The sequence below is a fragment of the Maridesulfovibrio sp. genome (assembly GCF_963677005.1).
In the GTDB taxonomy this organism is placed as follows: Bacteria; Desulfobacterota; Desulfovibrionia; order Desulfovibrionales; family Desulfovibrionaceae; genus Maridesulfovibrio.
Genome location: NZ_OY781616.1, coordinates 460,382 through 518,052, shown reverse-complemented (window position 1 = coordinate 518,052; position 57,671 = coordinate 460,382). Strand labels below are relative to the sequence as shown.

Genomic DNA, 57,671 nt, shown 5'->3' with positions numbered 1-57,671 from the left:
ATCCCGGCAATGGCGGTGCCTATACCGAAAGCCACATTGAAAATCTTCCACTGGTTGATGCCCATGAGCGAGGCCGCGTCACGATCAAGGCTGGTTGCCCTGATGGCACGTCCTGTACGGGTCTTCTGCAGAAAAATGTAGAGAGCAACGGCGGTTCCGATTGAAATAAGGAATCCGCACAGTTTGGGCACGGAGATGAATATCTCCCCGAATTCCAGCATCTGCCCTTTCAGGGGGTTGGGGGCCAGTGCTCTGTAGTCGGGACCGAAGAGGAGTAGGGTCAGGTTATCAAGCATGTACCAGACCCCGGTGGTCACGATGATGACTGTGGTAGGTTCGCGAACATCCTTCTCGGCCACAAAGATGGGCTTGATCAGGAAATTCTGCAGGTAATAGCCGAAAAAGAACATGACAGGAACAACTATGCACAGGGCCAGATAGGGGTGCAGCCCGGTCAGGGCTACGGCCCAGTAGGATACATACATGCCCACCATCAGGAATGATCCGTGAGCGAAGTTGATAACCTTGAGCACACCGAAGACAAGGGTCAGCCCCAGAGCGATCAGACCGTAGATGGAGCCCATGAGGATTCCGCTGATAATGTCCTGTAAGATAAATACAAAATCCATAAAAACCGCCAGTGGATTGATTATTTGATTGGAGGGACCGGTTTCTATTGCGGAGCGGACACTTGGCCCGCTCCGCGGTTGTTACTACTTTTTGGGAATGGGGAAGACGGGGGTATAGCCGGAACGGCGTGCGGACTTGGGCCAGATGGTGATGCGCTCAAGTCCCTTGCCTATGTCGTTGACCTGTACGATTACAGGAGAAGCGTGCTTGTTCTGCCCGGTCTCATCGAACTCGATGGCATCGTAGGAAACAATGGCGGCAGGACCTGTTTTCAGGTCGGTTGCGGCCAGAGCCTCGCGAAGCTTGGCAGGATCGGTGGAACCGGCCCTTTCAAGAGCGTCAGCCAGAACATATACGGATACGTAAGCATCAACGGCTTCACCGGTAAGGTTGTTGCCGTACTTGGCTTTGTATTTTTCGTTGGTTTCCTTGACTCCGGGCTTGTTGACGTCGGTTTCCCACTCAACGATATCGAAGATGTAACGGGCGTTGTCACCGGTTCCGCTCAGGAAGGTCGGGTCGGCATGGCCGCCGCCGGTTCCGAGGATAACTTTGGGACGTACACGGTAGTTGGCCATGGTGTTGGTCAGAAGAATTGCGTCGGCAGCGTTTGAAACGAGCAGGAGCACATCGGGTCTGGCACGGCGGATCTTGTTGATAACCGGAGTCAGATCGGTGGCGCTGGAGGGATACGGTTCGTCAAGAACGACCTTGTATCCGTCTTTTTCAATAAGTTTTTTCCACTGTGCAGCAAGGCCGGTGCCCCAGTCGCCGTTTTCATAGACCATGGCCACTGTCTTGAGTTCGGTATTGAATTCCTTGGACATATCCTTGAGGAATGCAAACTGGTCACGAGCCCACCAGGAATCCTTGGCAGCGATGCGGAACACATTCTTAAAGCCGCGTTCGGTGATGGTGTCCCTTACAGAAACCGGAACAATGAAAGGAATGCCGTAACGCTCGGCAACGGCGCTTGCAGGATAGGTAACGCCGGAGTTCCAGCAGCCTGTAAGCACGTTGACCTTTTCAGTGTTGATGAAGCGCTCGGCTTCGGTAACACCTACGTTGGGGTCGCTCTTGGAGTCGGCATAAAGCATTTCAAGCTTTGCCCCGCCCAGAGATTTGATACCCCCGGCAGCGTTGATTTCCTCAACGGCCATTTCCCTTGCCTGTTTACCCTGCTGGCCCACCGCTGCGGAAGGGCCCGAAAGCGGAAGAATGTTACCAACCTTGACGGTGTCCGCCGCAAGGGCGAAAGAACTGAAACCCAAGACCAGTGCACAGAACATAACTGCGCCGACTACTGAGTTGAAGAATTTCATATTTTTCTCCTCGTCTGGTTTATGGTTTATGTTGAGCAGAGAATTCTGCTTGTCGATACTCTGTATAAATGACCGGCAAATACCTAGTCAGAAAAGGCCTTCGGCGACCCTGCCGGGGGCCTTAAACCCTTTGAAAAGGGTTTAAGATTCCCAAACTTTTTTAATACGGCTTCGCCACTTTGCATGGCAAAATGTCATTAAGTTGATATAAACAATTACGTACTAACAATACGAAGCAATGGCCTCTTCAAGAATCGCCACACCTTTTTCAAGGGTCTCGTCATCTATGGTCAGCGGAACAAGCACTCTGAGCACGTTTCCGTAGTTACCGCAGGCGAGCAGCAGAAGGTTCTTCTTCAGAACATCACCGACAATCTTCTTGGTGATGTCCGCAGCCGGCTTTTTGCTTTCCTTGTCGGAAACGATCTCGATGGCAATCATCGCACCCAGTCCGCGTACTTCACCGATAATGGAATACTTTTCTTTCCAGAGCAGGAAGGTTTCCTTGAGCTTTTCGCCCAGAGCGGCTCCCTGTTCCAGAATTCCGTCTTCGAGTGATTCCAGAGCGGCAAGGGCTGCGGCGCAGGAAACAGGGTTCCCGCCGTAGGTTCCGCCCAGTCCTCCGGGATGGACGGCGTCCATGATCTCTTTCCGACCCACAACAGCGGAGATAGGCATTCCGCCGCCGATACTTTTGGCCATGGTCATGAGATCGGGCTCAACGCCCCAGTGCTCGATAGCGCACATCTTTCCGGTACGCCCGCCTCCGGACTGAATTTCATCGGCGACAAAATAGATACCGTTCTCGGCGCAGATTTCCTTCATCCTGGGGAAGTACTCCGGCGGAGGAGTGAGGAATCCGCCTTCCCCGGCTATGGGTTCCGCAACAAGCGCGGCGATATTTTCCGGGGCGGCATTGCCGATGAACCAGTTCTTGAACTGCTCGGCGCAAAAAATGTCGCAGGAAGGATATTCCTTGCCGTAAGGACAGCGATAGCAATAAGGATAAGGAATTCTGTAAATTTCGGGAGCATAAGGACCGAACCGGAACTTGTAGGGCTTGACCTTGCTGGTCATGCTCATGGTCAGCAGGGTACGTCCGTGGAACCCGCCCTCATAAACAACGATCCCGCTTTTTCCGCTGGCCAGACGCGCGATCTTGACTGCGTTTTCAACGGCTTCCGCCCCGCTGTTAAGCAAGACAGCCTTTTTCTCGAAATCACCGGGCGCGATCTCAATCAACTTTTCGGCCAGCGCGATGTAAGGTTCGTACATGGCAATATGAAAACAGGAATGCACAAGCTTTTCAGCCTGTTCCTTGATAGCCGCGACAACCTTTTCATTACAGTGCCCGACGTTGTTAACGCCGATTCCGCCGACAAAGTCTATGTATTCCTGACCGTCAACGTCAGTAATAGTAGAGTTTGAGGCGCATTCTGCAAATACCGGTCCCAGGTTACCTACCCCCAGAGCCACTGCCTTGTTTCTTCTTTCAAGCAGTTTGTCTGATTTACTCATGTGTATTCCGTCCTTTTTTGTGTTTGCAACAATAAAGCACTTTCCATGCCACATGAAATAACCACGTAAAAACAATTAGTTAGTGATAATATATTCTCGAATTTATTGGTTTTTGATTCATTTATGAATCACAAAGACTTTTAAAGGCTGTTTTTACCTGTTTTCCGATTCACAAATGAATCAAGATTGATTACCAAAACAGATTTTCACTAAAAAAGCAAAAAACAATCATTGCGCAACGCAGAGAGAATCAGGATCTTAACAAATTAGGCAATTATGACATCTTGATTCATATTTGAATCAAGATCAGGAAGAACTACCCAAGCCATGTTTTTTGAGTTTGCGTACGACTGAAGGCTGACTTATTTTGAGATACTCAGCCATATCCCGTGTCGTGAGGCAGGCTTTACGGGCTTCCACAAGCATTTCCTTCTCAACTTTATCCAAAGCCTCGTTCAAGGACATACCCTTGGTAAACACGGCCTCGCTTTCCTCCACGCCCAGAAGACTCTGCTCAAGATAACTGTCCAGCAGTTCACCCTCGGCAACTGCAACCCCCTTCTTTATCAGGCTGTCCAGCTCCCTGATATTACCGGGAAAGGAGTAATTCTGCAGTATTCTCAAACTCTTGGGAGAAAGTGTTTTGAATGTATCGTAACGCTCATTGTATTTATTCAGAAAAGATGTGGCCAAAGCAAAAATATCTTCCGCCCTTTCGCGCAGCGGAGGAATGGTAAGCGTGAAGACATTGAGGCGATAATACAGGTCCTTGCGGAACTGGCGTTTTCGGACCAGATCCTCCAGATTCTTATTGGTAGCGGCGATTATCACGCAGTTGATCTTTTTGGGAGTTGAACCGCCCAGAGGGGTGAATTCCTTCTCGTCGATACACTTCAGAAGCTTGGCCTGGATGGAAGGAGACATCTCGCCGACTTCATCAAGAAAAAAAGTTCCGCCGTCAGCCAGAGCCAGCAGACCGGCCTTGCCGGTTTCCCGTGCTCCTGTAAAAGCCCCTTTCTCATAGCCGAACAGTTCTGCCTCGAAAAGCTGCTCCGGCACGGCAGCGCAGTTGATAGCCAGAAACGGTCCGGAAGACCGGGGACTGCGCTGGTGAAGCAGCTTTGCCAGCATTGATTTACCGGTACCGGACTCGCCCAGAAGAAGTATGCCTGAAACCTCCAGCTGAGCCAGTTTCAAAGCGCTGACCAGCAGCCGGTTGATGGATTTGCTCTCGGCAATAAAGGCCCCCTGTTCCAACTCCAGCATGTTCAGGTTCGTTATTTCCTTTCGGGCCTTCTCGGTAATTTCCCGTGCAGTCTTCAGGTGCTCACGCAGATCAAGCAGTTCGGTAACGTCTCTTTCATTGACCACGACCATGGAAAGACTGCCGCTGGCATCGAAAACCGGAGTTCCGGTACAAAGCAGCTGTCGTCCAGTCTTGGCAATATTCTGGATCATGCTGACCTGATGCTTTTTCTCCAAAACTTCCAGAGAAACGGAAACGTCAACCATGCCGGTAACGACCACCTCACTGATACTCTTTCCGACAATCCGGGAGGCCTTTACCCCGTTCAACTGCTCGGAAGCCCTGTTTATCTGCGTAACAACGCCATCGCCGCTTGTAACCCAGATACCGTCGCTGGAAGAGTCGAAAATAGCCTGCAGCGTAATGGCCATTTCCTGAAAGGAACTCAGCTCGACCGCCAGCTCCTCATATCTGGAAGGCTTCTGCAGACTGACCACCGCACCCTCAAGCTCGCCCTTGACCATCAGCGGAGTTATCTCGAAAAAGAGTTCCCGCCCCTTCTTGACGATCCTGCCCTCTCCCCTGCGGAATTCAGCGGAGACAAGCCCTTTACGTATAAACGGTGTCGCGATAGGCAGTATCTCCTTTACCTCAATACCTATACTTGTTGCACGGTCCCGGCGTTTCAGGAATTCAAGCGCAACATTGTTCATGCTTATTACAGTACAGTCCTTATCGACCACTACAATAGCATAGCTGACACAATTAAGAATCTGCTGGAGCAACTCAAGCTGCATAGGGCTACTCTCGGAAGTTTTATTCGGTTGAAATATCATTCAGTCTGTGCCATCTGCTTCACATTTGCAATCTTTTTAAATTTTAGACAATTATGTCGTAATTTTCACCATCCACAGAATAATGGACTGCTTAAATAACAAATTTTACACTTACCACAAAAAGCGATACGGTTCTGACTGGTTATCACCGCCACCCGGCGTTTCCTATACCGGCTCATGCAAATGGAACCATTTGAGTTTGCGGCAGCAACTGCCGACTCATTCCTGATAAAAACGTGTGCCGTTTTCTCATGACAATAGAAATTTCGCCGCATTCCGCTCTGTTCAGAGATAGGTAATCGGCCTATAATCAGCCAAAGCACCAGGAGATTATATGGAATCACCATCCTCGATAATAAATGAGAACATGAGTATTCATGAAATACTGACCGCCCACCCCCACCTTATTTCTCTGTTCAGGGAGTATGGGCTGGGAAAATTCGAACAACAGGAGATACTGGAAAAACTCGGACCGCTCCTGAAACTGAAAACACCCCTGACCATGCTGGGAATCAACCGGGAAATGTTCATTGATGCTCTTAATGAGAGCATAGAAAAAGAAGGCAGAAGCAGCGATTTCACACTGGCAGAAAACCCGGAACGTCAGAAAGACCTGACACTGTTGGCCCTGCTGCCCTGCGGCCTGAAAATGCCTTTTTCACGGGCATTCGATGCCTTCAGTCTGGAGTATAATGAGAAACACGGCAATTCCCTTAAATATCTGCTGGAAGGGAACGTTAACCACGAACTTTCATACTATCAGTATATCGACTCGGTAGAATCCTTCGATGAACTGCCGGATGTAATTATCAGTTCGGATATAAACAGCTTTTACCATGCTCCATTCCGGGAGCACTTTCTGGTAAAGGAAGGATTTGTCGATCTTCTTCCTGAAAAAATCAACGCGGACTTCGAGAATATCGATTTTGACGATACAGACCGCCAATTCACCATGCTTTCGGCAAACCTTCTCGTGCTGGTTTCAATAGACGAACAGCTTGCAGGAAAACCAACCATTGAATCGTGGAAGGACATCATGCGTCCGGAATTCAAAAATGACGTTGTCATGCGGGGACAGGCCGAATTTTTCTGCAACGGGGTTCTGCTGCCGTTTTACTCCATGTTCGGAAACGAGGGTGTTGCCGAGCTGGCCCGTTCGGTCAGAACCGGAGTCCACCCTTCCGAAATGGTGAAAATGATCGACAGCGGAAAGCCAGATGTCGCGTCACTGTATATAATGCCCTACTTCTTTGCGCAGAAGGTCAAGAACAAGGAACGCATTTCCATCCGCATCCCCAAGGAAGGCGCAATAGTCAGCCCGGTACAGATGCTGGTCAAAAAAACTGCGCAGGAAAAGGTCAGTGAAGTCACGGATTTTCTGTGCAGCACCGAATTCGGTCAGTTGTGCGCGGACGCATATTTCCCCTCGGTAAATCCTGAAGTGAAAAATGTCACTTCCCACATAAAAGATCTGTACTGGCTCGGATGGGAATTTCTGAAAAAAAATGATGTCGGCAGGTTGAAAAAGGATATTGAAAAGATCTTCATGAAGGTTTTCCGGGAAACCGGGGGATTCGTATGAGGTTTGTAACGGTTTCCGGTCCTCCTTCATCGGGCAAGACCAGCGTTATCGCAAGGACCATCGAAGAACTGCAACGGGACCAGCAGAAATGCGGGGTTGTAAAGTTCGACTGCCTTTCGGCGCAGGATCAGTTCGTCTACCACGCAAAAGGAATTCCCGTTAAAACAGGGCTGTCCGGAAACCTGTGTCCCGATCATTTTTATGTGAGCAACATAAAGGCCGCCTTCGAATGGGCGCAAAAGGGGCAGTTTGATTATCTTGTCACCGAAAGTGCAGGACTTTGCAACCGCTGTTCCCCGCACATAAAAAACGTCCTTGCGATTTGCGTCATCGACAACCTGAGCGGAGTCAATACACCCAAAAAAATCGGCCCGATGCTTAAGTCTGCGGATATTGTCGTGATCACCAAAGGAGACATCGTATCCCAGGCCGAACGTGATGTTTTCGCGTTCAGGGTCCGGCAGGTTAATCCCCGCGCAAAGATCATCCAATTCAACGGGGTAACGGGGCAAGGCAGTTTCTTTCTGAAAAAAGCCTTTGAAAAGACGGAACAGCTGCAATCCTTAAGCGGCGCAACCCTGCGTTTTACCATGCCCGGAGCGCTCTGCTCCTATTGCCTTGGCGAGCGGATTATCGGCGAAGACAAACAGATCGGAATTTCAAAACTCATGGATTTTAACGGATAATGAAAAATAAGTTGTCAGAACTGAAAATCAGGGAACTTCTGGATCGTTTTCCCTGGGTCGAAGATTTCTTTTCCGCCCACTCCATTGACCATTCAGCATGGCTGGAAAACTCCTTTGCCGAGCTTTGCAGTTCGCTGAGCGATGAATTTTACGCTGATACAGGATCTTCCCCGGCCGGTTTTTCGGAAGACTTTTTCCTGTTCATACAGGAAATGAGCGCACTTGGGGATAACGGGGCCAACCGGATAAGATCCATTACAATTCTTCCGGGTTACGATAAAGCAGGTGAACCGGAAACCGGTGAAGTTATACTCAGGCAGGGAATGGTCACAGCCATTGTCGGCCCTACCGGTTCCGGCAAAAGCAGACTTCTGGAGGACATAGAATGTCTGGCCCAGGCGGATACTCCGACCAAACGGAAAATCCTCGTGGACGAGAGGGTGCCGTCTTACGAGACACGCTTTTCCAACGATGGAAGGCTGATAGCTCAGCTATCCCAAAACATGAATTTCGTTATGGATCTCTCTGTTCAGGATTTTCTCATGATGCACGCAGAAAGCAGAATGGTGGAGAACATAGGGCTTCTTGTTGAAAATATTTTCAAAAAAGCCAACGAGCTTGCAGGAGAACCTTTTTCAAAGACAACTCCCATCACCCAGCTTTCTGGCGGACAGAGCAGAGCCCTGATGATTGCCGACACAGCCCTGCTGAGTCAGGCCCCGATCATCCTCATTGACGAGATAGAAAATGCAGGCGTGGACAAGAAAAAAGCCCTTGAACTGCTCGTGGATAACAACAAGATAGTGCTGATAGCTACGCACGATCCTTTTCTGGCCCTCAGCGCGGATCAAAGAATCATTATCCGCAACGGGGGAATTGAAAAAACTATTTCAACCACAAGCGAAGAAAAATCCAGACTGGTTGAACTCAAAAAGCTTGATGACACCCTGATGCAGCTCCGCACCCGCCTGCGCAGGGGCGAACTTATTTGCGGGTGGGATTAGCGAAGTATCACTCCCTGCAGGCAGATCAGTCCCCGGACATACGGACAAGGACCTTTTTGGCTCCCCTGCGCATAGAGTGTTCAAAAGCGGCTTCGAATTCTGCAAAAAGATACTCGGCCTCAATCAACCCGCACACGTCAATCAGTCCCTGCTCAAGTACGGACAAGGCAAGTCCGATATCTCCGCACCTTGAGCCGACAATGGAAATTTCGTCCACCACGACCTTTGCAAGGTTAATTGAACTGGGCAGGTGCGAGGTTGTTTTTGCCACTATCGTTCCTTCCGGTCTCACGAATTCCAGAGCGTAGTTTATTCCGTTCTCGCTGCCGGTTGCTTCGACAACCAGATCGAATTTATCCATTTCACCGGCCAGTCCGGGAAGCTCGTCAGGACTTCCGATGCAATGTGTGGCAACGCCCTGCTCTGCGGCTATGGCAAGCTTATCCTCATGTTTGCCGATCAGCAGAACATTGGGGTTATAAATTTTGAGTCCCAAAGCAGTCAGCAGACCGAGCTTGCCGTCTCCAAGCACCATTATCCGCATATTGCCGGTAATGTGAATCTGCTGCGAAACCTCAAGCCCGGCAGCAAGCGGCTCAGCGAAGACTGCCACGGTATCGGCTACTCCATCAGCAACCTCACAGAGATTCTCTGCGGGAACCTTCAGGTACTGTGCAAACGCTCCGTCATGATTGACTATGCCGATGACGGTACGACCGGGAACATGCCTTCTGTCACCTGAATATGCACCCACGGGACAATTGATGTCAGCGACAACCCTTTTACCTACCAGATCGGGCCTGCAACTGCATTCAACCACCTCAGCCACAAACTCATGCCCGGGTACTCCGGCAAAGCCGTAATAACCTCTGTGCAACTCGATATCCGTATTGCATATTCCGGCTACCAGAACCTTCAGCAGAGCCTCATCGCCGGATGGAACCGGAACGTCCCGTTCCACTATGCTTATACGACCACTTTCGAAAAATACCGATTTCATAAAAACTCCATGATCACTACCCCAAAAAAATACCTAGAAAAAAGCAAGACAAGCTCTCTCCGCAACGGGGCTGTTTCCTTTACTCCGCCAAAAGGCATTTAAGAGGCTGAATTTGATTCGCTTCGCGCTTTGATAAAAGGATTTCGCTGCTGGCTGCCAAAGGCCCACTAGCCCTTAGACGAGAAGCTCGCTTCGAGTCTTAGGGATATGGAGAGCAGAGATGGATAATCCCCTTTGGAATCCCTAACAGTTTAAAGTGGCTACATTGAAAGTCGTCATTTAAATTAAAGTGTTGCAGAGTTAAGAGACTAACCATATTTTGCAATGCAGGAAACTTCCGGACGGAAAAGACAAAAGCCCCCGCTTCCGGACGGAAACGGGGGCTTCGACATCAGATAAATCTAGTAGGCCAGACGGAACTGCGCACGCCTGTTCTTGGCCCAGGCAGTTTCATTATGGGCGGGGTCGACCGGGTCTTCCTCACCGTAACTGACTATGCTCAAACGCTCCGGAGCGACCCCGAGAAGAATGAGGAACTCGTATGCTGCACGAGCGCGGCGTTCTCCCAGAGCAAGGTTGTATTCTTCGGTACCGCGTTCATCGCAGTAACCTTCGATGACCATGGTCACCTTGTCGTACTTCTTGAGTATTTCGGCTTTGGACTGCAACAGGGGGCGGTATTCAGGCTTGATTTCAAATGAATCGAAATCAAAATGAATCATATTGCCGAGCTCGACAACCGCATCGTCAAACTGCTTCTTGGCCGCAGCAGCCTCGGCAGCCTGAGCACTCTCTGCAAGGGCCTGCTCCTGGAGAGCCTTTTCCCTTTCGAGCCTTGCCTGCTCTTCCAATCTCTGGCGTTCCTTTTCCTGTTGCTCATTCATTCTTTCCTCAACCGCAGGGCTCGCGGTAGAAGATTCAACACGCTTTTTGGAACATCCGGAAAAAAATCCGGCCAGCAGCACAATCACCAAGCACAAAATTATAGATCTAGCTTTCATTTGCCCTCCTGAGACAGGAACTTTGCAGGACAGGAGTTTGTCCACACCAGAAGATAAAACTACTCTTACTTATAACATCCAATGGTTCGACACTAAAGCGTTTTGTAAAAAAATCAAGTCGTGACTGCAACGAAGCTGTTAAATCACTAACACTATCTACGATTTTCCTGCTTTCCCCCAGGCCGGAGCCTGTGCAATGCCGCCTCCGGTCGGCACGAGCATTGCCGGATCCCCGTGGCGAGTGGTCAGATAAATCTGATACTTGCCGCTTCTGCTCGATGAAAAGGCTATAAAATAGCCGTCCGGGCCGAACGCCGGGTCTTCATCATTTCCGGGTCCGAACGTCAGCTGCCGTTCCTGCCCGCTGGTAAGATCGTGCACGAAAATCCTATGGCCCAAAGGTGTCTGCCGTGCATAGGCCACATAGCGCCCGTCCGGGCTGATTGTAGGATTAGTGTTGTACTTGCCGTCCTTGGTCACCCTTGTGACAACCCCTGTTTTCATATCCAGCAGAAAGATATGCGGGTTGCCGAATCTGGCCGAGGTAAAAACCATTTTCTGGCCGCTTGCGTCAAAATCAGGCGAAACCTCAATCGCCCAGCTCTGAGCCAGCGGTTTCTTGGGCTTGTAGTTGCCGTTGATCAGAAAAATATCAGAATTGCCGTTCATGGTCAGCGTTGCGGCCATATTGCCGTCCGGCAGAAAAGCCGGTCCGATTACAGTGTTTCCGGGAAAACTCTTCTGATCGATCTTTCCCGTATCGCTGTCCCAGACGCAGAGCAGGTGCTGGCGTGAGCCCAGCCGGGTAAAAACAAGCCTTCTGCCATCAGGAGACCAGTTGGGACTCAGGTTGACACCGCCGAGCGAACTTATCTGACGCAGGTTGCGTCCCTGAGGACTGACAGTATAAATTTCCTTGTCCTTGCCGGTCTTCCGCACAAAGGCAATCTTGGACTCGAAAAAACCGTCCCTGCCGGTCAGAACTTTCATGAGATGCGAACAGAACCGGTCCGCAATGCGCGGCAGCATCTCCTCGGTAACCATGGAATACTTCTTACCGATGATAGTTCGCCCGTTGTAAGTTCCTATACAGCGCAGCAGCAGATTTTTCTCTCCGTTAGGACGTATTTCCCAACCGGTAGTAATCGCCAGGTCAACCTTTGAAAGACGCAGCGGTTTCACGTCTATATCGCCGGGGCGGACTCCGACAGAGGGGTCCCCGCCGAGAATATCGGTGACCGGTACTACGTGCAGAAAAGGAAGAAAGGCAATATCGCTTTCAAGATCCTTGCTGAAGGTACCGGCCTCTCCGGGTAACGGAAGATCTTTTTCCTTCGAACCGGAGTACTTGCCTTCAGGAACGGTTTTCGGGGGCAGCACAATGACATTAACCTTGCGCTGTCCGGGACCGTAGATGTCTACAGTAAGCGTGTCTGCGGCAAAGCCCTTACCGGGCACGCCGAAAACACATACAAAGAATATCAACAGGACGGACAATGTAGCCCATCTGGAAAATCCGGGATAATTTTTCATTTTCAAAATACGGACCTACTGATTCAAGTCATGCAGGTTGAAGTTTACAACGATGGTCCTGATGGACGTTCCCGGAGGTTCCGGGAGCACCTCGGTATCGCGGAGAGCCGTGAGCACCGAGTCATCAAAATCAGCATTGCCGGATGAATTCAGGAGCTTGATGTCACTGATTTCTCCGTTGGACCGCAACTGGATCTGTACCTGGGCGACAAGATTGTCTTTCTGCCCGAACACAGGGTATCTCCAGTTCTTGCGCACGGCTTCCTTGACTATGGACCCGTATACCTGAACGAGTCCCGAAGCTCCGGCAGAGCCGTCAGGAGAACCGGATACAGCCGTCGATCTGGCGGTTTCTGCAAGAGAAGCAATATCGTTTGCCACCGCCCTTCGTTCAGCCTTTTGCTCATTCTCAACGATTTTTGCCAGTGCTGCAAGGTCTGCGGCAAGGGCATCCTCGGCTGAGACTTCAGGTTTCTTCGGCTCCTTCTTCTTCGGCGGAGCAGGTTTGGCCGGCTTAGGCTTCGCATCCGCCTTTTCGGTCGGTTTTTTTTCTGCGACCTTCTTTTTAGGGGGAGTCGTGGTCTTAACTTTATTAGGTGAAATTTTCTTTGCTTCAGGCTTCGGTTTGGCTTTAGGCGGCGGAACAGGTTTCGGTTCAGGGGCCTTTACCTGCTCCGGCTTCGCTGCCGGAACGGCTTTAGGCGCGGCTTCAGGAATGGCAACCGACTGCGGTTTGGCAAGATTCTGCCTTGCAGGCGGGGGAGTTTTTTTAACAGCAGGAGCGGCAGGCAGAGGGGCAAGACTGACCAGATCAACATTGTACACAGGCATATCCAGAGAAATTTTCAGCGGCGGAGAAACGGTCCACGACACCGCCAGAAATACAAGCCCTGCATGCAGCAAAAAAGAGATGAAAAAACCAATACTTTTCATCAATAAAATAAGCCCCGTAAAATTCCTTTTACTTTATCCATACACAAAATGCGGAATTATTTCTTTCCCGTCTCCGTAGGTTCGGCAACAACTCCGAGACGATCTATTCCGGCAGCCTTGATTTCTCCCATGACCTTCACGACCTCACCGTAAGCAACATTCTTGTCTGCCCGCAGAAAAAGCATTTTATTCTGTTTTTTAACCAGCCGCTCAAGGTGGCCCTGCAACTCATCAAAGGACACCTTGTATTCATCAAGATAGATTTCACCCTTGTCGTTGATGGAAAGAACCAGATGTTCATTATCCTGAGGCAGGGAGCGGACAGTCCGGGTCTGGGGCAGGTCAACCTCCACCCCCTGAGTCATGAGCGGGGCGGTAACCATGAAGATGATCAGCAGAACCAGCATAACGTCCACAAAGGGCGTCACGTTGATCTCTGCGAGCATCCCGCGATTATTTGTGGAAATGCCCATTGCCTACTCCTGCTCCGCTTCCGTGGAATCCCTGTCGGAAGAAACGGCTGCCTTGGCCGATGCGGTCCTGCCGCCGGGTTCAACCCAGGAAACCTCACGCTCTACACGGTTCAGGAACGCCCCGGCGAAATTGATCATTTCGGTTTCGATCCCGTTCAGAACTCCGAGGAAAAAGTTGTATGCGATTGTTGCGGGGATGGCCACGGCAAGACCTATGGCAGTTGCCACCAGCGCTTCGGATATCCCCGGAGCAACAGCGGCAAGAGCAGCCGACTTGGCCGAACCGATGGAATGAAATGAATGCATGATCCCCCAGACCGTACCGAACAGTCCGATAAAGGGAGCCCCGTTGGCACAGGTTGCAAGAAAGGAAAGCGAAGAGGAAAGCTTCTTCATTTCGGAACTTACTTTCTGGCGCAGGATACGCCTCAGTGTATCCTTGATCAGCCGGCGCTTGTGACTGGCGCTGACCGCCGACTTCTCCAGCACCTTGTACTCCTTCACAGCCGCGGAACCGATGCGGTTCAGCGGGGAAGCAGGAGTCTTGCTGATGGCAGTAAGTCCGGAAGAAAGGGAATCGGCGTCTTCCATGATGTCGTTACCCTTGAGGATGAGGGTTCTTGCCCTTCCGAGGGAAATTATTTTCCAGAAAATGATTGTCCAGCTCCACAATGACATGCACGCCAGCAGGCCGAGCACGCATTTCACCACTATCGTGGCTGATTCGAGCATGGCGAAAATTCCGCCCTGAGGTAAAAAATCCATACTGCACGCACCCTTGTTACAGTTTCCTCCGCTCAAAGGGAGGCTTTGAAAAACTTATCAACCCAGATTCTGCACTATCAACGGCAGAATCCGCTCCACCGACCCCTGAATAAAAATATCGCTGACCGAAGAATATGCCGACGGAGACTTGTTTATCTCTATTATCACCCCTCCGGCATCCTTTACCAGAGGAGGTATGAGGCTCGCAGGCACAACCTCTCCGGAAGTTCCGGCCACAATCACAAGGTCGGCCTCTTCGGCAATCTGAAAGGCTTCCCTGTGTGTATCGGAAGGAATAGTCTCACCGAAGAACACAAGATCGGGCCGAATAATCCCGGAACATCCGGGGCACCTTACCGGCAGCCCGCCGCCTTCAATTCCGGCCCGGTCAAAGGCCTGAAAACACTCCATGCAATAATAATCGCGGCAGTTACCGTGAAATTCGATTACTCTGGAAGACCCTGCCGTCTGATGCAATCCATCAATATTCTGAGTGATTACCGCTTTGAGATATCCTTCCCGTTCCATGCGGGCCAGAGCATCGTGAGCCGCATTCGGTCTGGCCCGGCTGATCATCCGATCCGTTTCAAGCAGAAATTTCCAGACCTTTTCCGGGTCTTTCTTCAGGGCGCGGATGGAAGCGACCTCTTCCGGGTCATACCGGGACCACAATCCACCGGGACTGCGGAAATCAGGTATTCCGCTGGCAACGGAAATTCCCGCGCCGGTCAGTGCTATGGCGCATCTTGCTCCGGCTATGCGACCGGCCGCGTCTTCTATCAGTTCCCGCTGCATACTTTCTGCTCTTCCCGGCCGACTCAGCGTTTCATTAACTCCTGAGCCAGTTGACGGGAGTTTTCTTCCGCCTGCCTGTATTCTTCAAGACTCAGGCCGGCTCCGAGAGCTATCCTGCGCCGCATATCCGACCCTACGAGATCTCCGGGAGCATGTGCGTCATTGTTGATTACAAGCTTTGCACCGTGTTTGCGGGCCAGCGCCGCCACATGTCCGTTTGTCAGGCTGTGGCCCTTGCGGGTGGTTATTTCAAGACAGACTCCGTACTCGGCGGCGAGCTTGACTTCCACTTCGGTAATGAGCCCCGGATGGGCAAGCACGTCTACCCGTGCTTCAATGGCCGCAAGGTTGGTTCCGTCAGCAACGGGCTCGACGATGGTTTCACCATGGCAGACCACGATTTCAGCCCCTGCCTTTCTGGCATAATCGGTCATTTCACCTATCAATCCCGGAGGGACGTGAGTAAGTTCCACTCCCGCAAACACATCAATATCGAAAAAATGCCCATGCTTCTTTGCAAACCTGTGAATATTTTCAAGAATTATATCCACATTACTCAAGTCGGCATGATCCGTCATAGCCAGAGCACGATACCCGGCAACACGAGCCCTCCTGGCCAGTTCGGCAGGAATCAACTCTCCGTCACTGAAAACCGTATGGGTATGAAAATCTATCACCTTGAACCTACATCTTGTATTTGTAATCTTCCGGAGAGAGCTCTTCCAGCTCATCATCCCATTTATTCTTAGCAATCTCGCCCGCATCCTTAGTTCCGGCAGCGTCCAGAACCTTCTGCGCTACCCGCACAGGACAATCGGCTCTCACCGCCAGCGCAATCGCATCCGAAGGACGGGCATCGATAGCCAGGGTTTCCTCATCCTTGAGCACAATGATCTCAGCGTAAAAAGTGCCCTTCTCTATGTCCACAATGTCCACAGAGATTACTTTTCCGCCAAAGGTGGCAATGGTACTCAGCAACAGATCATGAGTCATCGGCCGGGGAAAGGACATTTCGTTGAGCACCATGGAAATAGCCATTGCCTCCATTGCTCCTATCCAGATAGGCAGCACGGTACCGGTCGACTCGTCTTTGAGCACCAGCACCGGGGCCTCGGTATCGCTTTCTACAGCCAGACCATACACCTGCACCTCTACCATGGTTCCCCCAGTCTGCTCCCCACAAGGGAATGATTCTTCGATTCGGAAACCTTGACCCGAACCAGTTTTCCGGCAAGGTTGACGGCCTCGTCCATACCATCAAAATGCACGTTTACGACTCTCCCTCCGGGATCCTTGCCCCGCCAGGCAACGCCTCCGGCTTCCTGTCTTTTGCTGGTACGTTCCAGCAGAACAACCATCTCATTCCCAACAAGGGCCTCTAGACTTTTTCTAGTAATACGGTTTTGCCTTTCCTGCAAGCGAGCAAGTCTGTTTTGTGCCACTTGCTCGTCAACCTTGGGCTGCATCCTTACTGCTGCGACTCCGGGCCTGTCGGAATATTTAAAGGAAAAGCTGCTTTCGTAGCGCACCTGTTCCATAATATCCATGGTCTGCTCGAAATCTTCATCCGTTTCACCGGGGAATCCTACAATAATATCCGTGGTAAGAGCAATTTCAGGGCAGACTTCGCGCAGTCCGGCCACAATCCCCAGATATCTGGCCCGGTCATACTTACGGCCCATTTTTTTAAGAATGCGGTCGGAACCGGACTGAACCGGCAGGTGCAGATTCGGGCACAGATTGGGCAGTTCACCAAAGGCCCGGATAACTTCAGGCGCAATGTCCTTGGGGTGGGAAGTCGTGAACCGAATCCGTTCAAGACCTTTTATGGCAGATATCTCGTAAAGAAGCTGCGCAAAACTCAGGTCGGCCCCCTTCTTATCCAGCCCAAAGCTATTCACGTTCTGTCCAAGCAGGGTTATCTCGCGGATTCCGGCATCGACCAGAGAACGGCATTCATCTATGACAGCCGAGGAAGAACGGGACTTCTGACGGCCCCTTGTGTACGGAACGATGCAATAGGCGCAGAAGTTGTCGCACCCCTGCATGATGTTTACAAAAGCCTGTCCGGGGACTGTCCCGATTCCGTAGGGAACAAGATCGGTGTTTCCGGTAAACCCGCCCCCTTTTCGCTCGGGATATTCCGGAACAAAATCGGTCAAGACAAGACTCTTTTCATGGTCGACCGCAAGCTCTTCCAAGGCATCAGGCGCCTTGGAAATTCCATCACTGCCGAAAACAAGCCGAACATGGGGGAATTTCTCCATGAATCCTTTGCCGATCTGCTGGGCAACGCAACCGCCTATGGCTACAAACTCACCGGGATTTTTGCATAAAGGAGCCAGCCTTCCCAGCACACTGTAGACTTTCTGTTCCGGTTTTTCCCGCACGGAGCAGGTGTTGATAATAAATATATTTGCTTCAGATTCCTCGACAGCCCGCCACCCGCGGCTCTCCATGGCCCTTATGAGCCAGTCGGAATCATGAACGTTCATCTGACAACCAAATGTTAGTACCGTAAATTTCATACCCCGCACTTACTCCATATCCATCCGGCGGTAAACCCCGGCACACAACGGTTCGGGCGAATAATCAAAGAAAGGGGAAGCCCGCTTTTTCCGAAACCGGAAAGCAGCCTTCCCCCTCACTTACCGAGAACGTTATACAAAAAATCTAAATTGGTTTGCGCCCGTAATTCTCTTTGGAAATTTTCCACTTTCCGCCCACCCGCCGAAACTCGAATGTCGGGTTGAATTTGCCACGGTTTCTGTTGTCACGGTAATCCCAACTCACACGGGCCGTGCACTTGTCTCCGTCAACCGAAAAACTCGTAATCTTGAACAGCCGCAGCTTGAACGCCCCCTCAACCCAATACGTTGAACACCGCCCCAGATCATCGCTGAACTCGCTGAAGGGAACTTCCTTATCGGAATTGCAGGCAAAGGATGTGATCAACGCGTCCTTTGTGTACAGAGCCCTTATGGAATCAAAATTTCTGAGATTGTAGGCATCCTTGTACTCAAAGAGAAGATCCTTGATCTGGTCGCGCACGGTCTCTTCTGATGCTGAGGAAACAGAAGCTGCGGCTATTACCAGTGTAACGGTGAAAAGCAATACGAAAATTTTTCTCACGACAGAAACCCTTTGTTTTTTTAAGTTGAACACTCACCTTGAGATAGCCATAAAACAATTTTAAATAAAAATCAGCAGATGCCGTTCATCTTCCGCCATTTTCCAAGAGCCACCAAAACCTCTTCAAAAACCTGCTCGGGAGTCTTCGCGTCCGTGTCCACAATGCACTCCGCGTTGCGGTCTTCCTCGAATCGGACATCCACCCCCACAACCTCGCCGAGATCCTGAAATTTCTTTCCCGTGCGCTTCCGTTCAAGCGCCTTTTCATACAGTCCGGCCATCACCAGCCCCTGCTGCCTCCCGGCCTCGCGCTTCATTGCCGTCTTTACCGGACAGCGCAGATATACTTCGGCAAAAAATTCAATTTTTCCACGGGCATTATCGCGCCAGCACCGCCTGTGCGCAGTGGCGTCCAGCACTACGCAGCGACCGGATTCTATAACTGAAACAGCATCTTCCACAAAAAGACCGTAGGCCCTGTTACGTTCGTTTTCCGTATACCTCGGCTCGGAGATATAAAGCTTTCTGCGTTCGTCCATACTGAGCCGGACAACAGATATACTTTCAGCCTCCAATGCGGATACCAGCATGGCGGCAACAGTGCTCTTTCCGCATCCGGGCAGACCGGTAACCCAGACCGCCCAGTTCCTGTCAACGCATATACCGTTCGAACCTGGCATAATCGAACACCTCGTCCTCAAGCACGTTTTCAATAAATCTCAACAGGGACTCCCGAACCTTTACCGGATGATCCGGATACCAGACAGGAGAAGCTATAACCAACCCCCTGAACACAAAAAACGGCCCCATGACTTCGAGTATTTCACTGTCCCCGGTAAGCTCAAGATATTTTTCAAAAAGAGTCATGTATAATGTCCGGAAATGTTCTGAAACACCGCCATCATCGTAAAGACCGAACAGGATGTAATTGGCGGCCATGCAGCAGAGATCCCCTGCAGCCTCGCCCCATTCGCCCCTGCTGCGGTCAAGCACGCTGAAACCCTCCGGCCCGCCCACCAGAACATTCCAGGGATGAAAATCGCCGTGCACAGCGCACAACCTGCCGGTATAATGAGCGAGCTTCCAGCGCCAGTCGATGAGTCTCTTTTCCAGCCTGATAAACCGGTCCCGAGAAAAATATTCACTGGGATGGGCGTACGCCTCGTCCACAAGTCCCATTATACACTCGCTGGAACCTATCAGGTCCCTGATACGCCGCATATAAAGATGAGAATCATCTTTGCGGGTTCCGTGAATTTCCGCCAGCCATCCGGCAAGATTTCCGGCCATCTCGCGGTCACGGTCCTCGTAACCGCCCTTGCGGATGCGATCAAGATCGTGAAAATAGTCGTATCCTTCCAGCTTTTCATTCAGAATGAAAAACTCCCTGGGCCCGATCACAGGCCGCATGCTGCCGTCGGCCCCGACGTAACCGATTCCCATAGGCTTTACATGCCGGGAAAGGCTTGCCGAGGTCTCATACTGGAACATGAGTATGGCCGCCCTGTCCCAATAAAACTGATGCCCGTAGTTGTCCCCCTTCATGACTGAGATGACTGTTTCCCGTTCTTCTCCGCCCGCAACGAACCGGACAAGAAGCGGTTTGCCGTAACCGAACTTTTTCATCCCCTGCTTGTCCAGATAACCTAGATCACCGTAATCAACCAGTTCGGTTCCGTCTCCGAACGCCTCCTTCAGATAACTTTCAAGCATGTCGGCGGTAATTTCAATCATGATGCGAGTCCTCCGGGTCCAACCAGCTATGACAACAGATCTTTTATTCAAAATATCATTATCAGTTAAAACTCTACACCAGAAAAATATAAAAAGCACGCCGGGAATAATAAAATCAAAAAACGTGACACAACAGACTGATAAACAAAAAAGCGGCGGCTCTGAAAATTCAGAACCGCCGCCGGAATATAGTCGGATTAAAGCGTTTTGACTAAATCTTACCGAAATTTTCCTCATAACGGACCCAGAACTCTTCCTCGGTATAGGAATGTTCCTGAGTTCCGAGCTGTTCAACGCAGTAAACGGCGCTGACAGCCCCGACACGAGCGGATTCAGCAAGGGATTTGCCCATGCAGAGCCCTTTGATAAGTCCGGACCGGAAAGCATCTCCGGCTCCGGTGGGATCTTTGACTTCCTTGGCCTTTGCGGCGGGAACAGCGGTTTCGCCGTCCTTTTCCACAACCAGACAACCGTTTTCACCAAGGGTCACGATGATGGAATCGCAGATTTCCATAAGCTCATCACGGGTTTTGCCGGTGGACTTCATTATCATTTCAAGTTCGTAGTCGTTGGAAACAAGAATTTTGCATCCGCTGATCATGTCCAGAAGCTGCTCGCCACTGAAAGCCGGAATGTTCTGGCCGGGATCGTAGATGAAAGGAACGCCCTTTTCACGGTACACAGCGGGGAAATTTTGCATGTCATCAAGGTTACCGGGGGACACGATAGCCAGAGTGTCGTCTGCTTTGATATCCGAAAAATCGTAACCGCAGGAATATTTCATGGCTCCGGGGTTGAATCCGGTGATCTGGTTATCGGACTTATCGGTTGTTATGTATGCCCCGGCAGTAAACTCGCTGTCCACAGACTTTATCCCTTCGCGGGTAATGCCGTGTCCGTCCAGCCATTTTTCGTAACCCTCAAAGTCCTTCCCGGCGGTTCCGAGAATAACCGGGGCTTCATTCAGCATGGAAAGGGCGTAAGCGATGTTTCCGGCAGTGCCCCCAAACCTCTCGTCAAGTCCGTCCACCAGGAAGCAGACATTGAGCATATGAATTTTGTCAGGCAGGATATGATCGGCGAAGCTGCCGGGAAAACTCATGATTCTGTCATAGGCAAGTGAACCGGAAACCAGTATTTTCATCGAAGAAAACTCCTTGTCGTGCGAATTGATTAAGTATGAAATATGCCGCGCGGAACCGGCATGCCCGGTTTCCGCGCGGCTGAGAGTATGCTTTACAGGCAGACAAAGTCAACGAAGAAGCTGCACACTGAAAAACTACGTTGTACAGTTCCCGATCCATTCAAAAAACTGATCATTGCCCTTGTCGGCTTCAAAAGCAACGACACAGGGGCAATCATAGCTGTGAAGTTCTTTAACTGTTTCAGTCAGTTCCTCAACCTTTTCGGATACGGTTTTGGCAATCAGCACAACCTCGTCTGCCGTTTCCAGCTTCTCCTGCCAGAGATAAATAGACTCCATTCCGCCGAGGATATTCACACAGGCGGCAAGCCGTAACCGAACAAGTTCCCTGCCGATTCGCCGTGCTTCCTCAACGTCACCGGCAGTCATGTACACCATTGCCACGGACATTTTCTTCCCCTACTGACAGACCGGTCCTTCACCGGGCTTTGCTCCGGCCAGATAGCTGCTGATCAGGTCCAGTTCGGCATCGCTGACGGTCATGCCCATATCAGCCATGCGTTTGTTCGTTTTTTTCCATGCATCCAGATCCTTTCTGCCCAGCGACCGGCAGACCCGTTTCAGGCTGTGGCAGGCCCCGCATTTGGACATGACGAGCCCGGCGCCGTCATCCGCAACAGGTACGGAAATGTAAGCCCCGGAGAAAAGAAGAAGACCCACAACCAGAAGACCAAATACCATTTTCATTTCACTACCTCCGAAATAATTTCATACCTAGTACCGTATACATTAATTGACAATGCAGAAAACATCCATAAACATCTTGATGTTCAATATGCCCATTGTCAGTTATGTAAAGAAATGATAGCCACACACGCCGAGGTTGAGCATCGCTGCCGACCAAGACCCAAATAAAGACTCCATATGAAAAAAAATCCAGAGAAAAAAATACGGCAAAGGGCTGCGGAAATATACACCCGCCTGCTGGCCAGTTACCCCGACCCGGAACCGGCACTGGACTGGAATAATGCATGGGAACTGCTGGTCTCCACAGTGCTGGCCGCCCAGTGTACCGATGTTCGGGTAAACAAGGTTACTCCGGAACTTTTCCGCCGCTGGCCCGGCCCTGCAGAACTCAGTGTGGCCGCTATTGAAGAGATAGAGGAAGTCATCCGCTCGACCGGATTGTTCCGCAACAAGGCCAAGAATCTGAAAGCGGCAGCGGAGCTGGTGACCGAAGAATTCGGCGGGGAACTGCCCCGAACCATGAAGGAAATGACCAGACTGCCCGGAGTGGCCAGAAAAACGGCCAATATCGTCCTCTCCAACGCAATGGACGTGCATGAGGGCGTTGCGGTGGATACCCATGTTAAGCGTCTGTCCTTCCGCATGGGATTCACCACCAGCACCAACCCGAATGTGATCGAAAAAGACCTGATGCCGCTTTTCCCCCGTCAAAACTGGGGAATTGTAAACCACCTGCTGGTCCTTTACGGCCGGGATGTCTGCTCGGCAAGAAGCCCGAAATGCACTGCCTGCGATGTCGAGGACATCTGCCCCAAAAACGGAATAGAGAAAAAGAAATGAACGAAGAAAAAAAACGACCCGGAACATTCACCATACACGCCACCGACGGGAACGCCCGGTTGGGAACGCTTACTACCGCACACGGGGATATTCAGACCCCGGTATACATGCCGGTAGGCACACAGGGGGCGGTCAAGGCCGTGTCCCCGCGCGATCTGCGGGACATCGGTTCACAGATCATTCTGGGCAACACTTATCATCTCTATCTGCGCCCCGGTGATGACCTCATTGCCCGCCGGGGGGGGCTGCACAAATTTTCCACCTGGGACCGCCCCATCCTTACCGACAGCGGCGGATTTCAGGTCTTCAGCCTTGAATCCATCCGCAAAATTTCCGAGCAGGGTGTCGAGTTCCGGTCCTACATCGACGGATCAAAGCACTTTTTTTCACCGGAAAAGGTCATCTCCATCCAGAACAATATCGGTTCCGACATCATGATGGTTCTTGATGAATGCGTGGGCTACGGGCATGACCGGGATTACACGGCACGATCCCTCGAAATGACCACCCGCTGGGCTAAACGATGCCGTGACGCCTATCCGGTCGGTTCCGGAAATCAGCTCATGTTCGGGATTGTGCAGGGCGGTTTCCACAAGGACCTGCGCGAAGTAAGTCTGGAGCAGCTAGCCGAAATTCCGTTCGAAGGATACGCCATCGGCGGGCTCAGCGTGGGCGAACCCATACCGGATATGTACGACATACTAGGGCACATAGGACCGAAACTCCCCTTCGATAAACCGCGCTATCTCATGGGAGTGGGCACCCCGCTGGATATTCTCGAAGGCATAGCCAACGGGGTCGACATGTTCGACTGCGTGCTGCCGACCAGAAACGCCCGCAACGGCACCCTTTTCACAAGTCAGGGCAAGGTCAATATCAAACGCGCCGAATTCCGCGAGGACGACTCCCCGCTGGACCCGGAATGCGACTGCTATACCTGCCGCACGTTCAGCAAGGCATATCTGCGGCATCTTTACACGGCCAAGGAACTGCTTTCCTACCAGCTAAACTCCATCCACAACCTGCGCTTTTTCCTCCGGCTGACCGAACAGGCCCGGAAAGCCATCGCCAACGGGACTTTTTCCGATCTGAGGAAAAAATATGAAGCAGTGTATGAACCGGTAAGCAGATAGTAAGAGTAATATTAATTAATTTCTCATTTGATGCGCTTCGTGCTTTTGATAACTTGATTTCGCCGCTGGCGGCCAAAGGCCCATTAGCCCTTAGGCGAGAAGCGCGCTTCGAGTCTTAGGGATATGGAGAGCAGAGATGGATAATCCCCTTTGGAATCCCTAATAGTTTAACGTGCTGCTTCTTTTAATAAAAGTTTTGCAGAGCCAAGGCAATGACCATATCAAAAAACGACATTAACCGGCGTGTCCTGAGAACCGTACGCCGGGTTCTCACGGCCATAGGAGCTCTGTGCGTGGCCGGATTCGCGGCAGCAGTACTTCTGTTTTTTATGGCTCCGACTCTGCTGCAGCAGCAGGACAGACTTGAAAAGGCCGATGCCATAGTTGTTCTAGGCGGACAGTACTTCCGCCCAATATACGCGGCAGAGCTTTACAACAAGGGCTATGCCCCTCTTGTGCTGACCAGCAAGCCGGTAATGTTAAGCGAGACTAAGACTCTCCGGGAACTGGGCATACCGTTTCCATTTCAGTGGGAAGTTTTCAGGGATGTCCTGCTGAAAAAAGGGGTACCCGCAGACAGGATAGAATTTTTCGGCCACGGCAGCATCAGCACCATTGAAGAAGCTGAAGAATTGAAAAAGCATATTGGAACGCGGATAAAATCCATTATTCTGGTAACATCTCCGCTGCACACGGGCCGGGCCGGAATCATATTCCGGGAAGTACTGCCGCCGGACGTAAAAATTATTCTATCCGGTACGCCGTACGAGAAAGTTCCTGAAAAATGGTGGACGGATTTCCGCACCGCCCCCTTCGTCGTGATGGAAGTGCTGAAAACAGTCTACTATGAACTTGGCGGAGCTTTCAGAAGATCGGATCAGCCTACAGAAAATATTTAACCGAATTTATTCCGCATGCTCTTCCGACGCAACTGAGCCGGAAACAGTCCTGCCCATGTCCTGCGCATAATCCAGCAGGCTCATGTCCAGACCGCTGTCGCGGATAAGGGCCTTTAGTTCGTTGAATTTTTGCGTCACGAACCGCATATAGGCATTATCCACCACAGAACTTGCCCCTTTCCCGCTACCAGAAAGGATTCCCATGACCATCAACACCGAGACATGCCTCGGCGATATGGCAAAGCAGTAGATATCCTCTCCTTCACCTTCGGCATGGGCGAGGACCCCGCCCTCCACGAATCTGTCCAGAAGCGGAGTTATGAAACTGACCGGTACGCCGATCTCTGCGGCGATCTCTTCAGGATTATACGGAGGTTCGGCCCGATCGAATCGAAGTGCCATGAAACTCAACGCCAGCAGGGAAAACTTCTGCATGTCCTCAATGCCAGCATCCGGCATAAAACGCTGCTGGCGGTATAACATCACGTTCTGGACCGCATAGCTTATCTCCGATCCCAGCAGAACAATTATCCAACTGCAATATAGCCAGAGAAGAAACAGAGGTAACTGAGCAAAACTACCGTAAATGGCATTGTACTTGGAAACCCCGATCTGCCAGTTTATGTAGGCCCACTGGGCCATGTGCCAGATAGTTCCGGACACCACTCCGCCCGCAAATGCACTGCCGACCCGCACCCGGGTATTGGGCATGAAAGCGTAAATGAAGGTAAAAGCCAGCCAGATAAGAGCCATGGGCGCCAGCTTCATCAGAAAGGTCTCAAGTTCCGACACCCCGTAAAAATCTTCCAGCGAATGGAGCAATGTCTGACGGCGTATGGAGATACTGACACTTGTAGCGACAATTACCGCTACCGGGCAGATAAAAATGACGGAAAAAAAATCAGTAAATTTGCGCCAGAAAGTACGCCCGTGACTGACCTTCCAGATTACGTTGAACGCCTTCTCTATTGTCCCCACTGTGGACAGTACGGTGAACAGAAGCGTTCCGATACCAACCCATCCCAGAGTCTGAACATTTGTATTGTCCACATATTCGAGAATCTTTGTGACCACATCCTCACGTCCGGCCGAAATCTTCAGCAGCATGTCGTGAATGAACTGGGAATCCTGGAATCCCATCCCTTTCATAAGAGAAAAGGCCACGGCCACAAACGGGACGATTGACAGCATGGTTGTGAAGGTCAGCGCGGAGGCCCGGATGATGCATTGATCATTAAGAAAGCCGATGACGACAAGATAGGATACGCGGGCAAGGGTATAAAGCCAGCGGACCGGCCCGCTGACCTGTCTGGAGCTCCAGTCCCAAATATCGTGCAGGAAGAAATCCGCAATCCTGCCGCCCAATTTCCCTCCGGTCATAACATTCCTCCTCGCCGCAACACGCACCCCTGCGCTTATGAATCACGGTGATATTTTTATGGAACGTATCAGAAAATCAGGTCCTTGAAAAACATAAAAGACTGCTCCGGCAATCCAAGCACGTCATTTAAAACATCTGTCCAGCGCTCCAGTCCCTTTACCTGCACTCTGGGGTCACTGAGCCGTCCGGTTACGGTTACATTCACGCCGGTCAAGGCATCAAGCAGGGCGTTGACAATTTTCAGGTACAGGTTGGGCAGTTTTACAATATCGGCATCCACACGCAGGTTTATGGAATCCTTGGGAAAGCTGAACCCTCCATTGGCCGTTGCGGTCAGGTAATTGGTCTTCAGCAGATAGTCCTCGACCTTGAAATCACCTTTGCTGCCCCGGACAGTTCCCTGCATCAGCGAAAAGGCCGTCGGGGTGGCTGGTTTGCCTGCCCTCTTTTCCTTTGCTGCCATGGATTCGAACAGGTAAGAGCCGTTCGTTATCTTGAAAGCCAGACTCCCGGTCATGGAATTGGTGAAATAAGTGTTGGCCGAGGAACTGCCCTTCAACTTGAGCGAGGCATCGGTTTTGCCGTTGACGCAATCACGCCCTATGTAATCCGCGAAAAAGAGTCCGGCTTCAAAACCGCGTCCCTCAAAATCGGAATCAAGGCTGACTGTTCCGTTACGGAGGCCCAAAGCCAGTTTTCCGGCAAGATTTCCCTTATGGAAATCTGCCTTGATATTGTGGATATCGATGACCGATTTCTGCATATCGACATCTGCGGAAATCCTGCTGCCGCCGAAATCGAAAATACGGAAATAGTTGCACTCCACCTTGCCGGAGGCATTGATAGCCCCCAGAAAGGAATCCGGAAATTCCCATTCCGGCAGTTTGACCTCGAACTCATTACCGCTTTGCGCCTTGTCCTTTTCGTCCTCTTCAGGCGGCAGAAAACGATCAACATCCACATTGTCACCGGTTACTATAAAATTAATGCTCGGATTATTGAAATCCACTAGTTCGAAAGTCCCGGCTGCAGTAGCGTTATCCAGCCTGCATCTGTTTACACGCAGATTGAGATTCTCCCCGTTAAGCTGAAAAATCGTGTCCAGTTCAACCGAATCAAAGGCATCCGGGTCCTGCGTCTTCGGTTTGGCGATACCGAACAGATCGAAAATTTCAGAACAATCTGTATTGCCTAACTTCAACCGTCCGGTAGCAAAAGCCGTCTCTGTTCCAAGCCGTTTGGCGTCAAGGTCGCCATGCACATCAACTGCCCCGCTTTTTATGGAAAAACGGTTCAGTTTAAGGTCATGGTTGCGTAACTTTCCGCCCCCGGAAAGAGCGAGTTTCACTCCTTTTTTGACCACAGGCAGACCGGAACCTTCCACCGAGAGGTCCAGAGTGCTGTTGCGCAGGGCGGCCATATCAGGATGAAAACGCTCACATAAAATGTCGCCGGAAAAACTCCCTGCGAGTTTTAAATCAGGCTTCAGCAATCCTGCGGACAAGGCAATTTCCAGCCTGCGGCCGACCATTCCTTCCGGGGGAACTGTCGGCAAGGGTGTTCCATCAATATCCAGCTTCAGTTCTTTTACATGAAAATGTCGGTATTCCCGCGGGATATCCTTGTTTCCCAGACTTGCGGCCGCCCCGTCTGCCCTCAGTTCCATGCGGAAACGAAGATTGCGGAACAACTCCACAAGAGTCTTGCCGTGCGAAGACATGTTCTTGAGTTTTAGCCCGGCCTTTCCGGAGCGGAACTTAATGACATCGCTACGGACCGGAATACGGGAAAGAGTGAAAGGAGAAACCTCTCCCGCACCGGAAAGGTAGAGGGTATCCTTCTTCCGGCTTCCATCGAACGTAAGATCAGCCCGCAGGGAAAAATCACCGTCAAGGTACGAACCCTTTCCAATACTCAGGCCGGCCACCTTCGGACCCGGAGAAATTGCCAGACGCGTGGTTTCCAGACGCATTCCATCATATGCAAGATACCCGACCTCAAGTCTGCCTCTGCATGGAATCCTGTGCACAAGATCGGCGATAACCGTTTCCCGCAGTTCCCGCCGCAATTTACCATCTTGCGCGGGCGGAGTTCCGCTACCGTTCTTCCTGGACTTTGCACTCCCGGCTGATTTACTGCGCTTGAAAATCCGCGCATAAGGATCGAGCACAATTTTATCTGCGTAGACATTGAATTCCACCCAGGGACTGCTGTAATCCTTGAGCGAAAAGTCTCCCTGAACAGTGGTGTCATCAACCTTCAGAACCATATTTTTCAGAATGGTCCTTTCCAGATTTGAATCAAAATCGACTGAAAAAGAGGCGGAATTGAGAATATCTTTGAACTTCGAAGGAATCGGTTCCGGGGTGAAGCGGGAGAAAACCGATTTGGGATCAAACCTTGTCGAGCGCAGGCTTCCCCTGAATTCCGGAGCATGATAAATATTTCCGCACGTTGCCTCCCCGGAAAGAAGTACCCCCGCGGCCTGAACCACTATTCCCCGCAGATCGACTTTTCCATCCACAAGATTGAAATCAAGATTGGTTATGGCCTGAACGGATTCTCCACTACCGAGAAGCTCGTCACTTTCGGCAATGAGCGCAAGAGTTGTTTCAGAAAGGGATATGGTGCGTTCGGACCGGGAAAAATCAAGAAGTCCCTTGAATTCAGCCTTTGCGCGAAGATTGAACAGATCTGTCTCAAGCATGGCGCCTACATCAAAGGCAAGCGGGGTATCCTTGCGCAGCAGTCCGGTGCGGATATTGATCCCGGAAACATTGAAGAAATTTCCTGTTGCTACGTCCGTGTATGTGCATGTGGCGTTGCTTACAACAATACCGCGCACGGTAATTGAGCGAAAAAAAAGTCCGTCTGAATCTTCTGAGGTTGCGTTTTCAACTCTCCCCATGGCCGGAAAATCCAATTTCCCATCCCGGCCCCTGTCCATCCTGAATACCGGAGAATCAACTACTATTGTATCGACTTCAAGCTCCCCGTGCAGAAGGGGAAGAAGACGGACCTTGAAGTCTATGCTTCTTACCGAAAGCTGGTGCTCATAATCCGCACCGGGAGCAGCGGCAATAGAAACCGGCCCTGTTTCCAGCCCCAGCCAGGGATAGAAAATCAGGTCCAGATTCTTTTCAAAAACAACCTCACGCCCCAGCTTCTCCCCTAGAAAACTTTCCAGTTCGTGTCGGGGGCCGTCCGATTCAAGATAATATACTCCCCCCAGAATCGCCGCCAGAACGCAGAGATCAAAGAGGATGAAAATTATCCAAAAAAGTTGCTTTACTCTCAACAGCACCGCTGGCACCAGTTTTTAAAATTAATCCGCACCGGCCAACAGTCCGCGATCAAAACACGGCCTGATGACGATAAGTGAGAAGTATCGCCGGAATCACCCAAATTAACAACAATTAATCTTCCCGGCAGAAAAGGGACGTTTTCATCGGGTACCCCGTGATTCCGGCCACGACCGGACATTTGACCTTGAAGGCGTAAAAGACTCCGGCCCTGTTGCCCCAAAGCGCTTCGAAATTGCCCTGCCCCTTGCTGAGGATAACCGGTGCGTCGTCAAGTCTTGTCCTAAACTCCGAACTGCACCTCTCAAGCACGGTACCGGGAGTATCAACGCCGGACGGAATAACTTCACAGACACCGGTCATGCCCACAATTTTTGCATCCTCCATCGTGGCGTCATTTAGAATATTGCTCCCTCGCACCGCGTAAGTGATGTTTATTCCCTCATCCGCAAGCAACCCGGTCAGAATTGTATCCAGCCCTATTTCCCCGGCATTGTCACCCAGAACAAGCAGCTCTCCTTCCTTTCTGGTCTTTTCCAGAAAAACGGAAAACAATTCCCGGTCCAATCCCTTTTCAAGGCTGTCCAGTTCCGACTCCCAATCATACTTACCCATTACCGAACAGTCCATGTAATTACCGATAATGGATACACCCATGGCTGCCAGCAAAGGATCGTCACTGGATAGAACCCTTTCCCGAACCTGCGGCAGCAGCTCCAGAACACGGCTGTTGGCCTGTTCCTTCTGCTCCCTGAAAATATCTATCCCTTCCATGTATCCGGAAGTCTCCCGAAACAGACGGCCCGCCAGTGAAGGCGGAGACTCTTCCAGATCGGCGTTTGCAAACCCGGCCGCCCAATGCCGCATAACGGCCTCATGAATATCCTCTCTTCCGGGGCAGGCTGCCCTGATCCCGGAAAGAGCCATAGTCAAAAAACATGGAAGGCAATCCAGACTGGTCTTCATATATTCACCTTTACTCAGCCCGAAACAGCGGGCTAATTTTACGCCCACTTTTATAAAACCGGGCTAATTGTTAGTCGTTTTAATTATTTCTCGGCATTAACACAACTACTCAACACACTATAATCATTTGTTTTTCACAAAAGGCACGACAGTTGCTCACTAGGAGATAGCAATAACCAAAAAAAAGGAGCAAAATCAATGCCCATGATGAACAGAAATCAGAGCCGCTCCGACAGGCCGGGTCTTGGACTTGGTCCCTGCGGAGCAGGACAGGCCAGAGGCAGAATGGCAAAAGGTTCGGCAATGAAGGGCCGTGCCATGAGATGCGGAAACGGACGTTCAAACGGAGCCTGGTTCGGTCGCGGCATCGGAAGAGGAAACGGCATGTGCCGGTTCTCCGGGATGAATGCACCGGTAGACGAACGCTACGAAACTTCCCTTGAAAAACGCATCATAGAACTGGAAGACGAAAACAGAAAACTCCGGGCCATGTCAGCTGAACGCTAGAACAGACAACAGCCTCCGGCATACCTGCCGGAGGCAATTTAATCTCGTGGTTCTGCCTGATTCCCTAAAGATATTCCGGGGTACAGCTGACACCGGCTTCAAAAAACCTGCATGGAAATCCAGGCAGGAATAAAAACAAAAACGCAAAGCACAACAATTCCAGCCCCGCAGGGCCACCGGAAAAGAGATATAGAAACAAAGGACAGATTAGATGAAAATTGCGATAGCCAGCGGCAAGGGGGGGACCGGTAAAACCACGGTTGCGGTCAACTTTGCAGCTTACCTTGATTCATTGGGAGTCGGCGTCAGTTTCACGGACTGTGATGTGGAAGAACCGAACGCCCATTTTTTTCTCAACCCGGATCTGAGTGCCGAAAAGGAAGAATACCTGCCGGTACCGAAAATAGACGAAGATAAATGTATCGGAGAATCGTGCCGCAAATGCATTGAGCTTTGCAGATTCAAATCGCTCATCTGGATGGTGGACGCGGTACTAAGCTTTTCGGAACTGTGCCACGGATGCGGCCTGTGCGAACTGGCCTGTCCTGCCGATGCCATCGGAGAGGGACAGAGGATGATCGGGACAACAGCAACAGGCAAGGCCGGCAATATAGATTTTACCCGTGGTCTGCTGCGCATCGGTGAAGCCATGTCTCCACCGCTCATCAAGGCGGTCAAGAAAATGTCTCCCCCGGCGGAAGTGAACATTCTGGATTGTCCTCCGGGCACCTCCTGCCCGGTGGTTGAATCGATTGAGGGTGCTGATTTCGTTGTCCTTGTAACCGAACCGACCCCGTTCGGACTTCATGATCTGGACCTCGCCGTCAAGCTGATGCAGACGCTGGACAAAAAATGCGGAGTAATTATCAACCGCTCCGGAATGGGCGATGACCGGGTGGAAACCTACCTGAAAGATAAGGACGTCCCGCTTCTGGGGGCCCTGCCCCACAGCCGCGAGGCAGCGTCCAAATACTCCGAAGGAGGGCTTCTTTACGAAACCATCCCCGGATTCAAGGAAATTTTCGCGGATATCTGGAAGGCCGTCCAAACACAGGTCAGCGGGGCATAACGGAATGAAACAGTTAGTAGTAATCAGCGGCAAGGGCGGAACAGGTAAAACCAGTGTAGTTGCGGGTCTTGCAGCCATCGGGCCGAAAAAAGTGCTCGCGGACTGCGATGTGGACGCGGCTGACCTGCACCTTATCCTTTCCCCGGAAATTATTGATACCCACGACTTTGTCAGCGGGGAAAGACCCTCTATAGACCCGGAAATATGCACTCAGTGCGGTCTCTGCGCTGAGCATTGCAGATTTGACGCGATTTCCGACGATTTCAAGGTCCTGCCGGAAAAATGTGAAGGATGCGGGGTTTGCTCCTATGTATGCCCTTCAGGCGCTGTAAACGTACAGCCGCGTAACTGCGGACAATGGTTCAAATCATCGACAAGGTTCGGAACAATGATCCACGCCGCCCTCGGCATCGGTGAAGAAAATTCCGGCAAACTGGTAACCACCGTGCGCAACGCCTCCGCGGAAGCGGCGGAACAGGATGGAGCCGAACTGGTTCTGGTAGACGGTTCGCCGGGAGTCGGATGCCCGGTAATAGCATCGCTGACCAATGCGGACCTGGCTGTCTTCGTGGCTGAACCGACAATATCAGCAGTGCATGACCTCAAACGAGTCCACAAGCTCACGGAACACTTCAAAATTCCGTCCATGGCGATTATCAACAAGTGCGGAATAAACTCGGCACAGGAAAATGAAATCAGATCTTTCTGTGCGGAGAAAAACATTCTGCTGGCCGGCGAACTTCCTTATGACACCATCTTCACCAAAGCCCAGCTTGAAGGTCTCTCGGTGATGGAATATGACCCGGAAGGAATGGGCAAAAATTTTCAGGCAATATGGGCAAAAATGGAAAAAAATCTTTAGGAGAATCATATGTCCAAGGAAAAAATTCTTATCATCGGCTGCAAACGCACCATGGATGACACCTGTATCGGATGCTCCCGCTGCATGGTCGGTTTCAACCGCCGTGCAGGTGAATTTGAACGTTATGACAAGGACGCGGAATTGATGGGTGTAATGGGCTGCGGAGACTGTCCGGGCATGGCTATCGTCCCGCGCATGGCCCTTATGAAACTCTGGAACTCCAAGCTCGGAGAAACACCCACCAAAGTTCATATTGCGCCCTGCGTGGCGATACACTGTCCCTACAAGGAAACCCTGATCAAAAAGATCAAGGCCAAGGCTGGCTGTGAAGTAATAGAAGGCACCCACCCGTTCCAGCCTGAAAACATTTTCGCGGAATAGCCTTATGCCCATCTACGAATACAAATGCCTTGAGTGCGGCAATATCTACGAAGAAATAAGCAGCCCTGAAGCAACGTCTGCGGCCTGTCCTTCGTGCGGTTCAAACTCCGTGGAAAAACTCATGTCGTCAACATCATCGCTGACAGGAAAAGACACCCCGAACGTCCCCGATGCAAGGGGAACGGGCTGTTGCGGAGCAAATCCGTCGGCAAAAGGATGTGTTCCCGGTTCATGCTGCGGGAAAGCATAATCCCGGCTGTACAGACTTTACCTTGATGAACCTGTTTCAAATCAAAACGGCATGCCCTATAAGGACATGCCGTTTTGATTTTTAAAAATATTCCAACCGCTAAAAGATTGCTCAGCTACCACTGAACCATTCTTCCGTTAATCCGACAATGCAGATTCCGTGTTTGTCGGCAAACTCGACGGCCTTGTCCAGATCGAAAAAAAGGCTTTTCCCGGCTTCTACTCCCAGACAGGTCGCCCCAAGTTCGTGCATGCCCTGAACGGTCTTGAGACCGATTGAAGGCATATCGACCCTGTCCTCCTGTCCCGGCTTGAACACCTTCACGATGCAACAGCCTTTGCCGCCAAGCTCGCATCCCCGGCGTATGGCCGCGTCAGTCCCTTCAATAGCTTCAACAGCGGTGATTACACCTTCACGCAGGACGACACACTGCCCAATGTCCAGCCGCCCAAGTTCCTTGGCAGTTTTCCAGCCTGTTGCGAGATCGGCCTGCTCGGTTTCGCTGGGTTTCCGCCCACTGAGCAGACCGGCAGGAGTCAGCAACTGCGGTGCAAAAGAATGAGGCCCGACAACCTCCATCCCTTCGGATTCAAACTCGCGGGTCACAGCCCGCAAAAGCACATCGTCACCCTTTGTGGCCAGTTTGAACAAGAGTTTTGCCGCCCTGAAATCAGGACGAATATCCAAGGCCTTGGGTTTGTTGATTGTCCCGGCCATAACCACTTTGGTCACGCCGTTAGTCTTGAAAAAAGAGATAAGTTTGGAAAGCTGCCCAAGCTTCAGTTCAACAGAAGCATCGGCCAATGCGCAAACATCAGGATTGGAATGGCCCTTAAAAAAAACAGCCACAACACGGTGACCCTGTGCTGCGGCTCCCTTGAGAACAAGGAGGGGGAATTGCCCCCCCCCTGCTATAAGTCCGATAACTTCATTATTTCCGCTCATATTCTATTCAGGAGAGCGATCTGCCGGGCATATGCCACGCTCGGATGAACGTATAAACTCGATCAGATGTGCTACTTCAGGTACATCCGGGAACTCTTTTTCAGCCATTTCAATAGACTCTTCCCTGGTAAGGCCGGAGCGGAAAATAATCCTGTACGCTTTCTTGATCGACATGCATGTTTTGGAGTTGAATCCGTGCCTTCTAAGCCCTACCGAGTTCGGACCGTGCAATACTCCACGGACTCCGGTAGCCAGCATGTAAGGCGGAAGGTCCTGTGCAAAACCGGACATTGCGCCGAGAAATGCGTAATCACCGATGCGCACGAACTGATGTATTCCGGACATACCGCCGATGTTGACATAGTTGCCGACATCAACATGACCGGCCAGACTGGCGGCATTTGCCATAATGACATTGTTGCCGAGCACACAGTCATGAGCAATATGCACATAGGCCATCAGCATGCAGTTATCACCGATTACGGTACGGCCGCGTCCCTGTACGGTTCCCCTGTGGACAGTCATGTATTCACGGAAAATGTTGTTGTTTCCGATCTCGACTGTGGTTTCCTCGTTCTTGAAAGCGAGGTGCTGCGGAGGACCGCCCAGAACAACCCCGGTATGAACTACATTGTTCGACCCCATACGGGTGAACGATTTAATCTGGACATTGGCGTCCAGACTGCAGTTGTCTCCGATTACGGTATTGTCCTCGATAACACAGAAAGGACCTATCTTGACATTTTCTCCCAGCTTGGCGCCGGGATCCACAATTGCACTGGGATGTATTTCAGTAGCCACTATACAGACTCCTTGTCTACAATGGCAGCGGCGATTTCGCCTTGTACGGCGATTTCGCCGTCAACGGTTGCGATGCACTTCATTTTCCAGATGTGCATCTTTTTCCTTATATCACTTACTTCCAGCACCAGTTTGTCTCCTGGGACAACCGGTCTGCGAAATTTAAGCTTGTTTATACCGGTAAAAAGAAAAACCTTGCTTTCAACGTCGATTTTGCCAGTGGTAAGAACAGCCAACCCTCCGGCCTGAGCCAGGGCTTCCACAATGAGAACACCGGGCATAACGGGAAGTCCGGGAAAATGTCCCTGAAAAAAAGGCTCGTTAATGGTGACATTCTTATAAGCCCTGAGAGATTCTCCGGGAACGAGTTCTTCAACTCTGTCCACCAGCAGGAAAGGATACCTGTGGGGAAGCAGATTCATGATCTTTCTGATATCGATATAATCTAGTGTGTTACTGCTCACGTTATTTTCCTTTACTCAACTCCGCTTCGAGAACTTTTATTCGTTTTTCCAGTGCGGATATTTTCTTACCCATGTCGGGGAGTTTTCTATGGTAAACAGAAGACCGAAGGAATTTTCCTTTTTCCTGAATAGGGGAACCAGCCCCCATGAATCCTGCAGGAATATCGTTGGTAACACCGGCCTGAGCTCCGATAACGGCACCGTCGCCGATATTGATATTATCTACCAGACCGGCCTGAGCCGCTAGGATAACACCCTTACCGAGTTTTGTACTCCCGGCTACCCCGGACTGGGAAATGACAATACAATCTTCACCGGTGGTCACATTATGAGCGATCTGAACGAGGTTGTCTATTTTGGTACCGGCCCCGATACGGGTAACATCAAGAGCGGCCCGATCAACGCAGGCATTTGCGCCGATTTCAACCATACTCTGAAGCTCTACTGAACCGATCTGCGGAATCTTCATATGCTTTCCCGAAACCTGCGCATACCCGAACCCGTCGCCGCCTATAACAGCGCCGGGCTGAATAATAACCCCGGCCCCGATGACCGTTTCGGCCATGATCGAACAGTTGGGGTAAAGAATACACCCGGGGCCGATTTCACAATCCTCACCGATGTACACACCGGGAAAGATTTTACAGTTGGCCCCGATCTTAGACCCCCGGCCGATGAAAGCGAAAGGATATACCGTGCACGTTGTATCAACTTCTGCATCATCATGAACGAATGCCAGTTCGTGAACTCCGTCCAGGCAGCCCTGAGGTTTTGAAAAAACGTGCATTGCCTTGCCCAGATCCATATACGGATTTTCACTAAGCAAAGCTGATTCAACCTGATCGGCATACTTTTTTTCAAGCACCACAGCCGCAGCTCTGGTTGTCTTGAGCATAGGTTCATATTTGGCGTTTGCCAGAAAGGATAGCTCGGTAGGACCGGCCAGCTCAAGGGTATTAACTCCGGTAATTTCCTTCTCGGCACCGGACAGTTCCAGGCCGAGAAGTCCTGCTAATTCGGAAAGAAGCATAGTGTTCCTATTTTTTACCGGCTCTGAACTGACGGTTCATTTCAAGAAGAACTTCATTGGTTACGTCAATAGCGTCATCAACATACAGAAAACCGCCGGCACCTTTGTCGAAAAGTGCAGCATAACCGTTTTTCTTACCGAATTCGGTTACCACTTTCTTGATGAGTTCAAGGACCGGAGCGCCGAGCTTCTGCTCTTCCATCTGCATTTTGCGCTGAGTAGCCTGCGCGAGATCCTGATAATCTCTCACTTTACGTTTGAACTCGAGTTCCTTGTCCTGCTTTGCTTCAAGAGAAAGCACCAGGCTCTGTTTCTGAAGTGACTGTTTGAGGCTTTCCAGCTCTTTCTGCTTGGCCTGCAGCTGACTCTTGGCTGTCTCGAATTTCTTTGCCATTTTCTTCTGCGCATCCTGGCCGACTTCAGAATCCTTGATCAGTTTCGCCATGGAAACAACGGCATACTTCTGAGGTCCGGCAGCAAAGGCGGTCGCCTGAAAAGCAAGAACCAGAACCAATACAGCAAAAAGAATTCTACGCATTTAAATACTCCTTTATTTCATCTCGGATAAATTCAGCCGAAAAGGCACACCCTAAGCAACCGGCATGCCCTGTTTAACATCGTTTTACTTCAAACTCTACTAGAAGAACTGTCCCATAGAGAATTCAATCTTATGCCTGCCGCTGTCCTTGAGCTTGTCGAGGCCGTAACCGTATTCGACCCTGATCGGACCCATCGGTGAGAACCAGCGGATACCGGCACCGATACTCTTGTAAAGACCAAGGGGCAGCGAATCTCCGTCATCCTGCTTGGTATCGTAGAAGAAGCTCTGACCGTCATCCCAGGAGTTACCCATATCAAAGAAGGTGACTCCGACAAGCCCGAATTCCTCGTTGATGGGGAACAACAGTTCAAAGTTCATGTAGAGCATCTTGTTACCACCGATACGGTCTCCTGAAGAACTGTCACGAGGAGAAATCATCCTGCTGGAATAACCGCGGACATTGTTGATACCGCCCAGATAGAAACGCTCGAACGCAGGGATATCGCCGTCTCCAAAGTTATCATGAATAAATCCGACACTTCCCTTCCAGTGGAATATCAAATCCCAGAACACAGGAGTAAAATAGTTGGAGTCGAAAGTATACTTGACGAAAGCGTCATCTCCGAGCAGAACGCCTCCCCCCATTTCAACCTTGGCTTCGTTGAGAGTACCGGTTGAGGGGTTGAAAGCCTTGTTGGTCGTATCTCGTTTTAATCCTGCCGTCACAACACTGGACCAGTTGTTGCCTTCCATTTCCTTGATGGAATCGGCTGCGGTGGATGAAACTTCGGTAACATTGTAGTTTTCCAGACGGTAGTTGGAAAAGAAGTTGGTATATTCACCAAGGGGATACCCGGCAGAAAGCGCTCCACCGATAGTTTCCTTGTCATAATCATCATAGTCTTCATTACGCCAGTAGGTCGCTGCACCTGCTCCCCATTTGGAGTCGTTCACCCTCGGGTTATAAAAATCCAGGCCGTAGCTGATGTTCTTGGAACTCCAGCCGCCGCTGAGACTGAAATTCCAGCCCCGCCCGAACAGGTTGCGCTCGCTGATCTTGGCCGTGACGAAAACACCGTCAGAGGTGGAGTATCCGATACCGCCGCTGACCATACCGGTGTTTTTGTCCTTAACCTTGACCTTAAGGTCCATTTCGCTTGGATCACCGGTGGGCACCGGTTCTATGTCCACTTCACTGAAGTAATCAAGCTTGTTGAGACGAACAATGGAACGCTGGAGTCTTGCACCGCTGAACTGGTCACCGTCGGTCAGACGCATTTCGCGCAAAATGACGTTGTTGCGGGTCTTTCCGTTACCCTCGATGATAACGCGGCGAATGTAGACCTTCTGACGTTTGCTGATCACGAAAGTAACCGCAACGGTCTTGTCTTCCGTGTTCTGATCCATCTGGATATTGGCTTCAGCGTAGGCGTAACCGTAGTTGGAATAAAATTCGGAAATAGCCTTCATATCTTCCCGTAAAACGGAACGATCCAGATACTCTGCACCGGCGGCCATGTCGTCTGCGGAAATCAGTTCACAAAGACGGGACTTCTTGACAATAAGGTCACCGCGGAATGCTACGGAACCGACTTTGTAACGGTCACCTTCAGAAACCTTGAAAGTGACGTAGATACCGTCATCCTTGATTTCAAGTTCCGGCTCGCCGACTTTGGCATCAATGAACCCGCGGTTACCGTAGTATGCCAGAATTGCGGCAGAGTCTCTCTCAAGGAGCTCTTCCTTGAGAACCCCGGTCTTGGTAAACCATGAAAGCCAGCCGCGTTCAGTGAGGGCCAGCTGAGCCTTGATCTCCTCCGGATCAAGCTGTTTGGCTCCTTCAATTCTAATACCTTCAATGTAAAGCTTCTTGCCTTCATCAATATTAATATTCAGGCGGGCCTGCGGGCCTTCGCCTTCCACGCTGTAATCGATTTTGGCTTTGTAGTAGCCTTCCTTGCGGTACATTTCCCGAAGGGTATTAAGGTCATCGGAAAGGACTTTGGGGTTTAGTACGGCCCCTTTCTTGGAGTTGACCGCAGCAAGAATATCTTCCGAATCAATAGCATCGGCTCCTGTCACACTGATAGCCTGAATGCGCGGTTTCTCCTTTACATCAAAAACAATTTTCTTACCGCCGGGAACGTCGGTAACTTTCACTTTTACATCATCAAAATATCCGAGTGCGTAAATATTCTTGAGGTCGGCGTTTATTTTTGAAGGAGTATAAATATCACCGGTTTTTATGTTGGTGCGCATAAGGATAACATCTTTATCAAGCACCCTCGTACCGCGAACCTCAATTGCCGCAATCTTGTCCTGGCTGAGCAGTTCAAGTTTCATTTTTGAAATAAGTTCGTCAACTGCAGGCAGCAGATTGATAAGCCCTTTCTTGGTCACGAACAACGGAACGGCCGATTTAAGACCGAATGCCTCCACGAGCCTCACGTCAAGGCTTATATCCTCTCCTATCTGACTGAAGCTTCCGTAAACAGAGTATCCCGCACCGGCAAGAAGAGCCATATCCTTGGCCGCCTGCAGGTTCAGATATTCGAACCCCTGCTCGTCTACAAGCTTGGTGACCCGGTCCTGCCCCACAACCCGGAACCCGGCTTCCCGCAGCCTGTCGGAAATAAGGGTGGGAAGACTGTCCTTGAGATATTGAGCATCGGCGTCAGCATTGACTTCAAAAGGAAGAACGGCAATGACTATGCCGGAAGCATCTTCGGCCTGTGCCCTGTCGACCCCGAAATCGAACATGAACGCCAGTGTTGCAGCAATCAGTAAAAGCAGAATTCTAGTTCTGTGCATACAGTTCTCCGGAACGCAACTCCAGCCGGCGTTTCATCATACCGGCCAACTCAAGATTGTGGGTCACAATAACGAGTGTCATTCCAAGCTCTTCATTAAGGGAGGCCAGCATCTCGCCGACCATATTCCCTGTTTTCTCATCCAGGTTTCCGGTTGGTTCATCCGCAAGCAGAACTTTCGGCTTAAGCAGTATGGCGCGCGCTATTGCCGCTCTCTGCCTTTCTCCGCCGGACAGGGTCGTCACCCTGTGTTCAAGCCTGTTTGCGAGCCCTACCAGACCCAGAGCTTCACGGGCCATATCAGAAGCTTCGCTCTGACCAATTCCTGCCATCATGGCAGGAAGAGCAACATTTTCCAGAGTGGTAAACTCCGGAAGTAGATGATGAAACTGAAAAATGAAACCGATTCCCCTGTTCCTGACTTCGGCACGTTTTTCAGCGGTCATATCGTGAATATTCATTCCTGCAAAATTAACCGTTCCACTTGAAACAGTATCGAGCGTACCCAAAATATGCAGCAGTGTTGTCTTGCCCGATCCTGATGACCCCAGAACGGCAAGAGCCTCACCGAACCCTATTGAAAGATCAACATGGTCCAGAACCCGAACCTTCTCTGTAGGGCCGTCATATTCCTTGACAACGTCCCGCAGTTCGTAAAGCAGGTTACTCATATCTCAAAGCCTGCGCAGGTTCCAGACGTGCAGCTTGTTTCGCGGGATACAGGGTAGCCACGAAACAGAGCGAAAAAGCGGCAACGCCGATTATGGTCAAATCCAGCCAGTCCATCCGGATGGGGAGATAATCAACGGGATACACATTGCTGGGCAGTTTGATGAACTGATATTTTTTCAATAAAAAAGCCACCGGGAGCCCGATAAGATAACCTATCGAAGTCCCGATCAGCCCTATCAGGGTTCCCTGAAGCATAAAAATTCTTCTGACACTTCCGGAAGTCGCTCCCATGGACATCAACACCGCAATATCCCTGGTCTTCTGCATAACCAGCATGACCAGAGTAGTAATTATACTGAACGATCCGACCATTACTATCATCGCCAGGATGATGAACATGGCGGTCTTTTCCAGCTTGAGAGCAGCAAAAAGGTTGGCGTTCATCTCCTGCCAGTTGCGTATCTGCACAGGATATCCGGCCAGCTCTTTGCGCAGCACTTTACCTATCTTATCAACTGCATATACGTCAGCGAGACGAATTTCAAGTCCGGAAACGAAATCCCGCTTGAATCCGAGCAGTTTTTGCGCTGCTGTGTTGCTTATATACGCCAGCGAGGAATCGTACTCGAACATTCCGGTTCGGAAAATGCCCCCAACCTTAAACACCCGAACTTTCGGGGTAAAACCGGCTGCAGAGCGGGTTCCGGAAGGGGAAAGCAGATTCACCGTGTCACCGGTGGAAAGGCCCAACCGCTGCGCAAGCTGAGTTCCTATAACGATTTCGGGCAGTTTTTCGTCTTTTTCAAGACAGTCAACACTGCCGGAAACCATATCTCCGGGCAGACTGAGCACGCCTTTGGCTGTTCCGGCATCAACTCCGCGCAGAACAACGCCTTTGACTCCCCCGCTGCTGGAAAGCATGACTTCAGAATAGATAAAGGGCGTTACACCTGTAACGCCCGGTATCTTCTGTATCTTGTCTATCATGTGATGATAATTTTCAAGGGTTCCGTCATACGCGTTCACTATTACATGAGCGTTTACGCCGAGGATCTTGTCCCTCAAATCGGTTGAAAAACCGTTCATCACTCCTATCACGACAATCAGGGCCGCAACCCCGATTGCCACGCCGCACACCGCAAAAAGCGAAATCACCGAAATAAAGGAATTTTTCCTAAGGGTGAACAGATATCTCAGTGCGACGAAGAGTTCAAACTTCATTAATTAGCGCTTCCGGCTGATTCGGTTCTCAGGAGCGGAAACAGGATGACCTCTCTGATGGAGGGGCTGTCGGTCAAAAGCATGACCAGACGGTCAATACCAATACCCTGTCCTGCCGCAGGAGGCATGCCGTACTCAAGAGCACGAACATAGTCCTCGTCCATACAGTGGGCTTCATCGTCGCCGGCTTCCTTTTCGGCTACCTGCTCCATGAAGCGCACCCTCTGATCAACGGGATCGTTGAGTTCGGAAAATGCGTTGGCCAGTTCGCGACCGTATATGAACAGTTCAAAACGGTCTGTAATATCCGGATTTTCTTCATTCCTTCTGGAAAGAGGAGAAATATCCGTAGGATAGTGGTAAATAAAATGCGGTTGAATGAGTTTCGGTTCAACCAGCAGATCAAAAAGTTTGGCCTGAAGTTTGCCGAGCTTTTCGCCTTCGACAGCCTTTTCGCCTAGCTTTTTAACCAGTTCCTTGCACTTGTCATAGTCATTGTAGACTTCGGGAGAAACCTCCCCGATCGTCTCCAGAGACTCATGAAACGGGACGCGTTTCCAGGCTCCGGGAGTAAGATCAATGCGCTCACCCTGATATTCTATGACCGTATCCCCGTTAACCTCACGGCAGACCGTGGAAACCATTTCCTCGGTAAGGTCCATGAGATTTTCGAAGTTTGCGTACGCCCAGTAGAATTCAAGCATGGTGAATTCAGGGTTGTGCCGGACCGAAATACCTTCGTTACGAAAGTTGCGGTTGATCTCGTAAACCCTTTCAAATCCGCCCACAAGCAACCGTTTCAGATAAAGCTCCGGAGCAATGCGCAGGTAAAGACGCATATCAAGAGCATTGTGATGGGTGATAAACGGCTTTGCCGCAGCACCGCCCGGAATTGGCTGCATCATCGGGGTTTCAACTTCCATGAACCCCTTGCTGTCCAGATAATTGCGAATGGACCGGACTATGAGTGTGCGTTTCTGAAAAATCTCACGTGCACGAGGAGTAACAATGAGGTCAACATAACGCTGCCTGTATCTTGTCTCCACGTCTTTAAGACCGTGATACTTCTCAGGCAGAGGCCGCATGGATTTGGTGATAAGGGTTACCGTGTCCGCCTTGAGAGTCAACTCGTCAGTCTTTGTTCTGAAGAGTTCGCCCTCAACTCCGACAATGTCGCCGATGTCAAATTTTTTAAAAATTTTATACTGGTCTGCGCCAAGCTCATCACGAGCAACGTAGACCTGGATTCTGCCGGTAGGATCCTGAAGATGAAAGAATGCGACTTTACCGAAGGACCTGTGGGTAATCACCCTGCCTGCAACCTTAAATTTCTTGTCTAGGGCTTCGAGTTCCTCTCCTCCGAGAGAGTCGTAACCGTCCCATATTTCCGAGACGTCTGTATCTTTACTGAAGGTATTGGGGTAAAGTGGTACGCCTTCATCAAGAAGACCGCACGCTTTTTCCACACGATTCTTCAGAACCTGATTGAGTTCGTTCTGAGCTTGCAGAGCCTCAAGCATGGGCATGAAATCCGCCACGTGCTCTGATTTGGTTGCTAGCTTGATTTGCTTTTTCTTCTTGCCGCTCAAGTTATTAATTCTCCATAACCGAATAAAGTCTAGATAAACACAAGATCCGTTGACTGCCTAAGCTAATTACCCCTTGTCGTCAAGAAAGTACATATATTAAACCCCTGATAGGCGATATTAATATTTTAAAAAAAAGTGTTTGACAACCGTGCGTCAAATCCGTAGAAACCATCTTCGTTGCTGCGGGAGACCGCGCAACACCACAATATTCCTCGGTGGCTCAATCGGCAGAGCGGGTGACTGTTAATCACTAGGTTGGGGGTTCAAGTCCCTCCCGGGGAGCCAGAATATTCAGGCCGTCTTCAAATGAGGACGGCCTTTTCTGTTGCCTCTACATTAATATATACATCGTCAGAAGCCGGCTCCATGCCGATACGGTGCCGAATAAGTCCTGAAATTAAAAAAAGTTGCATTAAAATTCAGATAACGTTTGACAACCGTGCGTCAAATCCGTAGAAACCATCTTCGTTGCTGCGGGAGACCGCGCAACACCCAATATTCCTCGGTGGCTCAATCGGCAGAGCGGGTGACTGTTAATCACTAGGTTGGGGGTTCAAGTCCCTCCCGGGGAGCCAGAATATTCAGGCTGTCTTCAAATGAGGACGGCCTTTTTTCTTGCGCTCAGCACCATTTCCGACATGCCCTTCGCATGAAGATGAACATGCCGGTTCAGCATACCGTTTTACACCTGTACTGGTGCTTTGATTTCACACTTATCCAAAAAAATATCCATAAATTGCAACTCAACTTCAAATAATGTTTGACAATCCTCCTGCAAATCCGTAAATACATCATTCGTTGCAAGGGGAAACCCCGCAACACCCAATATTCCTCGGTGGCTCAATCGGCAGAGCGGGTGACTGTTAATCACTAGGTTGGGGGTTCAAGTCCCTCCCGGGGAGCCAGAATATTCAGGCTGTCTTCAATGAAGACGGCCTTTTCTGTTTTCCGGGCTAATCCTGTGTATTAGCCAAGAGTTCCGGCTAAAGCTTCCCATGCCCCCGCATACACGCTATACTCGCAGCCATGAACAACATTTCAATTCCAACTGAAGAATACCTGCTGAAAAAGCAGCCACCTGGTCAGAGCGACTCAACCGACTCGGCTGAAAAAAGTTCTTTGGACAGAACTGCAGGAAAAAAGAAAATTGTCTGCCGAAACTGCGGACTGACCATAACCGACCCGACCAGCGGAATTGAAGTCGAAGGCCGCCATGAACACTCTTTTTTCAACCCGCACGGCTACCTGTTCGAAATTCTATGCTTTTCAAATGCACCTGGCTGCATGACCACCGGATATCCTTCTTCGGAATTCACATGGTTCGCCGGACACACCTGGCAGGTGGCAATATGCGCGCTATGCGGATCTCATCTGGGCTGGAAGTTCAGTTCCGGGTCTTCAGCGTTCCACGGACTGATCAAAAACAGCATACGTACTACCGAAAATTAAAAAACACCCGAAACCATTCAGTTCCGGGTGTTTGAGCTTGTTAAGTTAAATCGGAAAGTCCAGACTTACATATCCGAACGTTCTCTACTTGTAATAGAGTTTAACCTCGTTGGTCTGCGGAGCGGTCTGCCCCGGAGTGGGCTGCCCCGAAACAAGAATGTATCCTTTCCCTCTGGGAAAATCCTTTTCGGCTTCCAGAAAGTTAACCAGCCTGTCTCGATGATTGGAAATGGTTGTATCGGTCATGACCGGGATCACACCCCAGAAAAAGTTGAGATAGGCGGGAACACTTTTATCCGGAGTCAGGCAGTAAACAGGCTGTTCCGGCCTGCGGCTGCAGATAAGTCTGGCGGAAGCACCGCTTGTGGAATGACACAAAAGAGCCGGACTGTTTATGTTTTCGGCAAGAAGACATGCTGAATAGCTGAGATATTTTACCGGATTGACTTCTTTTTTAGGTTTGTAGGGGCCCTTTATGCGTTCAAGGTAGTACTGCTCGGTTCCCTCGGCAATTTCCTTGATGTACCCTACTGCCTCGGCCGGATAGTTGCCTATGGCTGTTTCTTCGGAAAGCATGCAGCAATCCGCACCGTCCATTATCGCATTGGCAACGTCGTTTGCTTCCGCCCGTGTAGGAATCGGGTTTTTCACCATGGAAAGCATCATCTGAGTGGCCACAATAACAGGCTTCTGCGCATGACGAGCGGCACGGATTAATTTTTTCTGGATTACCGGCACAGTGGAAAGTTTGCATTCAAGGCCCAGATCACCACGGGCGACCATTATTCCGTCAGCAACTTTGAGGATGGAATCTATGTTATCAACAGCGTTCTGCCGTTCAATCTTAGCGATAATCGGCAGCGTGACTCCGCGAGTCTGCATGGCAACGCGGACATCTTCAACGTCTTTGGCTGTCTGAACAAAAGACATGGCGATGGCGTCAACGCCGATATCAATGCATCCGCTCAGGTCCACCTTGTCTTTTTCGGTAAAAGCAGGAAGCGCTATGTGTTTGCCGGGAAAGGTGATTCCCTTGCGCGACGAAAGAATACCCGCATTCTGGGACTGAATCTTATAGAGCCGGTCCTTGGCACAGGTTTCCTTGACGATAAAAGTAAGCATACCGTCACTAAGGGAAACTTCCATCCCGTCTTCAAGACCAAGCAGCAGTTCAGGCTGGTCGAGGGGAATAAAAGGCAGATCATCGGCATTGGCTGCCTCTTCAGGGAGTCCCAGATAGACATCCGAGTATGCATCAATCTCATGAGGAGCCCCGGCAACCTCTCCTACCCTGATTTTGGGTCCGCAGAGATCCCCCATAACGGTCAGCGGAATTGACATCTCTTCTTCCACCTGCCTAATCATGGCAATCACCGGTCGAAAGCTGTCTGCGTCCGAATGTGAAAAATTAAGGCGCAGGATTCTGACTCCATTTTGTACCATCCTCGTGATGGTTTCGCGATTGGCGGAAGCCGGCCCCAACGTGGCAACTACTTTGGTTCTCATGTTTTTTTCCTCAAGATTGTTTATTGAGTAATTTTCCTCTTCCCTGAATCAGCCTCAAACCATACAGTTGACCTGGCTGCAAAATGTTCGTTTCCGAAAATATTGTATCGCAATTTTCGAAAATGTCCATAACCTTTAATTTGGATATTTCTATTTCTTGCCAACAGTCGTTATTTTGTTTTATAGACTTTTCCTGCCTGTTTATAAAAACAACGCTAAACAATAACTTAACACATGGAGAATCTTAATGTTGAAAAATGCAATAAAGTTAACACTCTTTCTCATGATCGCCATATTTGTGGCAGGCTGTCAACAACAGGCATCGTCCGAAGCCAAGATCGGATTCGTAGATACTAACAGGGTTTTCAAAGAGTGCAAAGCAGGAGCTGAAGGCATGGCCTACCTGCAGCAGGCCGGCGAAGAATTCAAGGCCAAATTCACTGAAATGCAGAAAACCCTCGCAGGTAACCAGACAGAGGAAAACACCAGAAAATTCCAGGAAGCTCTCGGCGAATATCAGACCAAAATGGGTGCTGAACAGAACAGAATAGTAGAAGCCCTGCAGAACGGATTCACCAAAGCTGTGGACGAATTCCGCACCGCAAACGGCTATTCGGCAATCCTTTCCGTGGAAACAGCTGTTAGCTACGACAAGTCTGCCGACATCAGTGACAAGATCATTGAAGCCCTGAACAAAATGGACATCAAGATCAAACCCGAATAATATAAATTCAAATAGACGCTTATTGAAATCCCCCCTGCCTAGCGGTTCGGGGGATTTATTTTGGCCGTTGCACCCCAGTGGCAACAATCACAGAGGATTATAAAAATTCCGTGTGGAACCATTAATTTACTCCAAGTTTATTGCCTGTTTTGTCCCCAAAAACACTTTCAGGGGCATCAAGTAAAATCGACAACTTGATAGATGACATGTTATGGGCTTATCACTACCTGAATTTCAGAAAGACCGTCTCCGGGATAGATATCCGGATACCGCTGCAATAAGAAAAGGTTGCAGCCGAAATTTCAGAAAGCAGCATCACAAACTGACCGACAAAAACGATCCTGTATTCACAATCTATGACGAGTCAGAATACGGATACTACCGGACGACCGGATATGAAAAATACCGCCACAGGTAACTCCATGGAGCCCATATGAGCAGATTCAAAATTATTGTGCTGATTTTTACCGCTGTGTTTGTAATATCCGCTGCAGTACTTTTCTTTTTCATAAAGCAGAATATGGAAGGACAACCAGGAACAACTGTTTCTCCCCCCGCCTGGGTAAATGAAAACGGCTCCAGCGGTATGCACCCTGTTTCAGGAAAAGTTGTCAGGTCCGGGGCCGAATTGAACAGAACAGAGCAGGACAAAGAATCCAACGCAACAGCACCTGCAGTACAAGGCTCGATACAAGAAAACGCAACGCCCGGTAAATCTGAAGCGGAAACGAAAGCGGAAGCCGGTACTAAAAAAATTGTTGAAGAGCTCCGAAAGAACATCATTACCGAAGTCTTTCTGGACAACCTTGCCTCATACATTGCAGACAGCTACCAGCCTGCGGGCTCTCTTCCGTTCAAACCGGTCAGAGGATACAGTTCGGCAAGCTTCAAGGGGATCAACACCCATTTCGGGCTCAATCTCAACGGGCTGATGCCGGAAGCAAAATCATTGAGCACCGCAAGGGCTGAAATCTGGTCCGAGCTGCTCTCTCCGGGAGTTTTAACACAGCTGTCCGAAACCTACGGGCCACCCCTCCTCGACCTGATTGAGGAAAAGGGAATAATGACTGAAAGAGAGTTCATCGAAGGAGATGCAAAAGAAGTCCGGGGACTGACCTCTGCGCAAAGGGCGGAAATGTTCAGGGCAAGCGCCCAGCCCCTGCATCATGCGGCATCCGTGCTTGCGGCCATAGCCGAAAACAAGGACCTGCTGCAGGCTCTTGAAGGATATTTCAAAGCTGAAAAACATGTCGACATCGCCAACGGCATATTTCAGGCGGACCTGAATCAATCCCAGAACTCCGGCTCTGTCACCGCACGCAACAAGGCCGAGCACTCCGGAAAGGTTCTCAAGGACGCCATAACTGTCCGGGAAAAAATCAAAACCGGGATTACCAAAAAAATACAGGTGCTCTGTCCGGACCACAAAGATTCTGCCGACGATTACTTTTATATTGCCAAATGGCTTTACAGAAGGACCAGAAACAACGACAAGGCTATCAAATCCATCCAGAATGGATGCAGCATTTTAAACGGCTTTGCGGAGCAATTGGAAAAGCGCGCAGACCTGATCGAAAAGACAATTTAACTGCATTCACCCTGCGAGCTGCAGTTGCAGACAGCTGGAAGCCTTATGATTACCTTCATCCCCTTTCCCGGGGCTGTTTCTATGTCGAAGGTTCCGCCGTGCTTCTGGGTTATGATAAAGTAGGAGACGAACAATCCCAATCCGGTCCCCTCGCCTGCCGGCTTGGTAGTGAAAAAAGGCTCCAATGCTTTTCTGCGCGTGTCCTGATCCATTCCAGGACCGTTGTCCTCTATTTCGAGACGCACAAAATCACCATCAGGACGAAGCCGGACGGCAATTACGCCCCGGCGCCCTTCAGGATTATCCGCAGCCGTATAAATGGCCTGAACGGAATTCTTGATAAGATTGATCAGGACCTGTTCTATTTCGGAAGGCGAACACAGAATGTCATTAACGGAGTCATCCAGTTCCCGGATAATTTCAACTCCCTTATCACCGGAGTTGCGGTATATATCGTATCCGCTGAATGAAAGTTCTATGGCTGTTTCAACCACCTTTCCGATATTGGAGCAGACCTTCTCGCCACCGGACTGCCGGCTGAACTGAAGCATATTGGAAACAATTCTGGCCGAGCGCTCACCCATCTGCCGGACGGATTCCAGTTTTTGGACAATTCCTCTCTTCTCGCAGTACTGCATTATCTTTTCAAACGGTATACCGAGTTCTTCCGCCACTTTCAGATTCTTATTCAGGTCCGAAGAAATGCGCCGCTGTATATTCTGCACTCCCTGCAGAATACCGCCGAGAGGATTGTTTATCTCATGGGCCATACCCGCAGCAAGACCGCCCACAGTCATCATCTTCTCAGTCTGGACCATGACTTCTTCCATGCGCGTTCTGGCGGTAATATCATCAATCCTGATAACGGCTCCTGATTCTTCCTCACTTTTGAAGGGGAACACAACTATTTCGAAAAAAACGGTTCCCCTGCCGCTGTCAACATGAAAAATCTCGGTTCCACCTACCTGCGAACCTTTGATGGTCTCGGAAATAAGGCTCTCGAAACGCCTCAGTTCCGGCATCATTTTAAAAACAAACCGTCCTTCAGCCTCCTCTGCGGGGATACCTGTTTCCTTAACCGCAAAGGCGTTCCAAAGAACCACATTGGCCTTTTCATCAACCCCGACCAGTATGGACTGCATGGAATCGATCACGTTCGCCAGATAATTACGCGTCCGGCGCAATTCCCGCTGATCGGCAAGCCTTCTGCGAACATCACGGGCAACCATGACCAGATAAAGCCTGCCCCCCACGAAATGCACCCGCAGAGTCATCTCAACCGGAATGCTTGAACCTCCGCGGCAGAGCAGTTCCGTAGTGGAAACATCCTCCCTGTCCCAGGAAGAATAGACTTCATCGTCTATCAGCACTTCATGCAAAAGGAAGCATGTATCTTCAGGAAAAACCAGTTCCGGGGGACTGTCCAGCAGTTCCTCGCGCGAATATCCGGTTTTATTCAGGGCGGTTTTGTTGATGTCGGCAAAACTCCACGAAAAAGCATCAAGGACAAAGAGGGCATCGTTGGCGTGCTCCACCAATGCCCTGAAGCGCTCAAGCTCATTTATCCTTTCCCGAAGTTCCGGATAATAGCTTTTGCGCATGGAATTTTCGCCAAGCCCGATGAGCTTGTTGCGAACATTCTCATTGTTGTCTGTCTTAGAACGCCGCTTCATAAATCTTCTCAACGTCCTGCTGAGTTAATTCCACCGGATTTGTGACCATGCATGCATCCTTCAAAGCCAGCTCGGCAAGCTTTGGAATTTCTGCCTTTTCCAGACCGAAATCGCGGAGGCTCTTGGTTATTCCGGCCTTCCTGCGCATATCTATTATACTCTCAACCAGACTTTCACAGACATCATCTCCCGTCTTTCCTTCAACAACATTACCCATTGCTTCGGCGATATTCCTGTACCTCTCCTCGGCGTAAGGGAAATTGATCCGTACCACATAAGGCAGCAGTATGGCGTTGCATTCACCGTGCGGCAGGTCCAGATGTCCTCCGAGGCTGTGGGCCATGGCATGGACAGCCCCGAGTATTGCGTTCGAAAAAGCCAGTCCGGCCTGCATGCTTCCAAGCATCACGTGACCGCGCAATTCAATATTTCCCGGATCCTTGATTACTTTTACGAGATTGGACCTGACAAGCTTTATGGCATCAAGAGCAAGAAGATCGGTCAAAGCGGAATTGGCGTTGGAAACATATGCTTCCATTGCATGGGTCAATGCATCCATGCCTGTCGCGGCGGTAAGCTGCAGGTTCATTGTGGTTGTGAGCTTCGGGTCGATCAGAGCGGCATCAGGGACCATCGCCTTGCTTACGATGCTGATTTTTACATCGCGCTTGGTATCGGTAATTATGGCAAACTGCGACACATCGGCCGAACTTCCTGCCGTGGTAGGTATGCAGATGAGCGGCGGACCGGGAACTTCAACCATGTCCACCCCTTCAAAACTCAGGATATGGGCGTTGTTTGTGGAGACAATCCCTATACCCTTTGCGCAATCCATGGGACTTCCTCCTCCCACGGCAACAATACAGTCGCAATCATTTTCCAGATATATATCAGCCCCGCTCATCACTTCTGTATCACGCGGGTTCTCCGACACATTGCTGAATACGACTGTTTCCACCCCGGAACGTTGCAGGCTTTCCTGAACAGCATGCACCCAGCTGCAGTTGACGATACCGGGATCTGTAACAATCAACGCCCGGCGGACACCGAAATTTTCGGCATATTGCCCGGCAAGTAAAGATGAGCCTACACCGAAAATAATTTCCGGTGCCACAAACTTACGCATTGCAATAACTTCCTTCACAGTTTCCACCGCCTCCGAAGTTTTTTTATGCAGAAATTGATCAGGCTTCCCGCAGTTGAACCCCTGCTTAAAATTGATAATAACATAACATTATTTCAATATATTAATCAACACAAACTCTTGAACATAAATATCTTTGGACAACTGCATACGCACTGCCGACACTTTGCAGTATTTAACATACCCTGAAATGAAAAAGACTACACGAAAAACATGATAAAGATTCTCGCCCACATTACTCGCGCATAAAAATAATACTCTCCCCTCCTAACCTCTGATATATTATCCAGCAATATGTTGCTCTTCTTTCACCCTACGAATCTATTATATCCTGCCGCACATGAAAAAAAACATATTTTTAACCGGGCTGAGCATCAGAGCAAGGCTTACGGCTTCAATCTCGATCCTGACCGTTTTTTCACTCATCTTATGTGGATCATGCATATATCCGCTGGTTCATAGAATAGTTCAGGACAATATTGAAAAGGAACTGCACAATACCACCCGAGCCATGGTGAATATGGTCCAGGCGGCCGTAAATGTATCCGTGCGCAGCCATCTACGTGCAATAGCAGAAAAAAATCTCGAAATCGTCTCTTTGATCTATGAAGAATACCAGTCCGGGAAAATCAGTGAAGATGAAGCAAAGCAACGGGCTGAAAGGATTCTGCTGGGGCAGACAATAGGAAAAACAGGATATTTATACTGCTTGAACAGCAACGGAAACGTGGCCATTCATCCACGCAGCCAAGTGAAAGGAACAAATATTTCCGACCACGAGTTTATAAGAGAACAGACCGCGCTCAAAAACGGCTATATCAATTACGAATGGAATAATCCCGGCGAAAAAGAAAAAAAAGCGAAAGCTCTTTTCATGTCCTACTTTGCACCGTGGGACTGGATAATATCCGTTTCAGCCTACAAAAATGAATTTTCATACCTTATAAATGCTGACGACTTCCGGGAAAAAGTCATGGAAATCAGCCTGGGCAAGTCCGGGTATGTATTCATTATCGGCAAGGATGAGGAAATAATCGTCCATCCGTGGGTAAAAGGCTCCATGAAAGAGTTTTACGACACCCTCGGCTATCAGTTCCTGCACGACATTTACAAACAGAAAAACGGGAAGATCGCATATCGCTGGCAGTCACCTGACAGCAGCGAGCCACGAAAGAAAATAGCCGTATTCGAAGAACTGCCCCAGTTGGGGTGGATTGTCGCATCCTCAGTATACACGGACGAAATTTACGGACCGCTGAACAAGATAATCACCTTCATATGCCTATCAATAGCAATTGCGCTGCTGCTGGCAATTCCTCTCGGAGCGGTTGTGAGCGACAGTATTACTACTCCGGTACGGCGTCTTGCGGAACTGTTTGCAGAGGCGGCAAAAGGAAACTGGGGCGTCCGTTCCGCACATGATTCGCGCGATGAAATAGGAACCCTCTCACAGGGATTCAACCGCTTCATGGATGACCTGCAAGGCATGAAAAGCGACCTGAACACTGAAGTTGAAATACGACAGAAGTCGGAATACAGACGCAGACTTTTTGAAGAAGTATTCAAAAATGCCATGGAAGGTATATGCATAACCGATACTGAAGGCAAAATCATTGCCACTAATCCAGCCTTCACGGCCATTACGGGATATAGACAGGAAGAAATACTGGGCAGGAACCCCAAAATCCTTAAGTCCGACAAACACAGCAATGAATTCTATGAGCGCATGTGGACGCAGATCAGGGAAAAAGGACATTGGACAGGAGAAATATGGAACAGACGCAAAACCGGAGAATCATACCCGGAACTGCTGAGCATCAGCGCAATCCGCGATGCTGACGGGGCACCGACTCATTATGTGTCCGTATTTCATGATATTACAGAGATGAAAAGCAAAGAGGAGCAGTTGAAATATCAGGCTCACCATGATGCTTTGACAGGCCTGCCCAACCGGATTCTGCTTATCGACCGTATCGCAATGGCGATTTCCAGAGCCAAAAGACACGAAACAAGACTGGCACTGTTTTACCTGGATCTGGATAATTTCAAGAACGTCAACGACTCACTCGGGCATGAAACAGGAGACAGGATACTGATTCAGACAACAGAACGTCTGAAACAGATTTTCAAACCGCAGGATACCCTCGCTCGGCTAGGCGGTGACGAATTCGTTATCATGATAGAAGGTATTGCCAGCGAACTGGATCTGATCACCAGAATAGAGAAGCTGCTCAGTTCATTTGCCCGGCCGTTTTCCATAGACGAAACCACACTGCACGTAACGACCAGTCTTGGAATAACCATCTTTCCTGATGACGGCGAGGATGCAGGAACTCTGATCAAGAACGCCGACATGGCCATGTATCAGGCCAAAGAGGAAGGACGTAACGGCTACCATATGTTCCGTCAGGAGATGAATGAACGTGCGAAACGCAGGTTAACGGTGGAAAATGCTCTGCGCCGGGCTGTGGCTGATAGGGAGTTTTCTGTATACTATCAGCCCAAAACCGACCTTGAAACAGCAACTGTCTATGGATTGGAAGCACTGGTACGCTGGATACGCCCGGACGGGATTGTGATCTCTCCGGGAGAATTCATCCCGCTGGCCGAGGAAACAGGACTGATCATTGATATCGGCAGAATAGTGCTGGAAACAGCATGTAAGGATCTGCCGGTCATATCGAATAAGACGGGACTTCCGCTCTCGGTTTCCATAAACCTGTCCGGGCGTCAGCTAGATGATCCGGAAATCCTGAATGATATCCGCTCCACCGTACAGAATACAGGATGTAACCCCGGAAATATTGAATTTGAAATAACCGAATCAACCTTGATGGATGACGTAAAAGGAACGGTGGAACTTCTGGAACAGATTTCGGAAATGGGTTTTTCCCTGTCCATCGACGACTTCGGAACAGGATACTCCTCCCTTGCCTATCTCAAAAGATTTCCGATCAATACGCTTAAAATTGACCGTTCATTCGTTATGGACATAACGGAAAGTGAAGAAGATACAAGCATAGTCCAGACAATCATAGATATGAGCCGCAACCTCGGTCTGGATGTGGTTGCAGAAGGAGTGGAAAAGCCGGAGCAGTCCGCTAAACTTCTTTCCCTTGGCTGCAGCCGGATACAGGGTTTTCTGTACGGAAAACCCATGCCCCTGCAGGAACTTATTGAGCATCTGAACAACTGACTCTACCTGAAGTGTAGCTTTTACAAGTAGACAATCAGGAACGTTAAAAGGCCCTCCCCGGCGCAATCAATAATTCCGGTTCGGGCCTTTACCCTTGAAACAACTACCCACAAATATTTTCAGCCGGGACTGCTATTGCCTGTGTTCGTCCTTCAGCAGATCATTGACGGTTTTAACCGGCGAAAATGTGCTTAACGGAACTTCCACAAAAAAGGTAATCCAGTCGGCCATTGATCCGTTCCAGAGTCCGGGCAGTTCCATTGCTTTCAATTTCCGCCCGTCTTTTGATTTCACAGAAATAAAACCGGTTTCGGGGTCAACGAAATCATGCAGGTTGAACCTTTCCCCTTTATGATTGCGTACGCCGCAGACAAGGTCCACCGGATTGAAATGTGTCGCTGATCCAAGTACTTCGGCCTGCAGGGGATCATCAAGATCAACCTGGCTTTTTTCAACAATCTGCGGAGCCGCTACTCCGTCAACGCCCTTTACCCAGAAGGGACCGCCGCCCGGCTCCCCTTCATTACGAACCATTCCGCACACCCGCACAGGACGGGCAAGCCTGGAATAAAAAATGTCAATTTTCTCTTCAATTGAAAGCAGTGCATAATCGTCGGGAAGGCGCATGTTAAGCCTGGTCACCGCGAATATCGCTACCGTGGCGATATCCAATTCGTCACAATCAGGCTTTTCAAGTATCTTGATGCATTCAAACACTTCCGACTGCAGTTGCACCAGCAATCCGCCAAGCAGTTTTTTGTATTCAACGGTATCACCCTTCACGCTGTCCGGTACGATATTATCAATGTTTTTCAGGTAAACGATGTCGCCGCACATATCATACAGATTGCCGAGAAGAGCGCCATGCCCTGCCGGACGAAACAGAATTTTGCTGTCCGCTGTACGGAACACATTGTTTTCCATATCGACCGCCACAGTATCTGTCTTGCCGGACTGAACCGAATACGAAATGTCCAGTTTATGACCGAAAAACTTTTCTCTGGCCTGCTCAATGTGCTCTTTTATTGCATCAGAATATGCCGGGCTGACGGTGAAATGAACTTTGATTCGTCCCTTGCCGCACCGGATATGCTCAACTGCCTCCGCAATATGCTCTTCGAAAGGAGTGCGGCATTCGCTCCCGTAACGGTGGAACGGAATAAGCCCCTTGGGCATTGATCCGTATCCAAGCCCCTTTTCAGTCAGCAAAGACTCAAGCACCGGAACGTAGTCTCCGGTGGCGCAGCACTCATCAATATCAAACCCGGCATCAGCCATGGAATCCTTCAGTTTTTCATAAAAAGGAAACACCGGCAGGCTATCCATGAAGTCACGACACATGGCCGCATCTTTTTCATCAAGATCAGCCTGGCTGTTTCCTGAATTCAGCATGGCCAACAGATGCTTGAACATGCGCGTGGCAGCACCGGACGCAGGTACAAACTTTGAAAAACGGCCTTCCTCGGCAGCATCTTCATATATGTCGAGAAGGAAATCCCGCTCGTCTGATTCTATGCGATAAATGCCGTCCCCGGGAGTGCAGGCCCGTTCCAGTCTGGTGGACGGAAACCCGGTCTCGAATCTTCGTATCTGTTCTGCCATGGCCCTGGCAGAAATACCGTTGTCCAGAATATCATTAAAACTTTTTTCCAGTTTGATCAGTTCATTTTCGGTAGTCATGTGCACCTCACCTTGCTGTTTTAACTATCTGATAACAAAGATAAAAATTCTTTTCTCACAGACGCCGAGAAACTCCAGAAGGCACTAATGGATACCTACCCATAACACAGTTTTTCGAGGCTGTTTAGTCTTCAAATAAATTAATTTGAAACTTTTCAGATTTTTCTTGAGATCTCAAAACATTAAAACAACCAACTGAAATATATGGAATTAAAATTACAACAAGGGCAACCTACTGAAAAGACGGTTACAATCCGAAAGCAAAACAGCAACAGACCGGTTGCGCTCATCAAACAGATCATTCGGCGCAAAAATAAATATTTATAAATAAAAATAGATTACTATATACAAAGTCGCAAAAAAAGAGACCGTTACAGAACTTGCCTCCTTGATCTGATCAAAACGAAGAACTGTTTTTCAGCCAAAAGAGAATAAAAGGGGGAGTATAATTTCTAAGGGAGAGGAGGGACACAAAGACGGCAATCAAGCGGGGCCGAATTAATCAGGAATCAGGAAAAGCTTCTCTGACCTCTACTATTTTAGAAAGGTTTGCGATGAATGCATCGACTACTTGCGGATCAAAATGTTTTCCGGATTCGGAGCTTATATACTCAACTGCAGCATCCATGGTCCATGGTTTCTTGTAAGGCCGCTCGGAGGTCAAGGCATCAAAGACATCGCTCACGGCAGCTATCCGTGCGACAAGGGGAATATTCTCGCCCCTTAGGCCTTCAGGATACCCTGACCCATCCCATTTTTCATGATGATACAGGGCAACCTGCGAAGCGGTCCAGATTATCTCGGAAGGATGATCACCCAGAATCTCCGCCCCTACAGCAACATGCGTTTTCATCTGTTCCCATTCTTCAGGGTCCAGAGGACCGCTCTTGAGCAGCACAGAGTCCGGAATGGCGATCTTGCCCACATCGTGCATCGGGCTGGCATTGAGGATCAGTTCACAGGTATG

At 50.0% G+C, this 57,671-nt stretch carries 52 protein-coding genes and 3 tRNA genes (2 of these 55 running past the window's edge); 18 read left to right on the top strand and 37 right to left on the bottom strand.

Features of this window, described 5'->3' with window-relative positions:
* The 4 genes from ACKU4E_RS02375 to ACKU4E_RS02360 all read right to left on the bottom strand — a co-directional run.
* Positions 1-629, bottom strand: the 5' portion of a protein-coding gene (locus ACKU4E_RS02375) for a branched-chain amino acid ABC transporter permease (protein ID WP_320169486.1). Its footprint begins 265 nt before the window's first position; 629 of the gene's 894 nt are visible here — the first part of the coding sequence; it begins with the start codon at positions 627-629; its stop codon lies off the left edge, out of view.
* Between the two features lie 84 nt (positions 630-713).
* Positions 714-1,919, bottom strand: coding sequence for an ABC transporter substrate-binding protein (locus ACKU4E_RS02370; RefSeq protein WP_320172608.1), 1,206 nt, complete (start codon positions 1,917-1,919; stop codon positions 714-716).
* A 255-nt stretch (positions 1,920-2,174) separates the two neighbouring features.
* Entirely contained in the window at positions 2,175-3,470 is a 1,296-nt protein-coding gene (gene gabT / locus ACKU4E_RS02365; protein ID WP_320169485.1) for a 4-aminobutyrate--2-oxoglutarate transaminase, read from the bottom strand.
* A gap of 306 nt (positions 3,471-3,776) precedes the next feature.
* Entirely contained in the window at positions 3,777-5,513 is a 1,737-nt protein-coding gene (locus ACKU4E_RS02360; RefSeq protein ID WP_320169484.1) for a sigma 54-interacting transcriptional regulator, read from the bottom strand.
* Between the two features lie 373 nt (positions 5,514-5,886).
* Here ACKU4E_RS02360 and ACKU4E_RS02355 point away from each other — a divergent pair, with 373 nt between their 5' ends.
* Genes ACKU4E_RS02355 through ACKU4E_RS02345 form a run of 3 tightly spaced genes read left to right on the top strand, consistent with a single transcriptional unit; the run spans position 5,887 to position 8,824 of the window.
* Positions 5,887-7,134, top strand: coding sequence for an ABC transporter substrate-binding protein (locus tag ACKU4E_RS02355; protein WP_320169483.1), 1,248 nt, complete (start codon positions 5,887-5,889; stop codon positions 7,132-7,134).
* Positions 7,131-7,820: a GTP-binding protein gene (locus ACKU4E_RS02350; RefSeq protein WP_320169482.1), complete on the top strand. Its 690-nt coding sequence runs from the start codon at positions 7,131-7,133 to the stop codon at positions 7,818-7,820. Before ACKU4E_RS02355 ends, ACKU4E_RS02350 begins: the two co-directional genes overlap by 4 nt.
* Positions 7,820-8,824, top strand: coding sequence for an ATP-binding cassette domain-containing protein (locus ACKU4E_RS02345; protein WP_320169481.1), 1,005 nt, complete (start codon positions 7,820-7,822; stop codon positions 8,822-8,824). The genes ACKU4E_RS02350 and ACKU4E_RS02345 overlap by 1 nt, the downstream gene beginning before the upstream one ends.
* Positions 8,825-8,849: 25 nt before the next feature.
* Here ACKU4E_RS02345 and ACKU4E_RS02340 read toward each other — a convergent pair whose 3' ends face one another.
* The 16 genes from ACKU4E_RS02340 to ACKU4E_RS02265 form a co-directional block, all read right to left on the bottom strand.
* Positions 8,850-9,824: an alcohol dehydrogenase catalytic domain-containing protein gene (locus ACKU4E_RS02340; protein ID WP_320169480.1), complete on the bottom strand. Its 975-nt coding sequence runs from the start codon at positions 9,822-9,824 to the stop codon at positions 8,850-8,852.
* A gap of 401 nt (positions 9,825-10,225) precedes the next feature.
* Positions 10,226-10,825: a peptidoglycan-associated lipoprotein Pal gene (gene pal / locus ACKU4E_RS02335; RefSeq protein ID WP_320169479.1), complete on the bottom strand. Its 600-nt coding sequence runs from the start codon at positions 10,823-10,825 to the stop codon at positions 10,226-10,228.
* A 156-nt stretch (positions 10,826-10,981) separates the two neighbouring features.
* Positions 10,982-12,358, bottom strand: coding sequence for a protein tolB (locus ACKU4E_RS02330; RefSeq protein ID WP_320169478.1), 1,377 nt, complete (start codon positions 12,356-12,358; stop codon positions 10,982-10,984).
* Positions 12,359-12,373: 15 nt separating this feature from the next.
* Positions 12,374-13,291, bottom strand: a complete 918-nt coding sequence (locus ACKU4E_RS02325; RefSeq protein ID WP_320169477.1) for a cell envelope integrity protein TolA — start codon at positions 13,289-13,291, stop codon at positions 12,374-12,376.
* A gap of 56 nt (positions 13,292-13,347) precedes the next feature.
* On the bottom strand, positions 13,348-13,764 hold the full coding sequence (tolR, locus tag ACKU4E_RS02320) for a protein TolR (protein WP_320169476.1): 417 nt from the start codon (positions 13,762-13,764) through the stop codon (positions 13,348-13,350).
* Between the two features lie 3 nt (positions 13,765-13,767).
* Positions 13,768-14,529: a MotA/TolQ/ExbB proton channel family protein gene (locus ACKU4E_RS02315; RefSeq protein WP_320169475.1), complete on the bottom strand. Its 762-nt coding sequence runs from the start codon at positions 14,527-14,529 to the stop codon at positions 13,768-13,770.
* Between the two features lie 57 nt (positions 14,530-14,586).
* Positions 14,587-15,324, bottom strand: coding sequence for an NAD-dependent deacylase (locus ACKU4E_RS02310; protein ID WP_320169474.1), 738 nt, complete (start codon positions 15,322-15,324; stop codon positions 14,587-14,589).
* A 23-nt stretch (positions 15,325-15,347) separates the two neighbouring features.
* Positions 15,348-16,001, bottom strand: coding sequence for a histidinol phosphate phosphatase domain-containing protein (locus ACKU4E_RS02305; protein ID WP_320169473.1), 654 nt, complete (start codon positions 15,999-16,001; stop codon positions 15,348-15,350).
* 7 nt (positions 16,002-16,008) lie between these two features.
* Positions 16,009-16,482 (bottom strand): bifunctional nuclease family protein, encoded by a 474-nt coding sequence (locus ACKU4E_RS02300; protein ID WP_320169472.1) that lies wholly within the window; start codon positions 16,480-16,482, stop codon positions 16,009-16,011.
* Positions 16,476-17,852 (bottom strand): tRNA (N6-isopentenyl adenosine(37)-C2)-methylthiotransferase MiaB, encoded by a 1,377-nt coding sequence (miaB, locus tag ACKU4E_RS02295; RefSeq protein WP_320169471.1) that lies wholly within the window; start codon positions 17,850-17,852, stop codon positions 16,476-16,478. The genes ACKU4E_RS02300 and miaB overlap by 7 nt, the downstream gene beginning before the upstream one ends.
* Before the next feature lie 145 nt (positions 17,853-17,997).
* The gene (locus tag ACKU4E_RS02290; RefSeq protein WP_320169470.1) at positions 17,998-18,456 is read right to left on the bottom strand and encodes a nuclear transport factor 2 family protein; all 459 of its coding nucleotides are present in this window, start codon (positions 18,454-18,456) and stop codon (positions 17,998-18,000) included.
* 71 nt (positions 18,457-18,527) lie between these two features.
* The gene (locus tag ACKU4E_RS02285; RefSeq protein WP_320169469.1) at positions 18,528-19,136 is read right to left on the bottom strand and encodes an adenylyl-sulfate kinase; all 609 of its coding nucleotides are present in this window, start codon (positions 19,134-19,136) and stop codon (positions 18,528-18,530) included.
* Positions 19,108-20,190, bottom strand: coding sequence for an aminoglycoside phosphotransferase family protein (locus ACKU4E_RS02280; RefSeq protein ID WP_320169468.1), 1,083 nt, complete (start codon positions 20,188-20,190; stop codon positions 19,108-19,110). The genes ACKU4E_RS02285 and ACKU4E_RS02280 overlap by 29 nt, the downstream gene beginning before the upstream one ends.
* Before the next feature lie 211 nt (positions 20,191-20,401).
* Positions 20,402-21,334 carry a carbohydrate kinase family protein gene (locus tag ACKU4E_RS02275; protein WP_320169467.1) on the bottom strand — a complete coding sequence of 311 codons (933 nt, stop codon included), beginning with the start codon at positions 21,332-21,334 and terminating at the stop codon, positions 20,402-20,404.
* Positions 21,335-21,469: 135 nt separating this feature from the next.
* Entirely contained in the window at positions 21,470-21,784 is a 315-nt protein-coding gene (gene cutA, locus ACKU4E_RS02270) for a divalent-cation tolerance protein CutA (protein ID WP_320169466.1), read from the bottom strand.
* 9 nt (positions 21,785-21,793) lie between these two features.
* Positions 21,794-22,081 carry a hypothetical protein gene (locus ACKU4E_RS02265; RefSeq protein WP_320169465.1) on the bottom strand — a complete coding sequence of 96 codons (288 nt, stop codon included), beginning with the start codon at positions 22,079-22,081 and terminating at the stop codon, positions 21,794-21,796.
* 177 nt (positions 22,082-22,258) lie between these two features.
* Here ACKU4E_RS02265 and nth point away from each other — a divergent pair, with 177 nt between their 5' ends.
* The 3 genes from nth to ACKU4E_RS02250 all read left to right on the top strand — a co-directional run bounded on the left by nth (position 22,259) and on the right by ACKU4E_RS02250 (position 24,953).
* A complete protein-coding gene (gene nth, locus ACKU4E_RS02260; protein ID WP_320169464.1) occupies positions 22,259-22,921 on the top strand; it encodes an endonuclease III in 663 nt (220 codons plus the stop codon).
* The gene (gene tgt / locus ACKU4E_RS02255; RefSeq protein ID WP_320169463.1) at positions 22,918-24,054 is read left to right on the top strand and encodes a tRNA guanosine(34) transglycosylase Tgt; all 1,137 of its coding nucleotides are present in this window, start codon (positions 22,918-22,920) and stop codon (positions 24,052-24,054) included. The genes nth and tgt overlap by 4 nt, the downstream gene beginning before the upstream one ends.
* A 212-nt stretch (positions 24,055-24,266) precedes the next feature.
* Positions 24,267-24,953: a YdcF family protein gene (locus ACKU4E_RS02250; RefSeq protein WP_320169462.1), complete on the top strand. Its 687-nt coding sequence runs from the start codon at positions 24,267-24,269 to the stop codon at positions 24,951-24,953.
* Positions 24,954-24,959: 6 nt separating this feature from the next.
* Here ACKU4E_RS02250 and ACKU4E_RS02245 read toward each other — a convergent pair whose 3' ends face one another.
* From ACKU4E_RS02245 to ACKU4E_RS02235, 3 genes are all read right to left on the bottom strand, one after another.
* The gene (locus ACKU4E_RS02245) at positions 24,960-26,333 is read right to left on the bottom strand and encodes a YihY/virulence factor BrkB family protein (RefSeq protein ID WP_320169461.1); all 1,374 of its coding nucleotides are present in this window, start codon (positions 26,331-26,333) and stop codon (positions 24,960-24,962) included.
* Between the two features lie 68 nt (positions 26,334-26,401).
* Complete coding sequence (locus ACKU4E_RS02240) at positions 26,402-29,638, bottom strand: AsmA family protein (protein WP_320169460.1); 3,237 nt, start codon at positions 29,636-29,638, stop codon at positions 26,402-26,404.
* Positions 29,639-29,750: 112 nt separating this feature from the next.
* Complete coding sequence (locus ACKU4E_RS02235) at positions 29,751-30,602, bottom strand: ARMT1-like domain-containing protein (protein WP_320169459.1); 852 nt, start codon at positions 30,600-30,602, stop codon at positions 29,751-29,753.
* Between the two features lie 198 nt (positions 30,603-30,800).
* Between ACKU4E_RS02235 and ACKU4E_RS02230 the strand changes: the two genes are divergently transcribed.
* From ACKU4E_RS02230 to ACKU4E_RS02210, 5 genes are all read left to right on the top strand, one after another.
* Positions 30,801-31,109: a hypothetical protein gene (locus ACKU4E_RS02230; RefSeq protein ID WP_320169458.1), complete on the top strand. Its 309-nt coding sequence runs from the start codon at positions 30,801-30,803 to the stop codon at positions 31,107-31,109.
* 211 nt (positions 31,110-31,320) lie between these two features.
* Complete coding sequence (locus ACKU4E_RS02225) at positions 31,321-32,178, top strand: ATP-binding protein (protein ID WP_320169457.1); 858 nt, start codon at positions 31,321-31,323, stop codon at positions 32,176-32,178.
* Positions 32,179-32,182: 4 nt separating this feature from the next.
* The gene (locus ACKU4E_RS02220; protein ID WP_320169456.1) at positions 32,183-33,040 is read left to right on the top strand and encodes a 4Fe-4S binding protein; all 858 of its coding nucleotides are present in this window, start codon (positions 32,183-32,185) and stop codon (positions 33,038-33,040) included.
* A gap of 9 nt (positions 33,041-33,049) precedes the next feature.
* Positions 33,050-33,421: a CGGC domain-containing protein gene (locus ACKU4E_RS02215; protein ID WP_320169455.1), complete on the top strand. Its 372-nt coding sequence runs from the start codon at positions 33,050-33,052 to the stop codon at positions 33,419-33,421.
* A gap of 4 nt (positions 33,422-33,425) precedes the next feature.
* Positions 33,426-33,671 (top strand): zinc ribbon domain-containing protein, encoded by a 246-nt coding sequence (locus ACKU4E_RS02210; protein WP_320169454.1) that lies wholly within the window; start codon positions 33,426-33,428, stop codon positions 33,669-33,671.
* Between the two features lie 111 nt (positions 33,672-33,782).
* On the opposite strand, the gene ACKU4E_RS02205 is transcribed toward ACKU4E_RS02210, so the two are convergent.
* The 9 genes from ACKU4E_RS02205 to lysS all read right to left on the bottom strand — a co-directional run bounded on the left by ACKU4E_RS02205 (position 33,783) and on the right by lysS (position 43,675).
* Positions 33,783-34,616, bottom strand: a complete 834-nt coding sequence (locus ACKU4E_RS02205; RefSeq protein ID WP_320169453.1) for a UDP-2,3-diacylglucosamine diphosphatase LpxI domain-containing protein — start codon at positions 34,614-34,616, stop codon at positions 33,783-33,785.
* A gap of 3 nt (positions 34,617-34,619) precedes the next feature.
* Positions 34,620-35,417: an acyl-ACP--UDP-N-acetylglucosamine O-acyltransferase gene (gene lpxA / locus ACKU4E_RS02200; protein WP_320169452.1), complete on the bottom strand. Its 798-nt coding sequence runs from the start codon at positions 35,415-35,417 to the stop codon at positions 34,620-34,622.
* Complete coding sequence (fabZ, locus tag ACKU4E_RS02195; RefSeq protein WP_320169451.1) at positions 35,417-35,881, bottom strand: 3-hydroxyacyl-ACP dehydratase FabZ; 465 nt, start codon at positions 35,879-35,881, stop codon at positions 35,417-35,419. The genes lpxA and fabZ overlap by 1 nt, the downstream gene beginning before the upstream one ends.
* A gap of 1 nt (position 35,882) precedes the next feature.
* Positions 35,883-36,911: a UDP-3-O-(3-hydroxymyristoyl)glucosamine N-acyltransferase gene (gene lpxD, locus ACKU4E_RS02190; RefSeq protein WP_320169450.1), complete on the bottom strand. Its 1,029-nt coding sequence runs from the start codon at positions 36,909-36,911 to the stop codon at positions 35,883-35,885.
* A gap of 7 nt (positions 36,912-36,918) precedes the next feature.
* Positions 36,919-37,449 carry an OmpH family outer membrane protein gene (locus ACKU4E_RS02185; RefSeq protein ID WP_320169449.1) on the bottom strand — a complete coding sequence of 177 codons (531 nt, stop codon included), beginning with the start codon at positions 37,447-37,449 and terminating at the stop codon, positions 36,919-36,921.
* Positions 37,450-37,548: 99 nt separating this feature from the next.
* Positions 37,549-40,263 (bottom strand): outer membrane protein assembly factor BamA, encoded by a 2,715-nt coding sequence (gene bamA / locus ACKU4E_RS02180; protein WP_320169448.1) that lies wholly within the window; start codon positions 40,261-40,263, stop codon positions 37,549-37,551.
* Positions 40,250-40,933: an ABC transporter ATP-binding protein gene (locus ACKU4E_RS02175; protein ID WP_320169447.1), complete on the bottom strand. Its 684-nt coding sequence runs from the start codon at positions 40,931-40,933 to the stop codon at positions 40,250-40,252. Before ACKU4E_RS02175 ends, bamA begins: the two co-directional genes overlap by 14 nt.
* Entirely contained in the window at positions 40,926-42,155 is a 1,230-nt protein-coding gene (locus tag ACKU4E_RS02170; protein ID WP_320169446.1) for a lipoprotein-releasing ABC transporter permease subunit, read from the bottom strand. Before ACKU4E_RS02170 ends, ACKU4E_RS02175 begins: the two co-directional genes overlap by 8 nt.
* On the bottom strand, positions 42,155-43,675 hold the full coding sequence (gene lysS, locus ACKU4E_RS02165; protein WP_320172607.1) for a lysine--tRNA ligase: 1,521 nt from the start codon (positions 43,673-43,675) through the stop codon (positions 42,155-42,157). The genes ACKU4E_RS02170 and lysS overlap by 1 nt, the downstream gene beginning before the upstream one ends.
* 278 nt (positions 43,676-43,953) lie before the next feature.
* Here lysS and ACKU4E_RS02160 point away from each other — a divergent pair.
* The 4 genes from ACKU4E_RS02160 to ACKU4E_RS02145 all read left to right on the top strand — a co-directional run bounded on the left by ACKU4E_RS02160 (position 43,954) and on the right by ACKU4E_RS02145 (position 45,193).
* Positions 43,954-44,029 (top strand) — tRNA-Asn (locus tag ACKU4E_RS02160).
* A 214-nt stretch (positions 44,030-44,243) separates the two neighbouring features.
* Positions 44,244-44,319: transfer RNA gene (locus ACKU4E_RS02155), tRNA-Asn, on the top strand.
* A 254-nt stretch (positions 44,320-44,573) separates the two neighbouring features.
* Positions 44,574-44,649, top strand: a tRNA-Asn gene (locus tag ACKU4E_RS02150).
* 121 nt (positions 44,650-44,770) lie between these two features.
* Positions 44,771-45,193, top strand: coding sequence for a cereblon family protein (locus tag ACKU4E_RS02145; protein WP_320169445.1), 423 nt, complete (start codon positions 44,771-44,773; stop codon positions 45,191-45,193).
* 84 nt (positions 45,194-45,277) lie between these two features.
* Here the strand turns inward: ACKU4E_RS02145 and pyk are convergent, their stop codons facing one another.
* A complete protein-coding gene (gene pyk / locus ACKU4E_RS02140; protein ID WP_320169444.1) occupies positions 45,278-46,699 on the bottom strand; it encodes a pyruvate kinase in 1,422 nt (473 codons plus the stop codon).
* Positions 46,700-46,946: 247 nt separating this feature from the next.
* On the opposite strand from pyk, the gene ACKU4E_RS02135 reads away from it, so the two are divergent.
* Together ACKU4E_RS02135 and ACKU4E_RS02130 are read left to right on the top strand one after the other, a co-directional pair.
* Positions 46,947-47,423: an OmpH family outer membrane protein gene (locus ACKU4E_RS02135; protein ID WP_320169443.1), complete on the top strand. Its 477-nt coding sequence runs from the start codon at positions 46,947-46,949 to the stop codon at positions 47,421-47,423.
* Positions 47,424-47,856: 433 nt separating this feature from the next.
* Complete coding sequence (locus ACKU4E_RS02130) at positions 47,857-49,011, top strand: hypothetical protein (RefSeq protein ID WP_320169442.1); 1,155 nt, start codon at positions 47,857-47,859, stop codon at positions 49,009-49,011.
* On the opposite strand, the gene ACKU4E_RS02125 is transcribed toward ACKU4E_RS02130, so the two are convergent.
* Both ACKU4E_RS02125 and ercA read right to left on the bottom strand, forming a co-directional pair.
* Entirely contained in the window at positions 49,008-50,684 is a 1,677-nt protein-coding gene (locus tag ACKU4E_RS02125) for a PAS domain S-box protein (protein ID WP_320169441.1), read from the bottom strand. The genes ACKU4E_RS02130 and ACKU4E_RS02125 overlap by 4 nt on opposite strands.
* A complete protein-coding gene (gene ercA / locus ACKU4E_RS02120) occupies positions 50,668-51,810 on the bottom strand; it encodes an alcohol dehydrogenase-like regulatory protein ErcA (protein WP_320169440.1) in 1,143 nt (380 codons plus the stop codon). The genes ACKU4E_RS02125 and ercA overlap by 17 nt, the downstream gene beginning before the upstream one ends.
* A 358-nt stretch (positions 51,811-52,168) precedes the next feature.
* On the opposite strand from ercA, the gene ACKU4E_RS02115 reads away from it, so the two are divergent.
* Positions 52,169-55,024, top strand: a complete 2,856-nt coding sequence (locus tag ACKU4E_RS02115) for an EAL domain-containing protein (protein WP_320169439.1) — start codon at positions 52,169-52,171, stop codon at positions 55,022-55,024.
* 132 nt (positions 55,025-55,156) lie between these two features.
* Here ACKU4E_RS02115 and ACKU4E_RS02110 read toward each other — a convergent pair whose 3' ends face one another.
* Together ACKU4E_RS02110 and ACKU4E_RS02105 are read right to left on the bottom strand one after the other, a co-directional pair.
* Entirely contained in the window at positions 55,157-56,704 is a 1,548-nt protein-coding gene (locus ACKU4E_RS02110) for a DUF4301 family protein (protein ID WP_320169438.1), read from the bottom strand.
* Between the two features lie 502 nt (positions 56,705-57,206).
* Positions 57,207-57,671, bottom strand: partial view of an HD domain-containing phosphohydrolase gene (locus ACKU4E_RS02105; protein ID WP_320169437.1) — the final stretch only. The gene runs 597 nt beyond the window's last position; 465 of the gene's 1,062 nt are visible here — the last part of the coding sequence; its start codon lies beyond the right edge, outside the window; the stop codon is at positions 57,207-57,209.

Coding starts and splice junctions, on each gene's coding strand:
- ACKU4E_RS02370 (WP_320172608.1), bottom strand. CDS start 1,919: ATGTTCTGTGCACTGGTCTTGGGTTTCAGTTCTTTCGCCCTTGCGGCG.
- gabT (WP_320169485.1), bottom strand. CDS start 3,470: ATGAGTAAATCAGACAAACTGCTTGAAAGAAGAAACAAGGCAGTGGCT.
- ACKU4E_RS02360 (WP_320169484.1), bottom strand. CDS start 5,513: ATGCAGCTTGAGTTGCTCCAGCAGATTCTTAATTGTGTCAGCTATGCT.
- ACKU4E_RS02355 (WP_320169483.1), top strand. CDS start 5,887: ATGGAATCACCATCCTCGATAATAAATGAGAACATGAGTATTCATGAA.
- ACKU4E_RS02350 (WP_320169482.1), top strand. CDS start 7,131: ATGAGGTTTGTAACGGTTTCCGGTCCTCCTTCATCGGGCAAGACCAGC.
- ACKU4E_RS02345 (WP_320169481.1), top strand. CDS start 7,820: ATGAAAAATAAGTTGTCAGAACTGAAAATCAGGGAACTTCTGGATCGT.
- ACKU4E_RS02340 (WP_320169480.1), bottom strand. CDS start 9,824: ATGAAATCGGTATTTTTCGAAAGTGGTCGTATAAGCATAGTGGAACGG.
- pal (WP_320169479.1), bottom strand. CDS start 10,825: ATGAAAGCTAGATCTATAATTTTGTGCTTGGTGATTGTGCTGCTGGCC.
- ACKU4E_RS02330 (WP_320169478.1), bottom strand. CDS start 12,358: ATGAAAAATTATCCCGGATTTTCCAGATGGGCTACATTGTCCGTCCTG.
- ACKU4E_RS02325 (WP_320169477.1), bottom strand. CDS start 13,291: ATGAAAAGTATTGGTTTTTTCATCTCTTTTTTGCTGCATGCAGGGCTT.
- tolR (WP_320169476.1), bottom strand. CDS start 13,764: ATGGGCATTTCCACAAATAATCGCGGGATGCTCGCAGAGATCAACGTG.
- ACKU4E_RS02315 (WP_320169475.1), bottom strand. CDS start 14,529: ATGGATTTTTTACCTCAGGGCGGAATTTTCGCCATGCTCGAATCAGCC.
- ACKU4E_RS02310 (WP_320169474.1), bottom strand. CDS start 15,324: ATGCAGCGGGAACTGATAGAAGACGCGGCCGGTCGCATAGCCGGAGCA.
- ACKU4E_RS02300 (WP_320169472.1), bottom strand. CDS start 16,482: ATGGTAGAGGTGCAGGTGTATGGTCTGGCTGTAGAAAGCGATACCGAG.
- miaB (WP_320169471.1), bottom strand. CDS start 17,852: ATGAAATTTACGGTACTAACATTTGGTTGTCAGATGAACGTTCATGAT.
- ACKU4E_RS02285 (WP_320169469.1), bottom strand. CDS start 19,136: ATGCCAGGTTCGAACGGTATATGCGTTGACAGGAACTGGGCGGTCTGG.
- ACKU4E_RS02280 (WP_320169468.1), bottom strand. CDS start 20,190: ATGATTGAAATTACCGCCGACATGCTTGAAAGTTATCTGAAGGAGGCG.
- ACKU4E_RS02275 (WP_320169467.1), bottom strand. CDS start 21,334: ATGAAAATACTGGTTTCCGGTTCACTTGCCTATGACAGAATCATGAGT.
- cutA (WP_320169466.1), bottom strand. CDS start 21,784: ATGTCCGTGGCAATGGTGTACATGACTGCCGGTGACGTTGAGGAAGCA.
- ACKU4E_RS02265 (WP_320169465.1), bottom strand. CDS start 22,081: ATGAAAATGGTATTTGGTCTTCTGGTTGTGGGTCTTCTTCTTTTCTCC.
- nth (WP_320169464.1), top strand. CDS start 22,259: ATGAAAAAAAATCCAGAGAAAAAAATACGGCAAAGGGCTGCGGAAATA.
- tgt (WP_320169463.1), top strand. CDS start 22,918: ATGAACGAAGAAAAAAAACGACCCGGAACATTCACCATACACGCCACC.
- ACKU4E_RS02250 (WP_320169462.1), top strand. CDS start 24,267: ATGACCATATCAAAAAACGACATTAACCGGCGTGTCCTGAGAACCGTA.
- ACKU4E_RS02245 (WP_320169461.1), bottom strand. CDS start 26,333: ATGACCGGAGGGAAATTGGGCGGCAGGATTGCGGATTTCTTCCTGCAC.
- ACKU4E_RS02235 (WP_320169459.1), bottom strand. CDS start 30,602: ATGAAGACCAGTCTGGATTGCCTTCCATGTTTTTTGACTATGGCTCTT.
- ACKU4E_RS02230 (WP_320169458.1), top strand. CDS start 30,801: ATGCCCATGATGAACAGAAATCAGAGCCGCTCCGACAGGCCGGGTCTT.
- ACKU4E_RS02225 (WP_320169457.1), top strand. CDS start 31,321: ATGAAAATTGCGATAGCCAGCGGCAAGGGGGGGACCGGTAAAACCACG.
- ACKU4E_RS02220 (WP_320169456.1), top strand. CDS start 32,183: ATGAAACAGTTAGTAGTAATCAGCGGCAAGGGCGGAACAGGTAAAACC.
- ACKU4E_RS02215 (WP_320169455.1), top strand. CDS start 33,050: ATGTCCAAGGAAAAAATTCTTATCATCGGCTGCAAACGCACCATGGAT.
- ACKU4E_RS02210 (WP_320169454.1), top strand. CDS start 33,426: ATGCCCATCTACGAATACAAATGCCTTGAGTGCGGCAATATCTACGAA.
- ACKU4E_RS02205 (WP_320169453.1), bottom strand. CDS start 34,616: ATGAGCGGAAATAATGAAGTTATCGGACTTATAGCAGGGGGGGGGCAA.
- lpxD (WP_320169450.1), bottom strand. CDS start 36,911: ATGCTTCTTTCCGAATTAGCAGGACTTCTCGGCCTGGAACTGTCCGGT.
- ACKU4E_RS02185 (WP_320169449.1), bottom strand. CDS start 37,449: ATGCGTAGAATTCTTTTTGCTGTATTGGTTCTGGTTCTTGCTTTTCAG.
- bamA (WP_320169448.1), bottom strand. CDS start 40,263: ATGCACAGAACTAGAATTCTGCTTTTACTGATTGCTGCAACACTGGCG.
- ACKU4E_RS02175 (WP_320169447.1), bottom strand. CDS start 40,933: ATGAGTAACCTGCTTTACGAACTGCGGGACGTTGTCAAGGAATATGAC.
- ACKU4E_RS02170 (WP_320169446.1), bottom strand. CDS start 42,155: ATGAAGTTTGAACTCTTCGTCGCACTGAGATATCTGTTCACCCTTAGG.
- lysS (WP_320172607.1), bottom strand. CDS start 43,675: ATGCTTGAGGCTCTGCAAGCTCAGAACGAACTCAATCAGGTTCTGAAG.
- ACKU4E_RS02145 (WP_320169445.1), top strand. CDS start 44,771: ATGAACAACATTTCAATTCCAACTGAAGAATACCTGCTGAAAAAGCAG.
- pyk (WP_320169444.1), bottom strand. CDS start 46,699: ATGAGAACCAAAGTAGTTGCCACGTTGGGGCCGGCTTCCGCCAATCGC.
- ACKU4E_RS02135 (WP_320169443.1), top strand. CDS start 46,947: ATGTTGAAAAATGCAATAAAGTTAACACTCTTTCTCATGATCGCCATA.
- ACKU4E_RS02130 (WP_320169442.1), top strand. CDS start 47,857: ATGAGCAGATTCAAAATTATTGTGCTGATTTTTACCGCTGTGTTTGTA.
- ACKU4E_RS02125 (WP_320169441.1), bottom strand. CDS start 50,684: ATGAAGCGGCGTTCTAAGACAGACAACAATGAGAATGTTCGCAACAAG.
- ercA (WP_320169440.1), bottom strand. CDS start 51,810: ATGCGTAAGTTTGTGGCACCGGAAATTATTTTCGGTGTAGGCTCATCT.
- ACKU4E_RS02115 (WP_320169439.1), top strand. CDS start 52,169: ATGAAAAAAAACATATTTTTAACCGGGCTGAGCATCAGAGCAAGGCTT.
- ACKU4E_RS02110 (WP_320169438.1), bottom strand. CDS start 56,704: ATGACTACCGAAAATGAACTGATCAAACTGGAAAAAAGTTTTAATGAT.